The 55,841-nt window shown below is 56.3% G+C and carries 58 protein-coding genes (2 of these 58 cut by a window edge); 44 read left to right on the top strand and 14 right to left on the bottom strand.

From position 1 onward, the window contains the following. The 3 genes from fadI to sixA all read left to right on the top strand — a co-directional run. Positions 1 to 672 carry the 3' portion of an acetyl-CoA C-acyltransferase FadI gene (gene fadI, locus ABLU96_RS24525; protein ID WP_025106653.1) on the top strand. It extends 639 nt beyond the left edge of the window, so the window shows 672 of its 1,311 coding nt (coding positions 640–1,311); its start codon lies beyond the left edge, outside the window; it ends in the stop codon at positions 670 to 672. Continuing rightward, entirely contained in the window at positions 672 to 2,816 is a 2,145-nt protein-coding gene (gene fadJ / locus ABLU96_RS24520; RefSeq protein WP_064404415.1) for a fatty acid oxidation complex subunit alpha FadJ, read from the top strand. The genes fadI and fadJ overlap by 1 nt, the downstream gene beginning before the upstream one ends. A gap of 209 nt (positions 2,817 to 3,025) precedes the next feature. Next, positions 3,026 to 3,511: a phosphohistidine phosphatase SixA gene (sixA, locus tag ABLU96_RS24515; protein ID WP_014230284.1), complete on the top strand. Its 486-nt coding sequence runs from the start codon at positions 3,026 to 3,028 to the stop codon at positions 3,509 to 3,511. A 20-nt stretch (positions 3,512 to 3,531) separates the two neighbouring features. Here the strand turns inward: sixA and smrB are convergent, their stop codons facing one another. Continuing rightward, entirely contained in the window at positions 3,532 to 4,083 is a 552-nt protein-coding gene (smrB, locus tag ABLU96_RS24510; protein WP_004123257.1) for an endonuclease SmrB, read from the bottom strand. Between the two features lie 167 nt (positions 4,084 to 4,250). On the opposite strand from smrB, the gene prmB reads away from it, so the two are divergent. From prmB to ABLU96_RS24480, 6 genes are read left to right on the top strand one after another with little or no spacing between them, the layout of a single operon-like run. Then, a complete protein-coding gene (gene prmB, locus ABLU96_RS24505; protein ID WP_009652591.1) occupies positions 4,251 to 5,183 on the top strand; it encodes a 50S ribosomal protein L3 N(5)-glutamine methyltransferase in 933 nt (310 codons plus the stop codon). Between the two features lie 37 nt (positions 5,184 to 5,220). Beyond that, positions 5,221 to 6,309, top strand: a complete 1,089-nt coding sequence (gene aroC / locus ABLU96_RS24500) for a chorismate synthase (RefSeq protein ID WP_014230282.1) — start codon at positions 5,221 to 5,223, stop codon at positions 6,307 to 6,309. Continuing rightward, positions 6,310 to 7,134, top strand: a complete 825-nt coding sequence (mepA, locus tag ABLU96_RS24495; RefSeq protein ID WP_032750757.1) for a penicillin-insensitive murein endopeptidase — start codon at positions 6,310 to 6,312, stop codon at positions 7,132 to 7,134. It begins immediately after the preceding gene. Next, a complete protein-coding gene (locus tag ABLU96_RS24490; protein WP_014230280.1) occupies positions 7,134 to 7,943 on the top strand; it encodes a sulfite exporter TauE/SafE family protein in 810 nt (269 codons plus the stop codon). The genes mepA and ABLU96_RS24490 overlap by 1 nt, the downstream gene beginning before the upstream one ends. Further along, positions 7,943 to 8,491, top strand: coding sequence for an elongation factor P hydroxylase (locus ABLU96_RS24485; protein ID WP_014230279.1), 549 nt, complete (start codon positions 7,943 to 7,945; stop codon positions 8,489 to 8,491). The genes ABLU96_RS24490 and ABLU96_RS24485 overlap by 1 nt, the downstream gene beginning before the upstream one ends. A gap of 31 nt (positions 8,492 to 8,522) precedes the next feature. After that, positions 8,523 to 8,801, top strand: a complete 279-nt coding sequence (locus tag ABLU96_RS24480; protein WP_014230278.1) for a YfcL family protein — start codon at positions 8,523 to 8,525, stop codon at positions 8,799 to 8,801. A gap of 54 nt (positions 8,802 to 8,855) precedes the next feature. Here the strand turns inward: ABLU96_RS24480 and mnmC are convergent, their stop codons facing one another. Next, the gene (mnmC, locus tag ABLU96_RS24475; protein WP_049082448.1) at positions 8,856 to 10,844 is read right to left on the bottom strand and encodes a bifunctional tRNA (5-methylaminomethyl-2-thiouridine)(34)-methyltransferase MnmD/FAD-dependent 5-carboxymethylaminomethyl-2-thiouridine(34) oxidoreductase MnmC; all 1,989 of its coding nucleotides are present in this window, start codon (positions 10,842 to 10,844) and stop codon (positions 8,856 to 8,858) included. Between the two features lie 158 nt (positions 10,845 to 11,002). On the opposite strand from mnmC, the gene fabB reads away from it, so the two are divergent. Together fabB and ABLU96_RS24465 are read left to right on the top strand one after the other, a co-directional pair. After that, positions 11,003 to 12,220, top strand: coding sequence for a beta-ketoacyl-ACP synthase I (gene fabB / locus ABLU96_RS24470; RefSeq protein WP_014230276.1), 1,218 nt, complete (start codon positions 11,003 to 11,005; stop codon positions 12,218 to 12,220). Between the two features lie 204 nt (positions 12,221 to 12,424). After that, positions 12,425 to 13,600 (top strand): MFS transporter, encoded by a 1,176-nt coding sequence (locus tag ABLU96_RS24465; protein WP_032750755.1) that lies wholly within the window; start codon positions 12,425 to 12,427, stop codon positions 13,598 to 13,600. Between the two features lie 39 nt (positions 13,601 to 13,639). On the opposite strand, the gene flk is transcribed toward ABLU96_RS24465, so the two are convergent. Next, positions 13,640 to 14,599 carry a flagella biosynthesis regulator Flk gene (gene flk / locus ABLU96_RS24460; RefSeq protein ID WP_025106658.1) on the bottom strand — a complete coding sequence of 320 codons (960 nt, stop codon included), beginning with the start codon at positions 14,597 to 14,599 and terminating at the stop codon, positions 13,640 to 13,642. A 123-nt stretch (positions 14,600 to 14,722) separates the two neighbouring features. On the opposite strand from flk, the gene pdxB reads away from it, so the two are divergent. The 15 genes from pdxB to hisP all read left to right on the top strand — a co-directional run bounded on the left by pdxB (position 14,723) and on the right by hisP (position 28,869). Beyond that, a complete protein-coding gene (pdxB, locus tag ABLU96_RS24455) occupies positions 14,723 to 15,859 on the top strand; it encodes a 4-phosphoerythronate dehydrogenase PdxB (protein WP_064391565.1) in 1,137 nt (378 codons plus the stop codon). Positions 15,860 to 15,921: 62 nt separating this feature from the next. Further along, the gene (locus ABLU96_RS24450) at positions 15,922 to 16,935 is read left to right on the top strand and encodes an aspartate-semialdehyde dehydrogenase (protein WP_004852895.1); all 1,014 of its coding nucleotides are present in this window, start codon (positions 15,922 to 15,924) and stop codon (positions 16,933 to 16,935) included. Beyond that, positions 16,935 to 17,747 carry a tRNA pseudouridine(38-40) synthase TruA gene (gene truA / locus ABLU96_RS24445; protein ID WP_009654666.1) on the top strand — a complete coding sequence of 271 codons (813 nt, stop codon included), beginning with the start codon at positions 16,935 to 16,937 and terminating at the stop codon, positions 17,745 to 17,747. Before ABLU96_RS24450 ends, truA begins: the two co-directional genes overlap by 1 nt. A gap of 27 nt (positions 17,748 to 17,774) precedes the next feature. Further along, the gene (locus ABLU96_RS24440) at positions 17,775 to 18,434 is read left to right on the top strand and encodes a DedA family protein (protein ID WP_004123217.1); all 660 of its coding nucleotides are present in this window, start codon (positions 17,775 to 17,777) and stop codon (positions 18,432 to 18,434) included. A gap of 194 nt (positions 18,435 to 18,628) precedes the next feature. Beyond that, on the top strand, positions 18,629 to 19,543 hold the full coding sequence (gene accD, locus ABLU96_RS24435) for an acetyl-CoA carboxylase, carboxyltransferase subunit beta (protein WP_004870882.1): 915 nt from the start codon (positions 18,629 to 18,631) through the stop codon (positions 19,541 to 19,543). 72 nt (positions 19,544 to 19,615) lie between these two features. Next, positions 19,616 to 20,884: a bifunctional tetrahydrofolate synthase/dihydrofolate synthase gene (folC, locus tag ABLU96_RS24430; protein ID WP_064357778.1), complete on the top strand. Its 1,269-nt coding sequence runs from the start codon at positions 19,616 to 19,618 to the stop codon at positions 20,882 to 20,884. After that, positions 20,874 to 21,563 carry a cell division protein DedD gene (dedD, locus tag ABLU96_RS24425; protein WP_025106662.1) on the top strand — a complete coding sequence of 230 codons (690 nt, stop codon included), beginning with the start codon at positions 20,874 to 20,876 and terminating at the stop codon, positions 21,561 to 21,563. The genes folC and dedD overlap by 11 nt, the downstream gene beginning before the upstream one ends. A gap of 199 nt (positions 21,564 to 21,762) precedes the next feature. Continuing rightward, the gene (gene cvpA / locus ABLU96_RS24420; RefSeq protein WP_004104143.1) at positions 21,763 to 22,251 is read left to right on the top strand and encodes a colicin V production protein; all 489 of its coding nucleotides are present in this window, start codon (positions 21,763 to 21,765) and stop codon (positions 22,249 to 22,251) included. A 33-nt stretch (positions 22,252 to 22,284) separates the two neighbouring features. Then, positions 22,285 to 23,802 carry an amidophosphoribosyltransferase gene (gene purF, locus ABLU96_RS24415; protein WP_004123211.1) on the top strand — a complete coding sequence of 506 codons (1,518 nt, stop codon included), beginning with the start codon at positions 22,285 to 22,287 and terminating at the stop codon, positions 23,800 to 23,802. A 136-nt stretch (positions 23,803 to 23,938) separates the two neighbouring features. After that, positions 23,939 to 24,508, top strand: a complete 570-nt coding sequence (locus tag ABLU96_RS24410; protein WP_004852887.1) for a UbiX family flavin prenyltransferase — start codon at positions 23,939 to 23,941, stop codon at positions 24,506 to 24,508. Between the two features lie 291 nt (positions 24,509 to 24,799). Continuing rightward, a complete protein-coding gene (argT, locus tag ABLU96_RS24405) occupies positions 24,800 to 25,582 on the top strand; it encodes a lysine/arginine/ornithine ABC transporter substrate-binding protein ArgT (RefSeq protein ID WP_025106663.1) in 783 nt (260 codons plus the stop codon). A 257-nt stretch (positions 25,583 to 25,839) separates the two neighbouring features. Continuing rightward, positions 25,840 to 26,622, top strand: a complete 783-nt coding sequence (gene hisJ / locus ABLU96_RS24400; protein ID WP_004123203.1) for a histidine ABC transporter substrate-binding protein HisJ — start codon at positions 25,840 to 25,842, stop codon at positions 26,620 to 26,622. A 66-nt stretch (positions 26,623 to 26,688) separates the two neighbouring features. After that, the gene (locus ABLU96_RS24395; protein ID WP_014230269.1) at positions 26,689 to 27,375 is read left to right on the top strand and encodes a histidine ABC transporter permease HisQ; all 687 of its coding nucleotides are present in this window, start codon (positions 26,689 to 26,691) and stop codon (positions 27,373 to 27,375) included. Continuing rightward, positions 27,372 to 28,088, top strand: coding sequence for a histidine ABC transporter permease HisM (hisM, locus tag ABLU96_RS24390; RefSeq protein ID WP_004852883.1), 717 nt, complete (start codon positions 27,372 to 27,374; stop codon positions 28,086 to 28,088). The genes ABLU96_RS24395 and hisM overlap by 4 nt, the downstream gene beginning before the upstream one ends. 7 nt (positions 28,089 to 28,095) lie before the next feature. Continuing rightward, a complete protein-coding gene (gene hisP, locus ABLU96_RS24385) occupies positions 28,096 to 28,869 on the top strand; it encodes a histidine ABC transporter ATP-binding protein HisP (RefSeq protein ID WP_004852881.1) in 774 nt (257 codons plus the stop codon). Between the two features lie 41 nt (positions 28,870 to 28,910). Here the strand turns inward: hisP and ABLU96_RS24380 are convergent, their stop codons facing one another. The 6 genes from ABLU96_RS24380 to yfcG all read right to left on the bottom strand — a co-directional run bounded on the left by ABLU96_RS24380 (position 28,911) and on the right by yfcG (position 32,483). Beyond that, entirely contained in the window at positions 28,911 to 29,408 is a 498-nt protein-coding gene (locus tag ABLU96_RS24380) for a GNAT family N-acetyltransferase (RefSeq protein WP_071957318.1), read from the bottom strand. A 67-nt stretch (positions 29,409 to 29,475) separates the two neighbouring features. Further along, a complete protein-coding gene (locus tag ABLU96_RS24375; RefSeq protein ID WP_032750748.1) occupies positions 29,476 to 30,042 on the bottom strand; it encodes a hypothetical protein in 567 nt (188 codons plus the stop codon). Positions 30,043 to 30,045: 3 nt separating this feature from the next. Further along, entirely contained in the window at positions 30,046 to 30,300 is a 255-nt protein-coding gene (locus tag ABLU96_RS24370; RefSeq protein ID WP_032720494.1) for a hypothetical protein, read from the bottom strand. Between the two features lie 211 nt (positions 30,301 to 30,511). After that, positions 30,512 to 31,405: a TIGR01777 family oxidoreductase gene (locus tag ABLU96_RS24365; protein WP_048260663.1), complete on the bottom strand. Its 894-nt coding sequence runs from the start codon at positions 31,403 to 31,405 to the stop codon at positions 30,512 to 30,514. Between the two features lie 20 nt (positions 31,406 to 31,425). Continuing rightward, the gene (folX, locus tag ABLU96_RS24360; protein ID WP_004104107.1) at positions 31,426 to 31,788 is read right to left on the bottom strand and encodes a dihydroneopterin triphosphate 2'-epimerase; all 363 of its coding nucleotides are present in this window, start codon (positions 31,786 to 31,788) and stop codon (positions 31,426 to 31,428) included. Positions 31,789 to 31,853: 65 nt separating this feature from the next. Next, positions 31,854 to 32,483 (bottom strand): GSH-dependent disulfide bond oxidoreductase, encoded by a 630-nt coding sequence (yfcG, locus tag ABLU96_RS24355; protein WP_025106668.1) that lies wholly within the window; start codon positions 32,481 to 32,483, stop codon positions 31,854 to 31,856. Between the two features lie 209 nt (positions 32,484 to 32,692). On the opposite strand from yfcG, the gene yfcF reads away from it, so the two are divergent. The 3 genes from yfcF to yfcD are packed head-to-tail and all read left to right on the top strand — an operon-like array spanning position 32,693 to position 34,558. Then, positions 32,693 to 33,337 (top strand): glutathione transferase, encoded by a 645-nt coding sequence (gene yfcF / locus ABLU96_RS24350; protein WP_064404418.1) that lies wholly within the window; start codon positions 32,693 to 32,695, stop codon positions 33,335 to 33,337. 56 nt (positions 33,338 to 33,393) lie between these two features. Then, a complete protein-coding gene (yfcE, locus tag ABLU96_RS24345; RefSeq protein ID WP_014230262.1) occupies positions 33,394 to 33,945 on the top strand; it encodes a phosphodiesterase in 552 nt (183 codons plus the stop codon). A gap of 58 nt (positions 33,946 to 34,003) precedes the next feature. After that, entirely contained in the window at positions 34,004 to 34,558 is a 555-nt protein-coding gene (gene yfcD / locus ABLU96_RS24340; RefSeq protein ID WP_004852867.1) for an NUDIX hydrolase YfcD, read from the top strand. 4 nt (positions 34,559 to 34,562) lie between these two features. On the opposite strand, the gene ABLU96_RS24335 is transcribed toward yfcD, so the two are convergent. Next, positions 34,563 to 35,582: a LacI family DNA-binding transcriptional regulator gene (locus ABLU96_RS24335; protein WP_004852866.1), complete on the bottom strand. Its 1,020-nt coding sequence runs from the start codon at positions 35,580 to 35,582 to the stop codon at positions 34,563 to 34,565. Between the two features lie 235 nt (positions 35,583 to 35,817). On the opposite strand from ABLU96_RS24335, the gene ABLU96_RS24330 reads away from it, so the two are divergent. From ABLU96_RS24330 to ABLU96_RS24310, 5 genes are all read left to right on the top strand, one after another. Beyond that, a complete protein-coding gene (locus tag ABLU96_RS24330; RefSeq protein WP_032750745.1) occupies positions 35,818 to 36,261 on the top strand; it encodes a PTS sugar transporter subunit IIA in 444 nt (147 codons plus the stop codon). A gap of 79 nt (positions 36,262 to 36,340) precedes the next feature. Further along, positions 36,341 to 36,613 carry a PTS sugar transporter subunit IIB gene (locus ABLU96_RS24325; protein ID WP_004870916.1) on the top strand — a complete coding sequence of 91 codons (273 nt, stop codon included), beginning with the start codon at positions 36,341 to 36,343 and terminating at the stop codon, positions 36,611 to 36,613. Between the two features lie 20 nt (positions 36,614 to 36,633). Further along, positions 36,634 to 38,025 (top strand): PTS ascorbate transporter subunit IIC, encoded by a 1,392-nt coding sequence (locus ABLU96_RS24320; protein ID WP_004852862.1) that lies wholly within the window; start codon positions 36,634 to 36,636, stop codon positions 38,023 to 38,025. Further along, complete coding sequence (locus tag ABLU96_RS24315; RefSeq protein ID WP_064404420.1) at positions 38,022 to 38,852, top strand: transketolase; 831 nt, start codon at positions 38,022 to 38,024, stop codon at positions 38,850 to 38,852. The genes ABLU96_RS24320 and ABLU96_RS24315 overlap by 4 nt, the downstream gene beginning before the upstream one ends. Next, positions 38,845 to 39,798, top strand: coding sequence for a transketolase family protein (locus ABLU96_RS24310; protein ID WP_064404422.1), 954 nt, complete (start codon positions 38,845 to 38,847; stop codon positions 39,796 to 39,798). The genes ABLU96_RS24315 and ABLU96_RS24310 overlap by 8 nt, the downstream gene beginning before the upstream one ends. A gap of 46 nt (positions 39,799 to 39,844) precedes the next feature. Here ABLU96_RS24310 and pta read toward each other — a convergent pair whose 3' ends face one another. Together pta and ackA are read right to left on the bottom strand one after the other, a co-directional pair. Then, positions 39,845 to 41,989: a phosphate acetyltransferase gene (gene pta / locus ABLU96_RS24305; protein WP_014230257.1), complete on the bottom strand. Its 2,145-nt coding sequence runs from the start codon at positions 41,987 to 41,989 to the stop codon at positions 39,845 to 39,847. A gap of 200 nt (positions 41,990 to 42,189) precedes the next feature. Beyond that, positions 42,190 to 43,392 (bottom strand): acetate kinase, encoded by a 1,203-nt coding sequence (gene ackA / locus ABLU96_RS24300; protein WP_004123156.1) that lies wholly within the window; start codon positions 43,390 to 43,392, stop codon positions 42,190 to 42,192. Between the two features lie 336 nt (positions 43,393 to 43,728). Between ackA and yfbV the strand changes: the two genes are divergently transcribed. The 4 genes from yfbV (at position 43,729) to ABLU96_RS24280 (ending at position 47,345) form a co-directional block, all read left to right on the top strand. Next, the gene (yfbV, locus tag ABLU96_RS24295) at positions 43,729 to 44,184 is read left to right on the top strand and encodes a terminus macrodomain insulation protein YfbV (protein ID WP_004104090.1); all 456 of its coding nucleotides are present in this window, start codon (positions 43,729 to 43,731) and stop codon (positions 44,182 to 44,184) included. 86 nt (positions 44,185 to 44,270) lie between these two features. Continuing rightward, entirely contained in the window at positions 44,271 to 44,765 is a 495-nt protein-coding gene (locus ABLU96_RS24290) for a YfbU family protein (protein WP_004123152.1), read from the top strand. A gap of 11 nt (positions 44,766 to 44,776) precedes the next feature. Beyond that, a complete protein-coding gene (locus ABLU96_RS24285) occupies positions 44,777 to 45,436 on the top strand; it encodes a sugar phosphatase (protein WP_009654668.1) in 660 nt (219 codons plus the stop codon). A 76-nt stretch (positions 45,437 to 45,512) separates the two neighbouring features. Then, on the top strand, positions 45,513 to 47,345 hold the full coding sequence (locus ABLU96_RS24280) for an SLC13 family permease (RefSeq protein ID WP_014230256.1): 1,833 nt from the start codon (positions 45,513 to 45,515) through the stop codon (positions 47,343 to 47,345). 52 nt (positions 47,346 to 47,397) lie between these two features. Here the strand turns inward: ABLU96_RS24280 and yfbR are convergent, their stop codons facing one another. Both yfbR and alaA read right to left on the bottom strand, forming a co-directional pair. Then, on the bottom strand, positions 47,398 to 47,997 hold the full coding sequence (yfbR, locus tag ABLU96_RS24275; protein WP_004852850.1) for a 5'-deoxynucleotidase: 600 nt from the start codon (positions 47,995 to 47,997) through the stop codon (positions 47,398 to 47,400). 87 nt (positions 47,998 to 48,084) lie between these two features. Further along, on the bottom strand, positions 48,085 to 49,302 hold the full coding sequence (gene alaA / locus ABLU96_RS24270) for an alanine transaminase AlaA (protein ID WP_004852849.1): 1,218 nt from the start codon (positions 49,300 to 49,302) through the stop codon (positions 48,085 to 48,087). A gap of 887 nt (positions 49,303 to 50,189) precedes the next feature. On the opposite strand from alaA, the gene ABLU96_RS24265 reads away from it, so the two are divergent. From ABLU96_RS24265 to nuoF, 6 genes are all read left to right on the top strand, one after another. After that, the gene (locus ABLU96_RS24265) at positions 50,190 to 51,116 is read left to right on the top strand and encodes a LysR family transcriptional regulator (protein WP_014839121.1); all 927 of its coding nucleotides are present in this window, start codon (positions 50,190 to 50,192) and stop codon (positions 51,114 to 51,116) included. A gap of 651 nt (positions 51,117 to 51,767) precedes the next feature. Continuing rightward, a complete protein-coding gene (gene nuoA, locus ABLU96_RS24260; RefSeq protein WP_004123140.1) occupies positions 51,768 to 52,214 on the top strand; it encodes an NADH-quinone oxidoreductase subunit NuoA in 447 nt (148 codons plus the stop codon). Between the two features lie 15 nt (positions 52,215 to 52,229). Beyond that, complete coding sequence (gene nuoB / locus ABLU96_RS24255; protein ID WP_002913178.1) at positions 52,230 to 52,904, top strand: NADH-quinone oxidoreductase subunit NuoB; 675 nt, start codon at positions 52,230 to 52,232, stop codon at positions 52,902 to 52,904. Between the two features lie 86 nt (positions 52,905 to 52,990). Then, positions 52,991 to 54,799, top strand: a complete 1,809-nt coding sequence (nuoC, locus tag ABLU96_RS24250; RefSeq protein ID WP_025106676.1) for an NADH-quinone oxidoreductase subunit C/D — start codon at positions 52,991 to 52,993, stop codon at positions 54,797 to 54,799. Between the two features lie 2 nt (positions 54,800 to 54,801). Next, on the top strand, positions 54,802 to 55,302 hold the full coding sequence (nuoE, locus tag ABLU96_RS24245; protein WP_004104075.1) for an NADH-quinone oxidoreductase subunit NuoE: 501 nt from the start codon (positions 54,802 to 54,804) through the stop codon (positions 55,300 to 55,302). Beyond that, positions 55,299 to 55,841 carry the 5' end (the start) of an NADH-quinone oxidoreductase subunit NuoF gene (gene nuoF / locus ABLU96_RS24240; protein WP_064404426.1) on the top strand. Its footprint extends 795 nt past the window's final position, so only the first 543 of its 1,338 coding nucleotides appear in the window; its start codon is at positions 55,299 to 55,301; its stop codon lies beyond the right edge, outside the window. Before nuoE ends, nuoF begins: the two co-directional genes overlap by 4 nt.

Genomic DNA, 55,841 nt, shown 5'->3' with positions numbered 1-55,841 from the left:
GCCAGAGCCTGGGAGGAAGGTAAGCTCTCGGCAGAAGTGATGACGGCGTACACGCCGCCGTTCCGTGAGCCGCTGGAACAGGATAATAATATTCGTAAAAATTCAACCCTGGCGGATTACCAAAAGTTACGCCCGGCCTTCGATCGTCAACACGGGAGCGTAACCGCCGCGAACAGTACGCCGCTAACCGATGGGGCGGCGGCGGTGATCCTGATGACCGAATCCCGGGCTAAAGAGCTGGGCCTTGTTCCGCTGGGTTATCTGCGAAGCTACGCTTTCACCGCGATTGATGTTCGCCAGGATATGCTGCTGGGCCCGGCGTGGTCGACGCCGCTGGCGCTGGAAAGAGCGGGGCTGACGCTGGCTGATTTGACCCTGATTGATATGCATGAAGCTTTTGCCGCGCAAACGCTGGCCAACCTGCAATGTATGGCCAGCGATCGCTTTGCCCGCGAAGTGCTTGGCCGCTCTCAGGCTACCGGGGAAGTGGACGAGAGCAAATTTAACGTGCTTGGCGGCTCGATTGCCTACGGTCATCCCTTTGCCGCCACCGGCGCGCGGATGATTACCCAAACGCTGCATGAACTGCGGCGGCGCGGCGGCGGATTTGGTCTGGTCACCGCCTGCGCGGCGGGTGGGTTGGGTTCAGCGATGGTTCTGGAGGCCGAATAATGGAAACCGTATCGGCATTTACGCTTGAGGTTCGCCCGGACAATATCGCCGTCATCACCATTGACGCGCCCGGTGAAAAAATGAACACCCTGAAGGCTGAGTTCGCCAGCGAGGTGCGGGGGATCATCCGCCAGATCCGCGACAATAAGGAGCTGCGCGGCGCGGTGTTCATCTCGGCAAAAGCGGATAACTTTATCGCCGGGGCGGATATCAATATGATTGCCCGCTGCCATTCCGCGCAGGAAGCGGAGGCGCTTGCCCGTCAGGGCCAGCAAATCATGGCCGAGATCCACGGTCTGTCGATTCCGGTGATTGCCGCTATCCACGGCGCATGCCTGGGCGGCGGCCTTGAACTGGCGCTGGCCTGCCACGGGCGGGTATGCAGCGATGACGATAAAACCCGGCTTGGCCTCCCGGAAGTACAGCTGGGGCTGCTGCCCGGCTCTGGCGGAACTCAGCGTCTACCGCGATTAATTGGCGTCAGCGGCGCGCTGGAGATGATCCTGACCGGTAAGCAGCTTCGCCCGCGTCAGGCCCTGAAGGCAGGGCTGGTTGATGAGGTGGTGCCGCAGACTATCCTGCTGCAAACCGCGATTGAACTGGCGCTCAAAGGTCGCCCGGCAAGCCGCGTTGTTCCGGCGCGCGAACGTATTCTCGCAGGCCCGCTTGGCCGCAGCCTGCTGTTTCGTCTCGTCGCGAAAAAGACGCATCACAAAACCCAGGGGAACTACCCGGCAACTGAGCGCATTCTGCAGGTGATTGAAACCGGACTGGCGCAGGGCTGCAGCAGCGGATACGCCGAGGAGGCCCGCGCTTTTGGCGAGCTGGCGATGACGCCGCAATCGCAGGCGCTACGGTCGATTTTTTTCGCCAGCACCGATCTGAAAAAAGATCGCGGCGCGGATGCTGATCCCGTCGTGCTGCGCAGCGTGGGCATTCTGGGCGGAGGACTTATGGGGGGCGGTATCGCTTACGTCACCGCCTGCAAAGGCGGATTACCGGTACGCATAAAGGACATCCAGCCGCGCGGGATAAATCACGCACTGAAGTACAGCTGGGATCTGCTCGATAAACAGGTGCGTCGCCGCTATCTGCGCGCCAGCGAGCGCGATCGCCAGATGGGGTTAATATCCGGTTCGCTGGATTACCAGGGATTCGCACATCGCGATGTGGTGATCGAAGCGGTGTTTGAAGACCTTACGCTCAAGCAGAAGATGGTCAGCGAAGTTGAACAGCACTGCCGCCCGGAGACGATCTTTGCTTCTAATACGTCGTCTTTACCGATCGGCGAGATCGCGGCGCATGCAAGCAGGCCGCAGCGGGTCATCGGGCTTCACTTCTTTAGCCCGGTAGACAAAATGCCGCTGGTGGAGGTGATTCCGCATAGTGGTACGGATCGGCAAACAATTGCGACGGCGGTTAAGCTGGCGAAACTGCAGGGTAAAACGCCGATTGTCGTCGCCGATAAAGCGGGCTTTTATGTTAACCGCATTCTGGCCCCCTACATAAATGAAGCCATGCGCCTGTTGATGGAAGGCGAGCCGGTAGAGCATATTGATAACGCTTTGGTTAAATTCGGTTTTCCGGTTGGCCCTATTCAGCTCCTTGATGAAGTGGGAATCGATACCGGTACCAAAATTATCCCGGTGCTGGAGGCCGCATGGGGAGATCGTTTTAGCCCGCCTGCAAACATCATTAGTTCGATTCTGAATGACGATCGCAAAGGGAGAAAAAATAACCGGGGTTTCTATCTTTATGCGGCAAAAGGGCGTAAAAGCAAAAAACGGCCCGATCCTGCGATCTACGCTTTACTGGGTATTTCCTCACCGCAGGCGCGCTTGTCCGCGCAGCAGGTGGCGGAACGCTGCGTGATGATGATGCTTAACGAAGCGGTGCGCTGCTTCGATGAGCGAGTGGTTCGCAGCGCCCGCGATGGTGATATCGGCGCCGTATTTGGCATTGGTTTTCCGCCGTTTCTTGGCGGCCCGTTCCGCTATATGGATACCCTGGGAGCGGGGGAGGTCGCCGCGATATTACAGCGCCTGGCTGCTCAGTACGGCCCGCGTTTTACACCATGTGACACTTTGTTACACATGGCCGAGCAGGGGGCGACCTTTTGGCCCGCTGAGGAACGTACGACCTAAGTTGTGGTCAAAGAAGGTAAATCCGGTAATGAACGGCGCTGCGCTTTGGCGATTTTGTAAGCAATAGTTGACTATACTTACGCCATTGAGGTAAAAAACAGCGTTTCATTCGTTGAATGGATCAGGCACAATGCCCGGCCACCGGGTCACCTGCGTATCGTCTACGTGGGTAAGACCGCGGTGCTTCTGGTTAACAAAAGCGGTGCAATATGCAAGTTTTTATCATGCGTCACGGCGACGCTGCCCTCGATGCAGCCAGTGACTCGGTTCGTCCATTAACCGTCTGCGGTTGCGATGAGTCTCGTCAGATGGCTACCTGGCTGAAAGGTCAAAAAGTGGATATTGAGCGGGTTCTTGTGAGTCCCTACCTGCGTGCAGAACAGACGCTGGAAATTGTTGGGGAGTGCATGAATCTGCCAAAAGATGTCGACGTGATGCCGGAACTCACGCCGTGCGGCGACGTTGGCATGGTTAGCGCTTATCTGCAGGCGCTGGCGAATGAAGGTGTGGCGACGGCGCTGGTCGTGTCTCACCTCCCTCTGGTGGGGTACCTCGTCTCAGAGCTGTGCCCGGGGGAAACTCCCCCGATGTTCACCACTTCGGCGATTGCCTGCGTCACGCTTGATGCCAGCGGCAAAGGCGAATTCAACTGGCAAATGAGCCCCTGCAATTTGAAGATGGCTAAGGCTATCTGATTCCCTCCCGGGGCTGACGTTTACGGAAGCTCCGGCGGTTGCCACTCTTCAACTTCAATCAGAACCAGCAGTGCGGCGTCTCCGCCGTACTCTTTTGGTGCCTGATGAAACGCCATAATATGCGGGTGCTGGGCCAGCCACAGCGGCGTTTGCTGTTTGAGAATATGCTTTCCATGCCCGTGCATCACGCAGGCGCAGAATACGTGCTCGCGACGGCAGGCGGCAATCAAGGCTCCCAGTTCCTGCTTGGCCTGCTGCTGGGTTAAACCGTGCAGGTCGAGAAACAGCTCCGGCGAATAATCACCCCGACGCAGTTTTTTCAGCTCAAAATGGCTGACGTCCGAGCGCACATACTTAACCGACCCTTCGGTATTCAGCAGCGGCTGAAACTCATCGGAAAAATAGTGACTGTTATCCGCCTGCTCCTGGAGCAGCCGCTTGGGTGGTACTTCAGCGATTTTTTTACGCTGCGGGCGATGAACGATGGTGTCCTGCTTAATCTGACGCGTGCCGGTCATCAGCTGCCGGAACAATGCCTGATCCTCCTCGCTTAGCGATGTTTTCTTTTTCATTACCTGATCTCATTTTTTCTTTGCCGGTAGTTTACCCGACTCGCCACGCATCCAGGCAAGGAAAACCTATTTTTCCCCCTCAGCCTGACGTAAGAATGCTGATTTATCCCCGTCTTCGTGGCAAACTAGCCGCCGAATTTATAGCAGAGCGTGCCCTGGGGGATAGCGTGGATAAAATTTTTGTTGATGAAGCCGTTAATGAGCTTCATACCATTCAGGACATGCTGCGTTGGGCGGTAAGCCGCTTCAGCGCTGCAAATATCTGGTACGGACACGGCACCGATAACCCGTGGGATGAAGCCGTACAGCTGGTGATGCCTTCACTGTATCTGCCGCTTGATATTCCGGAAGATATGCGTACCGCGCGTCTGACTTCCAGCGAAAAACATCGCATCGTTGAGCGCGTCATTCGTCGTATTAACGAGCGCATTCCGGTCGCTTATTTGACCAACAAAGCCTGGTTCTGCGGCCATGAGTTTTACGTCGATGAACGCGTGCTGGTACCGCGCTCGCCGATTGGCGAACTCATTAACAACCATTTTTCCGGCCTGATTGACCACTATCCGCAGCACATCCTTGATATGTGCACCGGCAGCGGCTGTATCGCTATCGCCTGCGCTTACGCTTTCCCGGAAGCGGAAGTCGATGCGGTGGATATTTCCCCTGACGCGCTGGCCGTTACCGAGCAGAACGTGGAAGATCACGGCTTAATTCATAACGTTACGCCGATTCGCTCCGATCTGTTCCGCGATCTGCCGAAGGTGCAATACGATCTGATCGTGACCAATCCGCCGTACGTCGATGAAGAAGATATGTCCGACCTGCCGGGTGAATATCGCCATGAACCGGTCCTGGGGCTGGCTTCCGGTAGCGATGGTCTGAAGTTAACCCGCCGGATCCTCGCCTGCGCGCCGGATTATCTCAGCGATGACGGTATCCTGATTTGTGAAGTCGGTAACAGCATGGTACATCTGATGGAGCAATATCCTGACGTGCCATTTACCTGGCTGGAGTTTGAAAACGGCGGCGATGGCGTCTTTATGCTGACTAAACCGCAGCTGATTGCCGCCCGCGCGCATTTCGGTATTTATAAAGACTAAAACAACACGCAAACATAACGACAAAAACGGAGCCGTGATGGCAGGAAACACAATTGGACAACTCTTTCGCGTCACGACGTTCGGCGAGTCGCATGGCCTGGCGCTGGGCTGCATCGTTGACGGCGTGCCGCCAGGCATTCCGCTAACCGAAGCCGATCTCCAGCACGATCTCGATCGCCGTCGTCCGGGAACCTCACGCTATACCACCCAGCGCCGCGAGCCGGACCAGGTGAAGATCCTTTCCGGCGTATTCGAGGGGGTGACCACCGGGACCAGCATTGGCCTGCTGATTGAGAATACCGACCAGCGTTCTCAGGACTACGGCGCCATTAAGGACGTTTTCCGCCCGGGACACGCTGACTACACCTACGAGCAGAAATATGGCCTGCGCGACTATCGCGGCGGCGGTCGTTCCTCTGCGCGTGAAACCGCCATGCGCGTGGCCGCAGGGGCGATTGCCAAGAAATTCCTCGCCGCGAAATTTGGTATTGTGATTCGCGGTTGCCTGACCCAGATGGGCGATATCCCGCTGGCGATAAAAGCGTGGGATCAGGTAGAGCAGAACCCGTTCTTCTGCCCGGATCCGGACAAAATCGAAGCGCTTGATGAACTGATGCGCGGCCTGAAAAAAGAGGGCGACTCCATCGGGGCTAAGGTCACCGTGGTGGCCGATGGCGTACCGCCGGGACTGGGTGAGCCGGTATTCGACCGTCTCGATGCCGATATCGCGCACGCGCTGATGAGCATCAATGCGGTGAAGGGCGTGGAAATTGGCGATGGTTTTGAGGTGGTGAAGCTGCGCGGCAGCGAAAACCGCGATGAAATTACCAAAGCGGGCTTCCAGAGCAACCACGCGGGCGGCATTCTCGGCGGCATTAGCAGCGGTCAGCAGATCGTGGCGAATATCGCGCTGAAGCCGACCTCCAGCATCACCGTCCCGGGTCACACGATCAATCGCTTTGGCGAAGAAGTTGAGATGATCACCAAAGGGCGTCACGATCCTTGCGTCGGTATTCGTGCGGTACCTATTGCCGAAGCGATGCTGGCGATCGTGTTAATGGATCACTTTATGCGTCAGCGCGCGCAAAATGGCGACGTGACGACATCAATTCCACGCTGGTCATAGATGAAAAACACCGTTATCGCACTGCTGGCGCTCCTCGCCAGCGGTACCAGCCTGGCGGCGACGCCGTGGCAGAAAATCACGCAGCCCGTTAGCGGCAGCCCGCAGTCCATTGGCGCGTTTGCCAATGGCTGTATCGTTGGCGCGCAGGCGCTGCCGTTAAACGCCACCGGCTATCAGGTGATGCGTACCGATCAGAACCGCTACTTCGGCCATCCGGACCTCGTGCAGTTTATTCAGCGTCTGAGCAATCAGGCGCACAATAAAGGCATGGGAACGGTGCTGATTGGCGACATGGGTATGCCGGCCGGTGGACGCTTTAACGGCGGCCACGCCAGCCATCAGTCCGGACTGGACGTCGATATTTTTCTTCAGCTGCCGCAGGCGCGCTGGAGTTCAGCTCAGCTGCTGAAGCCGCAGGCGCTGGACCTGGTGGCCCGCGACGGCAAACGCGTAGTGCCGTCTCTGTGGAGCCCGCAAATCAGCCAGCTGATTAAGATGGCGGCGCAAGATAGCGACGTTACGCGTATTTTCGTCAACCCGGCGATTAAGCAGCAGCTGTGCCTGGATGCCGGTAGCGATCGCGACTGGCTACGCAAAGTTCGCCCATGGTTCCAGCACCGAGCGCATATGCACGTGCGCCTGCGCTGCCCGGCCGGCAGCCTCGAGTGTGAAGACCAGGCCCCGCCTCCGGCGGGCGATGGCTGCGGTGCGGAATTGCAAAGCTGGTTTGAACCCCCTAAGCCAGGATCAACCCCTCCTGTGAAGAAGACGCCGCCTCCGCTGCCGCCTTCCTGCCAGGCGCTACTGGATGAGCATATTCTTTAATGGATAGTTTTATCGACGTTTTTATGGTGTCACCGACGGTACTGGTCGTACTGTTTTTCGTGGCCATTCTGGCGGGATTTATCGATTCACTGGCGGGCGGCGGCGGGTTATTGACCGTCCCGGCCCTGATGGCGGCGGGTCTTCCCCCTGCGCAGGCGCTGGCAACGAATAAGCTGCAGGCCTGCGGCGGGTCGCTGTCCGCCTCGCTTTATTTCATCCGCCGCAAGGTGGTGAATCTGGCCGACCAGAAGCTCAATATTCTGATGACCTTTCTCGGCTCGACGGGCGGCGCGCTGCTGGTCCAGCACGTCCAGTCCGATATTCTCAAGCAGATACTGCCAATCCTGGTTATCGGCATTGGCCTCTATTTTCTGCTGATGCCGAAGCTCGGCGAAGAGGACCGGCAGCGACGTCTGTATGGTCTGCCGTTTGCCCTGGTGGCTGGTGGCTGCGTCGGTTTTTACGACGGTTTCTTTGGTCCGGGCGCCGGATCTTTTTACGCGCTGGCTTTCGTCACCCTCGCGGGGTTCAATCTGGCGAAATCGACCGCGCATGCAAAATTGCTTAACGCGACGTCTAACGTTGGCGGCCTGCTGTTGTTTATTATTGGCGGCAAGGTGATATGGGCTACCGGCTTTGTGATGCTGGCCGGGCAATTTATCGGCGCCCGCGCGGGATCGCGGCTGGTACTGAGCAAAGGACAGTCACTGATTCGACCGATGATCGTCGTGGTGTCGGCGGTGATGAGTGCAAAACTGCTTTATGACAGCCATGGACAGGAGTTCCTCCAGTGGCTGGGGATGAACTAATGAACAGCACGCATAAATATGAACAGCTGATCGAAATCTTCGACGGCTGTTTTGCTGAAGATTTTAATACCCGTCTGATTAAAGGCGATGACGAACCGATCTATCTTCCGGCAGATGATGACGTGCCTTACAACCGTATCGTCTTTGCCCACGGCTTTTACGCCAGCGGACTGCACGAGATATCGCACTGGTGCATTGCCGGGAAGGCGCGACGTGAGCTGGTAGATTTCGGTTACTGGTACTGCCCGGACGGTCGCGACGCGATGACCCAGTCTCAATTTGAAGACGTTGAGGTGAAGCCTCAGGCGTTTGACTGGCTGTTTTGCGTGGCGGCGGGATACCCATTTAACGTCAGCTGCGACAACCTGGAAGGGGATTTTGAGCCCGACCGGATCGCTTTTCAGCGGCGCGTGCATGCCCAGGTGATGACCTATCTGGAGCAGGGGATCCCTGAGCGTCCCGCGCGTTTCATTCAGGCGCTGCAAGAATATTACCAAACGCCGCCCTTGACGGCAGAACAGTTCCCGTGGCCGGAAGACCTGCACTAAGGCCACACTTTACATACTATGAGGAAAGAAGATGATCGCGGAGTTTGAATCACGCATTCTGGCGTTAATTGATGATATGGTCGACCACGCCAGTGATGACGAACTGTTTGCCGGCGGTTATCTGCGCGGCCACCTGACGCTGGCGGTGGCCGAGCTGGAAGGAGAGGGCGAGCATACTGCGCAAGCGGTACATGACAAGGTATCCCGGAGCCTGGAAAAAGCCATCAGCGCGGGCGAACTGTCGCCGCCGGATCAGGTTCTGGTGCAGGAAATGTGGAACAGTTTGTACCAGAAGGCGATGCAGAAATAGTTCTGCCCTCCGCCAAAGCCCGGCATTCGCTCAGCCGGGCTCTATTTCCCGCAATTATTTCACCGCTTTCCCTTTCAGCAGTTTTCTTACCCACAGCCTGTTAGGATTCAGCGCCGCCAGCGTTTCTTTATCCATAGGTAATGGCTCATTGCTCATTTGCGACGCCAGAATTTCAGCCGCCAGCGGCGCGGAGCACAGGCCGCGCGAGCCCAGAGCTCCCAGCATATACAGGTTGCGGTAAACCGGCGCTTCTCCGGCCTGCTCCTGACGTTCAGCCAGAGAGGCATATTCGCGTAAGGTGGCCTCATAATCAGGTACGCTGCCGACCATCGGCAAATGATCGCGGGTTGCGCAGCGCACGCCGCTGCGGGCCTGATTAGCGCTCACGTCTACCTCCCGCGTCCATTCCGCCTGCGGGAAACAGTCAATCAGGCGCTGGCGATTCTGCTGCTGATCCTCGGCGCTAAACGCGGCCTCTGCCTGTCCGCGGTGGTAGCTTGCGCCAATGCAGTGTTGCTGATTATGCGGGTTTTGCGGCGTCAGGTAGCCGTTGTAGCACAGGACTTGGCGCAATTTCGATAGCCCTGGCGTCGTCGGAATATGGCTAACCTGACCGGCAACCGGATACATGGGAAGATGCTCCGTCTGGCTAAAGCGGGTCAGCTGATGGCCGTTGGCCAGCACCACGACCTCGTGGTACTGCCGCTGGTTTAATTGCCAGCCGTTGTTGTCTGCGCTGAGCTCCGTGACCGGATAATCGTAGCGCACGCGCAATCCGCGAGTGGCGGCGAGGGCCAGCAGTTCAGCGGTTAACTGCTGCGGACAAAGCCAGCCGCCGGCAGGATAGGCGATGCCCCCGCAGCCGGTTTCCACACCGGTTTGTTGCGCAGTGGTTCGGGCGTCCACGGCGACGGCGATTTCCGGCGGCAGGTTAAGCGCAATCATCTGGGCGATTTTCTGCGCGCTTTTCGTATCCCAGCCCAGCTGCGTCACGCCGCACCAGTCATGATCGAACATCACCGGCAGAGCGTCATACACGCGGCGGGCGAAAGTAAATGCCGCCGGGAAGAAGCGGGCCAGGGCGGGATCGTGCTGGCTGAGCAGCGGATAGAGCGCGCCCTGGCGGTTTCCGGATGCGCCTTCAGCCGGCGCGCTGTCGGCGCAGTATAACGTTACCTGCCATCCGCGGCGCAGCAGCGCCAGCGCGAGCAGGGCGCTGGCGATCCCCCCGCCGATAATCGCGGCATCGCGCTGTTCCGTACCGCTGCGGGCAAACCACGGCGCGCGCGCGGGGATCTCCGGCGTTTCACGCATTTCGCCGGTCAGCATTTCGCGCTTGCGGCCAAAACCCTTGCGCTTCTGCATGCTGAAACCGGCCTCCTGCAGGCCGCGGCGCACAAAGCCGGCGGAGGTGAATGTGGCCAGGGTACCGCCGGGTCTTGCCAGACGAGCCATCGCCGCAAACAGCTCCGCCGTCCACATGTCCGGGTTTTTTGCCGGGGCAAAGCCATCAAGAAACCAGGCGTCCACCTGCTGATTAAGCGAATCATCGAGCTCGTTGGTCAGTTCATTAATATCGCCAAACCACAAATCCAGCGTGACCCGCCCTTCATCCAGCAGCAGACGATGGCAGCCCGCGATGGGCAGAGGCCACTGCGCCTGCAGCTGCTCGGCCCAGGTTGCAAGCTCCGGCCAGCGCTGGTGGGCAAGGCGCAGGTCCTCCGCTTTCAGCGGAAATTTTTCGAAACTGATGAAATGTAATCTTTGCAGGGTAGCTTCTGGATTATCGCGGTGAAAAACGTCAAACGCCTGCCACAGCGTGAGGAAATTCAGGCCGGTACCGAACCCGCTTTCGGCAACCACAAAGAACGGACGTGCATGCTCAGGGAAGCGTTCCCTGAGCTGGTTTCCGTCGAGGAAAACGTAGCGCGTCTCTTCCAGACCGTTGTCATTGGAAAAGTAGACATCGTCAAAATCTCGGGAAACAGGTGTACCCTCAGCGTTGAATTCCAGGTTGGCGGGTTGTATGGCGTTTTGTTTCACGTAAGTTACTCGAATCACAAGGCGTAGAACGATCTTAACGATGTGTGCCTGAGGGCGCAAATTTATACACAAATTGGCTGATCGGACTTGTTCGGCGTACAAGTGTACGCTATTGTGCGACTCGAAACTTAATATAGTGCGACTTACAGAGGTATTGAATGAAACGTGCAGTGATTACTGGCCTGGGCATCGTTTCCAGTATTGGTAATAACCAGCAGGAAGTCCTGGCATCTCTGCGTGAAGGACGCTCCGGGATCACTTTCTCTGAAGAGTTTAAAGATTCAGGAATGCGCAGCCACGTATGGGGCAACGTCAAACTGGACACCACCGGCTTGATCGACCGTAAAGTGGTTCGTTTCATGAACGATGCCTCTATCTATTCCTATCTTTCCATGCAGCAGGCAATTGAAGATGCTGGCCTGAAAGATGAAGTCTATCAGCAAAACCCGCGCGTGGGCCTGATTGCCGGTTCTGGCGGTTCTTCTAAATCTCAGGTTTTCGGCGCTGATGCAATGCGCAGCCCGCGCGGTCTGAAAGCGGTTGGCCCCTACGTGGTGACCAAAGCGATGGCGTCCGCGGTATCCGCTTGCCTTGCAACACCGTTCAAAATCTACGGCGTGAACTACTCCATCAGCTCCGCCTGTGCGACTTCCGCACACTGCATCGGTAACGCTGTTGAACAAATCCAGCTGGGCAAACAGGACATCGTGTTTGCCGGCGGCGGCGAAGAGCTGTGCTGGGAAATGGCGTGTGAATTCGACGCGATGGGCGCGCTGTCCACCAAATACAACGAAACGCCAGAAAAAGCGTCTCGTACCTATGACACCCACCGTGATGGTTTCGTTATCGCGGGCGGCGGCGGTATGGTTGTGGTTGAAGAGCTGGAACATGCTCTGGCGCGCGGCGCGCACATCTATGCTGAAATCGTTGGCTACGGCGCAACGTCCGATGGCGCAGACATGGTTGCCCCGTCCGGTGAAGGCGCGGTTCGCTGCATGAAGATGGCGATGGACGGCGTTGATACGCCGATTGACTACCTGAACTCCCACGGTACTTCTACCCCGGTAGGCGATGTGAAGGAGCTGGGGGCGATTCGTGAAGTCTTCGGTGATAACAGCCCGGCGATCTCCGCGACCAAAGCGATGACCGGCCACTCCCTGGGCGCCGCTGGCGTACAGGAAGCTATCTACTCCCTGCTGATGCTGGAACACGGCTTTATTGCGCCGAGCATCAACATCGAAGAGATGGACGAGCAGGCAGCCGGCCTGAATATCGTGACCGAGCCGACCGAACGCGCGCTGACGACCGTGATGTCTAACAGCTTCGGCTTTGGCGGGACTAACGCCACGCTGGTCATGCGCAAATACCGCGCATAACGAACACGCTTTACAAGGGGAGCCAACGGGCTCCCTTTTTTGTATTCTTGACAGACCCCCGGGAGAAAAGGCAAACTCCTGGCACAACATTATTCTCTCAGATAATGCGTAAGCGTTTAACGTCATCCAACGCGCCTTAACCCTGATAATCAGGTGGAGAGGGCGTGGTCTCACCTCGCCTTACTCTGCGAACTGGAGTAAAGCATGTCCGCAGTCACTGAAACAAAACGCACTCCTTCAGCGAATGGTTCGCTGTTTCGGATCACGTTCGCCGTTTTTCTCACCTATATGACCGTCGGCCTGCCGCTACCGGTTATCCCTTTGTTTGTCCATCAGGAACTGGGATTTGGCAATACCATGGTTGGCGTCGCCGTCGGTATCCAGTTTCTGGCGACCGTATTAACCCGCGGCTATGCCGGCCGCCTTGCCGATCAGTACGGCGCCAAACGCTCTGTCCTGCAGGGGATGTTGGCCTGCGCGCTGGCGGGGGGCGCCTGGCTGTGCGCCGCGCTGCTGCCGGTGCCGGTCATGGCGAAGTTTGGCCTGCTGGTGCTTGGCCGTCTGATCCTGGGTTTTGGTGAAAGCCAGCTGCTCACCGGTAATTTAAGCTGGGGGATGGGGCTGGTGGGGCCCATGCGCTCCGGTAAAGTCATGTCGTGGAACGGTATGGCGATATACGGCTCTCTGGCGGCCGGGGCGCCGCTGGGGCTGCTGATCTACAGCCATTACGGCGTCGCGGCGCTGGCCTGCGTCACCATGGTGCTGCCGTTAGTGGCCTGGGCGATTAACGGCACGGTGCGTAAAATTCCTGCTCACGGCGGCGAGCGGCCGTCGCTGTGGGGCGTGGTGGGAATGATCTGGCGGCCCGGTATCGGTCTTGGCCTTCAGGGCGTCGGCTTCGCGGTAATTGGCACATTTGTCTCTTTGTATTTCGCCAGCAACGGCTGGGCGATGGCCGGTTTTACGCTGACCGCGTTTGGCGGGGCGTTTGTCCTGATGCGCGTACTGTTTGGCTGGATGCCGGACCGCTTCGGTGGGGTGAAAGTGGCCATCGTTTCGCTGCTGATTGAAGCGATAGGCCTGGCGCTGCTCTGGCAGGCGCCCAATGCCTGGATCGCGCTGGCGGGGGCGGCGCTCACCGGCTGCGGATGCTCGCTTATCTTCCCGGCGCTGGGCGTCGAGGTCGTGAAGCGGGTACCGCCGCAGGTACGAGGAACGGCGCTTGGCGGCTATGCCGCGTTTCAGGATATCTCTTACGGCGTCACCGGCCCGCTTACCGGGCTGCTGGCGACGTCGTTAGGCTACTCTTCCGTCTTCCTGGCCGCGGCAATATGCGCCGTGCTGGGGATCCTGGTTAGCCTGGTGTCGCTGCGTAAGTAGCGCTTCATTCGGCCCGGCATGCGGGCCGATGATATCTCCTTAAATCACCAGCCACAGCAGGGCAAGCACCACGATAGCTGCCAGCGCGATAACCCACGGTTTTTTCAATACCAGCCACGGTGAGGCGGGAGGCGCCTGAACCGGCGGGATCGCCAGCGTCTCCTGGGCTCTGGCGACCCTGAGCACGAAAATTTTGTTGAGCAGCGTCAGCAACTGCGCCGCGCTGAGCGGCGTTTGCGCCGTCGCGTGCCAGTGGGTTTGGGCAAAATCCATCACTCTTTGCCATTCCGCGGCTTCAAGCGGCTGTTTTAATGCGGCCTGCAGCGAGGTTAGCGTCGGTGCAGCCTGCGAACTGAGCGTTTGCCGGGCATGTAGCCAGTACGAGAGGGGAGTGAAGTGGGTCGCCGGGATCAGCTCTCCGCTCTTGACGCCGCTTAGCTCCAGCATGGATTGCCAGATAAGCTTGCTGGACTCGCCGGTGGCCGCCGCGAGTTTGGTCACCTGCTGATTGAGCGTGTTGTGCTCCGCGGGCAGCAGCGGACGATGCGTTGGCGGGCGCTGCTGCGGCTGAGGAATCGAGAGCTGGCCGCTTTGCAGGAGCTGCAGAACATTCTCCAGCTGCGGCTGGGACAAGGCATGCAGGGCGGTTTGACCGTCATGCTGACGAATATAATCGCTGACCGCCTGGCGATTGTTGCCCTGATTCAGCAGCTCGCTCAGCTGCGCCAGGATTTGCCGACGGTGATGATTTTGCTGGGCGAGGATTAGGCGCTGGTTCAGGCTGTTCTCGGCGGCGGCAAAATGGCTTGCCAGCAGCGGCGCGTCGTTTTTCAGGCTCAGATCGTGTTTTACGCAGGCCCACACTTCCGCATTTTGCTGGGATGTTAAAGCCACCAGGCGCGTAATGAGCCGCTCAAGCGCGGTACGCTGCTGAGTGGTGAGCGGAGGTTCGCCTGAGCCCGGAGGGCGATCGGACATACCTGAAACGGGTTGCGTCATGATTAATCCTTTGCGTATTGCTGTACTAAATTACTGTACTAAGGGCCGGGTGGTGATGTTCCTGGCGGGCAGATTATGGCACACTTCCCCGGTTTACTCTCGCTCTCAGACAGGTACTGAACCGTGAAAATCCTCGTTGATGAAAATATGCCCTATGCGCGCGAGCTTTTTAGCCGCCTGGGGGAAGTGAAGGCCGTTGCAGGTCGCCCTGTCCCGGTTGAAGCGCTGAATGACGCCGATGCGCTGATGGTGCGATCCGTCACCAAAGTTAACGAAGCGCTACTTTCTGGCAAAGCGATCAAATTTGTTGGCACCGCGACGGCGGGTACCGATCATGTCGATCAGGCGTGGCTACAGCAGGCGGGAATCGGTTTTTCCGCGGCGCCGGGCTGCAACGCTATCGCGGTGGTGGAATATGTGTTTTCCGCGCTGCTCATGCTGGCCGAGCGTGACGGTTTTGCGCTGGCCGACCGTACCGTCGGGATCGTGGGCGTCGGCAACGTGGGCGGGCGTCTGCAAAAACGCCTTGAGGCGCTGGGAATCAAAACGCTGCTCTGCGATCCGCCGCGCTCCGATCGCGGCGACGAGGGGGATTTCCGCTCCCTTGACGAGCTGGTGCAGGACGCGGACATTTTGACGTTCCATACCCCGCTCTATAAGGAAGGGCAGTACAAAACGCTGCACCTGGCGGATGAGGCGCTGATTCGCCGCCTGAAGCCGGGGACGATTTTAATCAACGCCTGCCGTGGTCCGGTGGTGGATAACGCCGCGCTGCTGCAGCGGCTGCAGGCCGGGCAGGCATTAAGCGTGGTGCTGGATGTCTGGGAGCCGGAGCCGGATCTGAATACCGAATTGCTCAAGCGGGTGGATATTGGTACGCCGCATATTGCCGGCTATACCCTTGAAGGCAAAGCGCGCGGTACGACGCAGGTTTTTGAGGCCTACAGCGCGTTTATTGGTCATCCACAGCAGGTGGCGCTGGACACGTTGCTACCGGCGCCGGAGTTTGGCCGCATTACGCTGCACGGGCCGCTCGATCAGGCAACGCTAAAACGGCTGGCGCATTTGGTGTATGATGTGCGCCGCGATGATGCGCCGCTGCGAAAAGTCGCGGGCGCTGCGGGCGAGTTCGACAAACTGCGCAAAAATTATCAGGAACGCCGTGAATGGTCTTCGCTGTACGTACAGTGCAGCGATGCGCAGGCGGCGACGCTGTTGCGCCAGCTGGGCTTTAACGCCGTTCATCATCCTGTTCGTTAATATCATCTTAATGCTCCTGCTGGATAATCCGGCAGGGCCGCTTTTTTCTGGAGTACACCACCATGTCTGAAGGCTGGAATATTGCCGTACTGGGCGCAACGGGCGCCGTAGGCGAAGCCCTGTTCGAAACGCTTGCCGATCGTCAGTTCCCGGTGGGGGATATTTATGCGCTGGCGCGTAGCGATAGCGCCGGTGAACATCTGCGTTTTTCGGGCAAGTCGGTTATCGTTCAGGATGCGGCGGAATTTGACTGGACCCAGGCCCAGCTGGCCTTTTTTGCCGCCGGTGTAGAGGCCTCCGCCGCGTATATCGAAGACGCCACTAACGCGGGCTGCCTGGTGATTGATTTAAGCGGTCTGTTTGCGCTGGAGCCGGACGTGCCGCTGGTGGTGCCGGATGTTAACCCGTTCGTACTGGCGGATTACCGCAATCGCAACGTTATCTCGGTCGCGAATAGCCTGACCAGCCAGCTGCTGTCGGCGTTGAAACCGTTGATCGATCGGGGCGGCCTGGCGCGTATCAGCGTGACCAGCCTGCTTTCCGCTTCCGCTCACGGTAAAAAAGCGGTCGATGCCCTCGCGGGGCAGAGCGCCAAATTGCTTAACGGTATTCCGATCGACGAAGATGATTTCTTCGGTCGTCAGCTGGCGTTCAATATGCTGCCGCTGCTGCCCGATCGTGAAGGAAGCGTGCGTGAAGAGCGCCGTATCGTCGATGAGGTCCGCAAAATCCTGCAGGATGATGGCCTGATGATCTCCGCAAACGTCGTTCAGTCGCCGGTGTTTTACGGCCATGCGCAGATGGTGAGTTTTGAAGCGCAGCGTCCGCTGGCCGCCGAAGAGGCGCGCGATGCCTTTAGCCTTGGCGAAGATATCGAACTGTCCGAAGAGGGCGAGTTCCCGACGCAGGTCGGCGATGCTTCCGGTAACGCCCGCCTCTCCGTCGGCTGCGTGCATAACGACTACGGTATGCCTGAGCAGGTGCAGTTCTGGTCCGTCGCCGATAACGTCCGTTTTGGCGGCGCGCTGATGGCGGTAAAAATCGCTGAGAAGCTGGTTCAGGAGTATTTGTACTGATGTCTGAGATGGAGCAGCCGCCGGTCTACAAAATCGCGCTGGGCATCGAATATGATGGCAGCAAGTACTACGGCTGGCAGCGGCAGAACGAAGTCCGCAGCGTACAGGAGAAGCTGGAAAAGGCGCTCTCGCAGGTAGCGAACGAGCCTGTTAACGTTTTTTGCGCGGGCCGTACGGATGCCGGCGTTCACGGTACCGGTCAGGTCGTGCATTTTGAAACCCGCGCGCAGCGTCAGGATGCCGCATGGACGCTGGGCGTAAATGCGAATTTGCCCGGCGACATTGCGGTGCGCTGGGTAAAGCCGGTTCCACCGGATTTTCATGCCCGCTTCAGCGCCACGGCGCGTCGCTATCGTTATGTTATCTATAATCATCGTCTGCGGCCGGCGGTATTGAGCCGCGGCGTAACCCATTATTACCTCCCGCTGGATGCAGAGCGGATGCAGCGCGCCGCTCAGTGTCTGCTGGGAGAGAATGATTTCACCTCGTTTCGTGCGGTACAGTGCCAGTCGCGCACGCCGTGGCGCAACGTGATGCATATTAACGTCACCCGTTATGGTGCATATGTGGTGGTGGACATCAAAGCGAATGCCTTTGTACATCATATGGTAAGGAACATTGTCGGCAGTCTGATGGAAGTAGGTGCCGGTAACCAGCCAGAGAGCTGGATTGCAGAACTTCTGGCGGCAAAAGACAGGACGCTTGCCGCCGCAACGGCAAAGGCGGAAGGATTGTATCTGGTGTCGGTGGACTACCCGGCCCACTACGACCTCCCGGTCATGCCGATGGGCCCGCTGTTTCTGGCGGACTAACCGGGTTATTAAGGGCTAACGCAAACTATGGACCTGATTCACTTTTTAATTGATTTTATCCTGCATATTGATGTGCATCTGGCTGAGCTGGTCGCGGAGTACGGCATTTGGGTATACGCGATTTTATTCTTGATTCTGTTCTGCGAAACTGGCCTGGTGGTCACGCCGTTCCTGCCGGGGGATTCGCTGCTGTTTGTGGCAGGTGCGCTCTCCGCGCTGCCGACCAACGATCTCAACGTGCATTTAATGGTGCTGCTGATGGTCATTGCCGCGATTGTTGGCGATGCCTTGAACTACACAATTGGCCGGCTGTTTGGCGAAAAGCTCTTCAGTAATCCCAATTCGAAAATTTTCCGCCGCAGCTACCTGGATAAGACCCATAGCTTCTACGAACGCCACGGCGGTAAGACCATCATCCTGGCCCGTTTCGTGCCGATCGTCAGAACGTTTGCGCCGTTTGTGGCGGGAATGGGGCATATGTCCTATCGTCATTTTGCGATGTATAACGTTGTTGGCGCGCTGCTGTGGGTACTGTTATTTACCTACGCGGGTTATCTGTTCGGCGATTTGCCGATCGTCCAGGAAAACCTTAAGCTGCTGATCGTGGCGATTATCGTCCTGTCCGTATTGCCGGGCGTGATTGAAGTCATCCGCCACAAGCGGGCGGCGGCGAAACAGGCGAAATAACGCGGCGACGATCTTCGGGCGGTATGCCGCCGCCCGAAGAGTGAAGTGTGAGCGGTTCGACCACTTTTTTATCCCATGTTACGGGATGTTATGATTTAATGTGCAACATTCATGGTCTGTGAGGGGCAAAAATGGCATTATGCGCCCCTTGCGACAAAACTGGCATCGACCAGGTTCAGGTAGAAAGGTTATCAATGAGCTGGATTGAACGAATTAAAAGCAATATAACCCCCACCCGTAAGGCAAGTATCCCTGAAGGTGTATGGACCAAGTGCGACAGCTGCGGTCAGGTATTGTACCGCGCAGAGCTGGAGCGCAACCTGGAGGTTTGCCCTAAGTGCGATCACCACATGCGTATGTCGGCGCGCAACCGCCTGCATAGCCTGCTGGACGAAGGTTCCCTCGTGGAGCTGGGAAGCGAGCTCGAGCCGAAAGATGTGCTGAAGTTCCGCGATTCGAAAAAGTATAAAGACCGTCTGGCGTCCGCCCAGAAAGAGACCGGCGAAAAAGACGCGCTGGTGGTCATGAAAGGCACCCTGCATGATATGCCGGTTGTTGCCGCCGCTTTCGAATTCTCCTTTATGGGTGGGTCGATGGGCTCCGTGGTCGGCGCGCGCTTTGTTCGCGCGGTTGAGCAGGCTCTGGAAGACAACTGCCCGCTGATTTGCTTCTCCGCATCCGGCGGCGCCCGTATGCAGGAAGCGCTGATGTCGCTGATGCAGATGGCGAAAACCTCCGCTGCGCTGGCGAAAATGCAGGAGCGCGGCTTGCCGTATATCTCCGTGCTGACCGACCCAACCATGGGCGGCGTGTCTGCGAGCTTTGCGATGCTGGGCGATCTCAACATCGCTGAGCCAAAAGCGCTGATCGGCTTTGCCGGCCCCCGCGTTATCGAGCAGACCGTTCGCGAGAAGCTGCCGCCGGGATTCCAGCGCAGCGAGTTCCTGATTGAGAAAGGGGCGATCGACATGATCGTACGCCGCCCGGAAATGCGTCTGAAGCTGGCCAGCATTCTGGCGAAGCTGATGAACCTTCCGGCGCCAAATCCGGAACCTGCTCACGAAGGTGAGGTGGTGCCACCGGTGCCGGATCAGGAACCAGAGGCCTGATAATGCAGAGGGCAGGCCTGACGGCGCTGCCCTTTTTTTTACGCGTAGTTATCCTAACTCTTGCCGGACATCATGGAAAAACAACCTATTCCTCAGGCCACGTCGCCCCTGGCTACGTGGCTTTCTTATCTGGAACATCTGCACAGCAAAACTATCGATCTCGGGCTGGCGCGCGTCAGCGAGGTCGCGCAGCGGATGGCGGTAATGAAACCTGCGCCGTTTGTCTTTACGGTGGCGGGGACCAACGGCAAAGGCACCACCTGCCGTACCCTGGAGTCGGTGCTGATGGCGGCGGGCTATAAGGTTGGCGTTTACAGTTCGCCGCATCTGGTGCGCTACACAGAGCGGGTGCGGGTGCAGGGCGAAGAGCTGGCGGAGCTCGCGCATACGACCTCTTTTGCCGAAATTGAAGCCGCGCGCGGCGAGATTTCCCTGAGCTATTTTGAGTTTGGCACCCTCTCCGCGCTGTGGCTGTTTCAGCAGGCGCGGCTGGATGTGGTGATTCTTGAGGTGGGCCTGGGCGGCCGCCTGGATGCGACCAATATCGTCGATGCTGACGTGGCGGTGGTGACCAGTATTGCTCTCGACCATACCGACTGGCTGGGGCCCGATCGCGAAAGCATCGGTCGCGAAAAGGCGGGGATTTTCCGCCCTGGTAAACCGGCTGTCGTCGGCGAACCCGATATGCCGTTGACCATCGCTGAGGTGGCGAGCGAAAAAGGGGCGCGGCTCCTGCGCCGTGACGTTGACTGGCAGTATGACGCCAGTGAACAAGGCTGGTCCTTCCGCGATCGTCAGGGGGCGTTAAGCGATCTGCCGCTGCCGCAGGTCCCGCTGCCGAATGCGGCTACGGCGATTGCGGCCTTGCGCGCCAGCGGGCTTAAGGTAAACGAGCAGGCGATGCGCGATGGCGTTCAAAACGCGATGCTGCCGGGGCGTTTCCAGATAATCAGCGATGCTCCCCGGACGATCCTGGATGTTGCCCATAATCCGCATGCGGCGGCCTATCTCGCCGGGCGTCTCAAAACCTTATCGAAAACGGGGCGCGTGCTGGCGGTTATTGGTATGCTGCATGACAAGGATATCGCGGGAACGCTGGCAAATTTACAGGCCGAAGTTGACGACTGGTACTGCGCGCCGCTGGAAGGTCCGCGCGGAGCCACGGCGGAGCAGCTGCTGGAACATTTGCGCGCAGGTAAAGTCTATACTAGCGTCGCTGAGGCGTGGCATGCCGCGATGGCGGACGCCGGGCCTGAAGATACGGTGCTGGTGTGTGGTTCATTCCATACGGTGGCGCATGTAATGGAAGAAATAGACGCGGGGAGAATCGGTGGCGAGTAAGTTTCAGAACCGTTTAGTCGGGACGATTGTGCTGGTGGCGCTGGGGGTGATTATCCTGCCAGGGCTGCTGGATGGTCAGAAAAAACATTATCAGGATGAGTTTGCCGCCATTCCGCTGGTGCCAAAACCGGGGGATCGCGATGAGCCGGATATGCTGCCAGCGGCGACCCAGGCGCTGCCTTCGCAGCCTCCTGAAGGGGCGGCGGAAGAGGTGAGGGCCGGCGATGCCGCTGCGCCATCGCTGGATCCGTCGCGGATACCGGTGAATAACAACAGTTTTGATGTGGTGCAGGAGCCGGTGGTCGCACCGAAACCACAGCCGAAACCTCAGCCGAAGCCGGTAGAGAAGCCGCAACCGCAACCACAGCAGCAGCAGGTTACGGCGCAGACGCCGCCCCCTAAACCGCAGCAGCAGGCTGAAATTCCGGCGCCAACCGGTAAAGCCTATGTGGTGCAGCTTGGGGCGCTGAAGAACGCCGATAAGGTTAACGAGATTGTCGGTAAGCTGCGCGCTTCCGGCTTTAAAGTTTACACGTCGCCTTCGACGCCGGTGCAGGGTAAAATTACCCGTATTCTCGTGGGGCCGGATACCTCGAAGGATAAGCTGAAAGGTCAGCTTGGTGAGCTGAAGCAGCTTTCGGGACTTAGCGGCGTGGTCATGGGCTACAGCCCGAACTAACTCTCTCTTTTTTAAAGGAGTAGAGTGCTGAAACCCCTGTCTGACGCGCCCTGAAGAGGCGAAAGACAGTATGGCGTTGAATGTTTTTTCAGCGCCATTTTTATTTCTGTAGGGCACGGAAATCCCTACGCAAACGTTTTCTTTTTCTGTTAGAATGCGCCCCGAACCGGACGACAGGGCGTAAAATCGTGGGACGTATATGGTCTGGATTGATTACGCCATAATTGCGGTGATTGGTTTTTCCTCACTGGTTAGCCTGATCCGCGGCTTTGTTCGTGAAGCTTTATCGCTGGTAACCTGGGGATGCGCTTTCTTTGTTGCCAGTCATTACTACACTTACCTGGCTGTCTGGTTCACGGGCTTTGAAGACGAACTGGTCCGAAATGGGATTGCTATCGCGATACTGTTTATCGCAACGCTTATCGTCGGCGCTATCGTTAACTTTGTGATAGGTCAGCTGGTGGAAAAAACCGGCCTGTCGGGAACCGACAGGGTGTTAGGGATCTGCTTTGGCGCCCTGCGCGGGGTGCTAATCGTCTCGGCGATTCTGTTCTTTCTCGATAGCTTTACCGGTATGGCGAAAAGCGAAGACTGGCAAAAGTCTGAGCTTATCCCGCAGTTCAGTTTCGTTATCAGATGGTTCTTTGACTATCTGCAGAGCTCGTCAAGTTTCTTGCCCAAAGCATAAGCGTTGGGATGTAGCTTAACGAGGAAAAGACGTATGTGCGGTATTGTCGGTATCGCCGGTGTTATGCCGGTAAACCAGTCGATTTATGACGCGTTAACGGTGCTTCAGCATCGTGGCCAGGATGCCGCAGGCATCATCACCATTGATGCGAACAACTGTTTCCGTTTGCGTAAGGCGAACGGTCTGGTGAGCGACGTTTTTGAAGCTCGCCATATGCAGCGTATGCAGGGCAATATGGGTATTGGTCACGTTCGTTACCCGACGGCTGGCAGCTCCAGCGCCTCCGAGGCACAGCCTTTCTACGTCAACTCGCCGTACGGCATTACGTTGGCGCACAACGGTAACCTGACTAACGCTCACGAGCTGCGTAAAAAGCTGTTTGAAGAAAAACGCCGCCACATCAACACCACCTCTGATTCCGAAATCCTGCTCAATATCTTCGCCAGCGAGCTGGACAACTTCCGCCACTATCCGCTGGAAGCAGACAACATTTTTGCGGCGATCGCCGCCACCAACCGCCAGATTCGCGGCGCTTATGCCTGCGTGGCGATGATTATCGGTCACGGCATGGTCGCTTTCCGCGACCCGAACGGCATTCGTCCGCTGGTGCTGGGCAAGCGCGATATCGGCGATGGCCGCACCGAGTATATGGTCGCTTCGGAAAGCGTGGCGCTGGATACGCTGGGCTTTGAGTTCCTGCGCGACGTGGCGCCTGGTGAAGCGGTATATATCACCGAAAAAGGCCAGCTGTTTACTCGCCAGTGTGCGGAAAACCCGGTCAGCAACCCGTGCCTGTTCGAGTACGTCTATTTTGCGCGTCCAGACTCCTTCATCGACAAAATTTCCGTTTACAGCGCCCGCGTCAATATGGGCACGAAGCTGGGCGAGAAAATTGCCCGCGAGTGGGAAGATCTGGATATCGATGTGGTCATTCCCATTCCGGAAACCTCCTGCGATATCGCGCTGGAAATTGCCCGCATCCTCGATAAGCCGTATCGCCAGGGGTTTGTTAAAAACCGCTACGTTGGCCGTACCTTTATCATGCCGGGCCAGCAGCTGCGCCGTAAGTCCGTGCGCCGTAAGCTTAACGCCAACCGCGCCGAGTTCCGGGATAAGAACGTGCTGCTGGTGGATGACTCCATCGTGCGCGGCACCACCTCTGAGCAGATTATCGAGATGGCGCGCGAAGCCGGGGCGAAGAAAGTGTATCTGGCCTCCGCTGCGCCGGAAATTCGCTTCCCGAACGTGTATGGCATCGATATGCCAACCGCCAATGAGCTGATAGCCCACGGGCGTGAGGTAGATGAGATCCGCCAGATCATCGGCGCCGATGGCCTGATTTTCCAGGATCTGGACGATCTGATTGACGCGGTGCGCGCGGAGAACCCGGATATTCAGCAGTTTGAATGCTCGGTGTTCAACGGTATCTACGTCACTAAAGATGTCGATCAGCAGTATCTGGACTATCTCGACTCTCTGCGTAACGACGACGCGAAAGCGGTTCAGCTGCAGAATGAAGTTGAAAACTTAGAGATGCACAACGAAGGGTAATCCTCTGTTTTGCTGAGAGCCCGCGGTCTGACGGCCGCGGGCTTTTTTATTTTCTCGCGCCAAATGCGGGTCCGCGGTTGCGTCGGAGACTATAATCCGGCAAAGTCTGCGCCATTGTGTGAAAGGGGCAATCATCGTGAAGCGACTCATTATCGGTATTTCTGGCGCCAGCGGCGCGATTTACGGCGTACGCTTGCTCCAGGTTTTGCGCGAAGTTTCGGATGTCGAAACCCATCTTATTTTAAGCCAGGCCGCGCGCCAGACGCTGGCGCTGGAGACGGATTTCTCCCTGCGCGAGGTGCAGGCGTTAGCCGACGTGGTGCACGATGCCCGCGATATCGCCGCCAGCATCTCTTCCGGCTCTTTTAAAACCGCCGGGATGGTGATTTTGCCATGCTCAATGAAGACCCTCTCCGGCATCGTTCATAGCTATACCGACGGGCTGCTGACCAGGGCGGCGGACGTGGTGCTTAAAGAGCGCCGGCCGCTGGTGCTGTGCGTACGGGAAACGCCGTTCCACCTTGGCCATTTACGGCTGCTGGTCCAGGCGGCGGAAATGGGCGCGGTGATTATGCCGCCGGTTCCGGCGTTTTATCATCGCCCGAAAAGCCTGGACGATGTGATCAATCAGACGGTCAATCGCGTGATCGATCAGTTCGATATCTCTCTTCCGCAAGACCTCTTTTCCCGCTGGCAGGGCGCGTAGGGCGCACTAAGATAGTGCGCTTTGTTCACATCCGCCTCCCTGCAGTGCAATTTTGTCGCCTCGATCAAATCCTCAACATTTAATTTGTTTTTTTGCGCTGCGGCACTGCGGTTTATCCGTTATTGCTGGTATCTTCCCTTTTAAGACAAACTTGCAACTTTTATTTAACATATTTAACGCCATTTCCAGCACGCACTGAGAAAATGGCATAAAACGTGCAAGATTTTGCCGGCAGTACAAATAACAAGATAACGCATCGCATAACAACATCACGACACTTAAGGGTAACCTATGAAGAAGACGGTCCTGGCTCTCTCTTTAATGATGGGAATTTGCAGCGCCTCCAGCGCGTTCGCCGCGCTGCCGCAGAATATCCGCATTGGCACCGATGCCACCTACGCGCCTTTCTCTTCAAAGGATGCGAAAGGGGATTTCGTGGGTTTTGACATTGATTTGGGTAACGAGCTCTGTTCGCGCATCAAAGTAAAATGCACCTGGGTCGGCAGCGATTTCGACTCCCTGATCCCGTCGCTGAAGGCCAAGAAAATCGACGCCATTATCTCTTCGCTGTCGATTACGGAAAAACGCCAGCAGGAAATCGCCTTCTCTGACAAGCTCTACGCGGCCGACTCCCGCCTGATCGCCGCCAAAGGCTCGCCGATTCAACCGACGCTGGAATCCCTCAAAGGCAAGCATGTTGGCGTACTGCAGGGCTCCACCCAGGAGGCCTATGGTAATGAACGCTGGCGCAGCCACGGCGTGGACGTTGTGGCCTATCAGAATCAGGATTTGATCTACTCAGACCTTGCTGCGGGTCGCCTGGACGCCGCGTTGCAGGATGAAGTGGCCGCCAGCGAGGGCTTCCTCAAGCAACCTGCCGGTAAAGATTTTGCCTTTGCCGGTCCTTCCGTTAAAGACAAAAAGTTCTTCGGTGATGGTACCGGCATCGGCCTGCGTAAGGACGATAGCGAGCTGAAGGCCGCGTTTGATAAAGCGCTGGCCGACATGCGTAAAGACGGCACCTACGACAAAATGGCGAAGAAATACTTCGACTTCAACGTTTACGGTGATTAAGACGCCCGCTGGCCCGGACGCCGGGCCATGCGCATCCCTTTCTGTCTGATTTTGGTGCAGCTGCGCTTTTAGCGGATCAATTTGGTGCAGGAAATTGCGCACGCGATGTTAAAAAGTGCATAGTTAAGCGTTTCCGATGCGAAAAAATTTGCTTTCCGGCGCAGAATGCTTTGCCTTACCGGGGCGAATAATGGCACGATAACTGCCGTAAGTACTTCTAATAAATCCGTTAGAATGACAGTCTGTTGAGGATAGTTATGAAAAAACTGGCGTTGTCTCTCTCTTTAGCGCTGGCCCTTTCCAGCGTTTCCACTGTATTCGCAGCCATTCCGCAAAAAGTCCGCATCGGCACCGATCCTACTTATGCCCCGTTCGAATCGAAGAATGCGCAGGGTGAACTGGTGGGTTTTGACATCGATCTGGCAAAAGAGCTCTGTAAGCGTATCAATACGCAATGTACCTTCATTGAGAACCCGCTGGACGCGCTGATCCCTTCTTTAAAAGCGAAGAAAATCGACGCCATTATGTCTTCGCTTTCGATCACCGAAAAACGCCAGCAGGAAATTGCCTTCACCGACAAACTGTACGCGGCTGATTCACGCCTGGTCGTGAAAAAAGGCAGCGATATTACGCCAGACCTCGCGAAGCTGAAAGGCAAGCGCGTCGGTGTTCTCCAGGGTACCACCCAGGAAACCTACGGCAACGAGCACTGGGCGCCAAAAGGCATTGAAATCGTTTCCTATCAGGGACAGGACAATATTTATTCCGACCTGACTGCCGGACGCATTGACGCGGCGTTCCAGGATGAAGTCGCCGCCAGCGAAGGCTTCCTCAAACAGCCTATCGGCAAGGATTATCAGTTCGGCGGTCCGTCGATTAAAGACGAGAAGCTGTTCGGCGTCGGCACCGGTATGGGGCTGCGCAAAGAGGATAACGAACTACGTGAAGCACTGAATAAAGCCTTTGCCGAGATGCGCCAGGATGGCACCTACGACAAGCTGGCGAAGAAATATTTCGATTTTAACGTGTACGGCGACTAACCATCCCGCGTACCCCGTCGCGCGTTATTTTGCGCGCGATGGTTGATGACAGACAGGGCAGACAGCATGCTGTACGGGTTTTCACAGGTTATTTTTCAGGGCGCGCTGGTCACCCTTGAGCTGGCGTTAAGCTCGGTCGTTCTGGCGGTGCTTATCGGTCTGGCGGGCGCCGGGGCGAAACTTTCCAACAATCGTCCGTTGGCGTTGATTTTTGAAGGCTATACCACCTTAATCCGCGGCGTGCCCGATCTGGTGCTGATGCTGCTGATTTTCTACGGGCTACAGATTGCGCTCAATGGCGTAACCGATGCGCTTGGCCTGGCGCAGTTTGATATCGACCCCATGGTGGCGGGGATCATCACGCTGGGCTTTATTTACGGGGCCTACTTCACCGAAACCTTTCGCGGCGCCTTCCTGGCGGTGCCAAAGGGACATATTGAAGCGGCGACGGCCTTCGGCTTTAGCGGTGGGCAAACCTTTCGTCGTATTCTGTTTCCGGCAATGATGCGCTACGCGCTGCCCGGAATCGGCAACAACTGGCAGGTTATCCTCAAAGCGACCGCGCTGGTCTCACTGCTGGGACTGGAAGATGTGGTCAAGGCAACCCAGCTGGCGGGTAAAAGCACCTGGGAGCCGTTCTACTTTGCCATCGTCTGTGGCCTGATTTATCTGGTATTTACAACGGTTTCCAATGGTGTGCTGCTGATGCTCGAACGCCGTTATTCTGTGGGCGTGAAGAGGGCCGACCTGTGATTGATATTATTCAGGAGTACTGGAAATCCCTGCTGTGGACCGACGGCTATCGCTTTACCGGCGTGGCGATTACGCTCTGGCTGCTGATCTCTTCCGTGGTGATGGGCGGCATCCTGGCGGTTTTCCTCGCCATTGGCCGAGTGTCGAGCAATAAATTTATCCAGTTCCCCATCTGGCTGTTCACCTATATCTTTCGCGGCACGCCGCTGTACGTCCAGCTGCTGGTGTTCTATTCCGGAATGTACACGCTTGAGGTCGTCAAAGGCACAGAACTGCTGAACGCCTTCTTTCGCAGCGGCCTGAACTGTACGGTGCTGGCGCTGACGCTGAACACCTGCGCCTACACCACGGAGATTTTCGCCGGGGCGATTCGTTCAGTGCCGGCAGGCGAGATAGAAGCCGCCCGGGCGTACGGTTTTTCTTCGGTCAAAATGTATCGCTGCATTATTTTGCCTTCCGCGCTGCGTATTGCGCTGCCTGCATACAGCAACGAAGTGATTCTGATGCTGCATTCCACCGCGCTGGCTTTTACCGCCACGGTGCCGGATCTGCTGAAAATTGCCCGCGATATTAACTCGGCAACCTACCAGCCGTTTACCGCCTTCGGTATTGCCGCAGTACTGTATTTAATTATCTCGTATGTGTTGATTAGCCTGTTCCGCAGGGCGGAAAAGCGCTGGCTCCAGCATATCAAACCTTCTTCGACGCACTGAGAACGCCATGTCCGACAATAAATTAAATGTAATCGATCTGCATAAACGTTACGGCGAGCATGAAGTACTGAAGGGCGTCTCACTGCGGGCGAAAGCCGGAGACGTGATCAGTATTATTGGCTCATCCGGTTCCGGGAAAAGTACCTTTTTGCGCTGTATTAACTTTCTTGAGAAGCCCAGCGAAGGGACGATCGTTGTTAACGGGCAAAACATTGGCCTGGTTCGCGATAAAGACGGTCAGTTAAAGGTTTCTGATAAAAATCAGCTACGTTTGCTACGTACTCGCCTGACGATGGTATTCCAGCATTTTAACCTGTGGAGCCATATGACGGTGCTGGAAAACGTGATGGAGGCGCCGATTCAGGTGCTGGGCCTGAGTAAACAGGAAGCGCGCGATCGGGCGGTAAAATACCTGGCGAAAGTCGGTATTGATGAACGTCAGCAGATTAAATATCCGGTTCATCTCTCCGGCGGCCAGCAGCAGCGCGTTTCCATTGCCCGCGCGCTGGCGATGGAGCCCGACGTACTGCTGTTTGATGAACCGACGTCGGCGCTTGACCCTGAACTGGTGGGCGAAGTGCTGAGGATCATGCAGCAGCTGGCGGAAGAGGGGAAAACCATGGTCGTGGTCACCCATGAAATGGGCTTTGCACGCCACGTCTCCTCGCACGTGATCTTCCTGCATCAGGGCAAAATTGAAGAAGAAGGGCATCCTGACGAGGTTTTCGGCAACCCGAAAAGCCAGCGTCTGCAGCAGTTCCTGAAGGGCTCTTTGAAGTAAACACTGTCCAGCCCCCGGCGGAACACTCTCCGTCGGGGCGGCTAACGCTCCAGCCGATACACCCAGTCGTCATAGTCAATGCCGTTCAGATGGTACGCTTTTTCGAGCACCTGAATGCGGATAAAGCCGTGTTTTTCCAGCAGACGGGAAGAGCCCGCGTTACTGCCCAGCACCCAGGCATTTATTGCGTGAACGCCGAGCTGCTGAAATCCGTAGTCGCAAATCGCTTTTAGCGCTTCACTGGCGTAACCCTTCCCCTGAGCATCAGGCAGGAGAGCGTATCCGACATCCGCTTCGTGCGGATTTTTACCGCTGATGCGCAGGCCAATATCGCCAACCGCCGCGCCGCTGGCGTCGCGCAGTACGAATACGCCCGGGTCAGCGCAGCGTGATGCAAACAGCGTCCGCAGCGCCGGCTCCTCAAGAATCTCGCCCATATAGCGCATCACTTCCGGGTCTCGCCTTAAGCGCAGGAAAAAAGGCCAGTCGGATGAGTGAAACGGAGAGAGGCGCAGGCGCGGAGTGGTGAGTATTCTCATAAAGCGGTCCATAGCGGTGGATTATTCCGCCACCTTAACATCATAAAGCGCCGGAAGGGCAATGCGTCTAAGCAACCGTCGGACAAGCCCGGGGCTGATTTCCGAAGCCGCGCAGATAGCGCAGCACGGTGGTGCTCTCCGGCGTCGCCCTCAGTTGTAGCGCCAGGTTGAGGTTATCCAGAACTGTCGCGTGGGCGACCAGCGGTGAATCTTCGGCAAGCCGTCCTTCCATCACCAGCCAGCCCACGACGGTTTTCCAGCGCCACAGCGGGGAGTTGCCTTTAACCCGCTGTACCGGCCCGGGAAACTGACCTGAGCCTCGTGCGCCATCTTTTAATAAGGCGACGGCCTGTCGCGTCAGGCCGGTAAGTTCGGCAATATCGCTTAAACCGACCAGCGCGGAATCGACGGATTCAACCCGCGCGTTCAGAGCCGATGCGGATTCGATATCGGCAATCGCTGACAGAATAGCCTGCTCAAGAGAGTCTCTTTCGCGATCGAACTCCAGATAGACCGCCGTTCCGTAAAAACAGACCAGGGCGTCAGCGCAGCCTGCGGCATGCAGCGCATCTTCCAGACCCACGGTACGAGCAGTTACGCCGGAGAGGGTGAGCGTAAAATTATACAGCGCCATGGTTTAATCCTTCTTGTGGTTAATCTGACCCGAGGCAGGCGGCTGGCAGCGGTCGACCATTCTGATAATTTGCCTGGCGTGGTTAATGGGTACCGCAGGCGTTGACCAGATGCTCATCATATGTTCCCGGTGCCGGGCTGTCCCACACATCAACCTGCCAAAACAGTGAGCGCTTTTGCCGCCAGTGATAAAAATCCAGTCTCGTGCCAGCGCGTAGTCAATAGCTGCTCTGATATGTTTATCCGGATGTTCCTTCATCAATTCGTCCTGGTAATGCTGAATAAATTGTTGACGAATGTCAACGGTGTGATGGTGTTAAATTACACACAGGGGTTATGGCAGAGTGAAAGGCATATCACTGGAATGAGATTCACAGTTAAGGCGACACAGGACGGGTGATTTTTGCGCGCTGCGAGGCGGGTTCCATAAATTAATCAGGGAGAGCGATACTCTCCCTGATGGAGCTGGACTACCGCAGCACGTTGGCCAGCGCTTCTTCCAGATCGTACCAACGAAAGCCAAATCCGGCGGCTTCCAGGCGTTTAGGCAGCGCGCGCTGGCCGCCGAGTACCAGAACGGAAGATTCACCCATCAGCAGGCGAATGGCCGCCGCCGGGACGCGGAAAATGGCAGGGCGATTTAGCGCATGCCCCAGCGCGTGGGCGAACTGCTCGTTGCGCACAGGGTAAGGGGAAACCATATTAAACGGCCCCCGCAGGTCGTTATCCAGCAGCCAGAGAATACCGTTGACCATGTCGTCGATGTGGATCCACGCCAGATATTGCCTTCCGCTACCGATAGGGCCGCCGAGGCCAAGCTTAAAGGCCGGCGTCATTTTGGCCAGAATACCGCCTCGCGGCGCCAGCACCACGCCGGTACGCAGCAGGCAGACGCGGGTGCGATCGCTCTGCGCTTCGCAGGCGATTTGCTCCCAGCGGGCGCAAAGCTTGTGGGTAAACTCGTTGTGCGGCGGCTCCTCTTCGGTTACCACGACTTCACCGAGGTCGCCATAATAACCGGCGGCGGAGCCGCTAATCAGCACCGAGGGCGGCGTATCGCTGGCGTTGAACAGCGTGACCAGCTTTTGGGTGATATCCCAGCGGCTGTGGCAGAGACGCTGTTTCTGCTCCGCCGTCCAGCGCTTATCGGCGATCGGCTCGCCGGCCAGATTAATGACGGCATCAATGCCGTTGAGGTTCGCCTGATGCTCGAAATCGCGCCACAGGGTGACGCGCGAATCGAGGCGGCTTTTGGCCTTTTCAGGGCTGCGCGTAGAAACCGTTACGTGATGTCCAAGCTCCAGTAGCCGGGGGATCAGATGGCGGCCAATCAGGCCGGTACCGCCAGTAAGCAGAACGTTCATAGCGCCTCCCTAAGATGCGTCTAGCGCCGCCAGCTCATCGTCATGGATACCGAATCGGCGTAGCGCAGCGCATGCAGTTTATCGATCTCTACTTCAGCATATGTGACCCAGTGATGTTCGCGTGCGATGTCGAGCACATCCTGAGTTAATTTTTCCAGCAGAGAGAAGCGGTTATTCTCAATATGGCTAATAATGCGCTTGGTGATGGTGCGGTAGTTCAGCGCATCGTTAATATCTTCGCTGTTGCGTGATTTTTCCGCCGGGTAGTGGATCGCGACGTTAACCACCACGTCCTGGCGGTTGGCGATCTCTTCCTCTTTAATTCCGATAAAAGTACGCAGGCGCAGGTTCTTAATTCGAATAATGGCGTCTGGTTGAGACATGGCAGGCTTCCTCCGTGTAGTAATTTCCGCAATCATACATCAAAGCTTCCCGGGCGAGCAGGGGGTTAATGGGCTTCTGTTTTCAGAAGCGCTTCAACGGTGGCCGGGCGCTGGCGAATGCGTTCAAACCAGTTATGCACCGCCGGGAAATTGGCAAGGTCGATACGCTGGCGCTGATGGGCATTCACCCACGGCCAGCAGGCGATATCGGCGATGCTGTAGTGATTACCGCCAAGCCAGGGACTCTCGCCAAGGCGCCGATTGAGCACGCCATACAGGCGCTGCGTTTCCACCTGATAGCGCTCAATGGCGTAGGGCACCGCCTGCGGGGCAAAGTGGTTGAAGTGATGATTTTGTCCGAGCATCGGCCCCAACCCGCCGACCTGCCAGAATAACCACTGTAGGGTGACGTGGCGCTCGCGGAGCTCGCCGCTCAGTAATTTTCCCGTTTTTTCAGCCAGATAGAGCAGGATGGCGCCGGATTCAAACAGGCTTAATGGGCCACCACCGTCGGCGGGAGCGTGGTCAACGATCGCCGGGATCTTGTTGTTGGGTGAGATCGCGAGAAACTGCGGATGAAACTGTTCCCCCTTGCCGATATCCACCCGGATGAGGCGATACGCCAGCTGCGCTTCTTCGAGGAATAACGTGATTTTGTGGCCATTAGGAGTGGGTGCGTAGTAAAAATCGATCATGAAAATTCCTCGCCGTCACAGGTCGCAAACTTTTCGAGTATAGGTGAACTGGCATCATCCGACAGGTTTGCCTTATCCTGGATGACTTTCGCCGATCGCATTCACCCCCTGAGAAGTATGTAAGATCCTCAGCGTGGCGGTCAGTGACATCCTCTGAAAGACAGGATATGTTGGCGTATCGCCCCATTACATTAGCCATTGAGGATGCTATGAGCCAGCCCGCGATTACCCTGTGGTCCGACGCCGATTTTTTCTCGCCATATGTGATGTCCGTATACGTTGCCCTGCAGGAAAAGAGCCTGCCTTTTACCCTGAAAACCATCAACCTCGACAGCGGCGAGCATTTGCAAAGCGGCTGGAAAGGCTACAGCGCGACGCGTCGCGTACCGCTGCTGGAGATCGGGGAGTTTTTCCTGAGCGAATCCTCCGCGATTACCGAATATCTGGATGAGCGCTTTGCGCCCCCGGAATGGGAGCGGCTTTACCCGCATGACCTGCAAAAGCGCGCGCGGGCGCGTCAGGTGCAGGCCTGGCTGCGTAGCGATTTAATGCCGATTCGCGAAGAGCGCTCCACGGACGTGGTCTTTGCCGCAGCAAAGAAACCTCCGCTCAGCGAAGCCGGGAAAAAAAGCGCCGACAAGCTGTTTGAAACGGCTGGCGTTCTGCTGTCCCATGGCGGGCAGAATCTATTTGGCGAATGGTCCATTGCCGATACCGACCTGGCACTGATGCTCAATCGCCTGGTCCTGAACGGCGATGAGGTTCCCGCCGCGCTGGTGGATTACGCCACCTTCCAGTGGCAGCGGGCGTCGGTTCAGCGCTACGTCGCACTCTCAGCCAAACGCGCGGGCTGATAAGCGCCAGCGGTTCCGTTATCATAGCGGGATCGTAATGCGTGGAGATGAAATGTATGAAGCTGATGTTTGCCTCGGATATCCACGGCTCTCTGCCTGCCGCTGAACGCGTGCTTGCGCTGTTCGCGCGCAGTGGGGCGCAGTGGCTGGTTATCCTCGGCGATGTGCTCAATCACGGGCCGCGTAACGCCCTTCCCGAAGGCTATGCGCCGGCCCAGGTCGCGGAGGCGCTAAATAGCGTGGCGGAGCGGGTGATTGCCGTACGCGGCAACTGCGACAGCGAAGTCGATCAAATGCTGCTGCGGTTCCCCATTACCGCCCCCTGGCAGCAGGTTTTGAGCGCGCGAACCCGTCTGTTTCTGACCCACGGGCATCTGTATAGCCCCGAAAATTTGCCTCCTCTCGCCGCTGGCGATGTGCTGGCTTATGGCCATACTCATATTCCGGTTGCCGAGAAACGCGGCGAGATTTTTCTCTTCAATCCCGGCTCGGTCAGCATCCCTAAAGGGGGATTTACCGCCAGCTACGGTCTTCTGAACGAGGGGCAATTGCAGGTTTTAGCACTCGATGATAATCAGGTTATTGCAGAGGTCGCAATTTACCCGTAATTTACCCCTCAACCGTATAGACGCGCCGCAAGAGCGCTTTAAAAAGTAAGGTTTCCTGATGGCGGAACAGAATCATTTGGCAAGCACAGAATGGGTCGATATTGTTAATGAAAACAATGAGGTGATAGCACAGTCCAGCCGCGAACAAATGCGTGCGGAGTGCCTGCGTCATCGAGCGACCTACATTGTTGTTCATGATGGGATGGGCAAAATCCTGGTGCAGCGTCGTACCGAAACAAAAGATTTCCAGCCGGGTATGCTGGACGCCACCGCCGGCGGCGTGGTGCAGGCTGACGAGCAAATGCTGGAATCCGCGCGCCGTGAGGCGGAAGAAGAGCTCGGTATTGCCGGCGTGCCTTTTGCTGACCACGGGCAGTTCTACTACGAAGATAAACACTGCCGCGTCTGGGGCGGCCTGTTTAGCTGCGTATCGCACGGCCCGTTCGCGCTGCAGGAAGAAGAAGTGAGCGAAGTGTGCTGGCTGACGCCGGAAGAGATCACCGCCCGCTGCGATGAGTTCACTCCGGACTCATTAAAAGCGCTGGCGCTGTGGATGACCCGCAATGCGAATAATGAGTCAGCAAAAAGCGAAAAGCAGGAAGAGGCTGAGTAGTTTTCTAACAGCTGTCCCTCATGCATAAACTGGACGCGATGGGCTTTCTGTCGCTCCAGTTTCCCTCAGTAAGACGCTCCAGAAGGGCGCGCCCGGCTTCTATACCAATCTTATGGTGCGGTACCGCCATGGTCGTTAACGGCGGCTGGCAGACCCGGCTCACGTCGCTGTCGCCAAAACCGACGACGGCTAAATCATCCGGTACCTTTATGCGCCGACGCTGACATTCATACAGCGCTCCGCATGCCAGCTCATCGGAAACGCAAACCAGCGCATCCAGCTCCGGCCATGCCAGCAAAAACTCCGGCAGCTGTGAAGCGCCGGTGGAAAAGTTGGCGGGCAGCGCGGCGTTAATTACCCGGTTAGGCGACATATGATGGCGCAGCATGGCTTTATACCACCCCTGCAAATGCTGCTGAAAAATCCACTGTTCCTGATTGGCGCACAGCAGACCGATATTCTGATAGCCGCGGTGGATAAGCATCTCGGTCAGCTCGAACATCGCCGCTACGTTATCAATGCCAATATTCATGTCGATCGGATCGGCGCGCATTGCGCCCATCTCCACCACCGGAATCGAGGCGTTCTTCAGCCAGTGGCGTACGGTATCGCTGTGTTCAACGCTAAGCAGAATGGCGGCGGCGATGTTAGAGGCCAGCAGCGTTTCCAGCAGCTTTTCTTCCTGCTCCAGACGGTGCAGCGATTCTGCCAGCATGATTTGATACCCTGCCGGCTGTAATACCTGCTGAAGCCCGGCAAACATCGCCGAACAGCCCGCCTCTGCAAGATTTGGCACCACCATCGCGATGGTTCTTGAGGAGGCAGACGCCAGCGCGCTGGCGGCGAGATTAGGCATGTACCCTAGCTCTTGCACCGCCGCTTCGATTTTTTCACGTAGCTTATCGGAAACCTGTTCCGGCGTGCGAAGGGCGCGGGACACGGTCATGGTTCCCACACCAGCCAGCTGAGCAACATCGGCGATCGTGACTTTACCGGTACTACGCCGTTTTCGGGTTAGAGACATACATATTCCTGCTAAACAGACGTTTTTATTATCATCCATTACTTCACGTGTCAGGGAGTATACGCCTTAAACGGGCCTTTTTGCTGCGTTTTGATGGGATGATTACGAATTGATAGCGCTATCACAAATCTGAATGTTCAGCATTGGTAGCGCTATCTTTGTGATCGTTCTCGCAGATAACTATTGGCTGCTTGCATAAAGTTTGCCCATCTTTTGCTAAAAGAGGCGGGACAAAATGCTCAAGACTTGGCTCTCTGATGCCACCATCGCGCTGCGGCAAAGCGTAGAGACCTGGCCACAGGCGCTGGACATCTGCGCCCGGCCGCTGCTGAAGGCCGACGTTATCGAACCTGCCTACGTGACGGCCATCGTGGAGCAGCACCAGCGGCTCGGGCCGTACTACGTGCTGGCCCCGGGACTGGCGATGCCGCATGCGCGGCCTGAGGAGGGCGCGAAGGGCCTGGGGCTGTCGCTGTTGAAACTGCAACAAGGGGTATCGTTTGGCTCTGAGGAGTTCGACCCGGTTGATATTATCATTATGCTTGCGGCGCCGGATAAACATAGCCATATCGAAATGATTTCTGCCCTGGCGGAATTATTTTCCAGCGATGAAGATATGAATAAATTACATCAGGCAACCAATATTGAGGAGATAAAAACGATCATCGCGCGCTACTGATTCAATTTTATTATCCGGCTTATAACCCATTACGCGCCTGCGTGATGTGGACGTACTCTACCCAAAAAAGGTGATAACAATGAAAATTATGGCAATTTGCGGCTCTGGCCTGGGCAGTAGTTTTATGGTTGAGATGAATATAAAAAAAGTGCTTAAAAAACTCGATATCGAGGCCGAGGTAGAGCACTCCGATCTGTCGTCGGCAACGCCGGGCGCGGCGGATTTATTCGTGATGGCAAAAGACATTGCCGCCAGCGCCAGCGTGCCGGAAAGCCAGCTGGTGGTGATTACCAACATCATCGATATTAACGAACTCGAAGCGCAGCTGCGCGCGTGGTTCGCCAGACAATAATTATTGATAGCGAGGTGGATATGTTTATCCTTGAAACGCTGAATTTTGTTGTTGATATTCTAAAAGTACCCTCGGTGCTGGTCGGTTTAATTGCGTTAATTGGTCTGGTAGCGCAAAAGAAATCTTTCTCCGATGTCGTCAAGGGAACCATTAAAACAATTCTGGGTTTTATTGTTCTTGGCGGCGGCGCGACGGTATTAGTCGGTTCGCTGAATCCGCTGGGGGGCATGTTTGAACATGCTTTTAATATTCAGGGCATTATTCCTAATAATGAGGCGATTGTTTCTATTGCACTGGAAAAATACGGTGCTTCAACCGCGCTGATTATGGCGTTCGGGATGGTAGCGAATATTGTGGTCGCCCGGTTTACGCGTCTGAAGTATATCTTCCTGACCGGTCACCACACTTTCTATATGGCCTGTATGATCGGCGTGATTCTTACCGTGGCGGGTTTCGAAGGCGTCGGGCTGGTCTTTACCGGCTCCCTGATCCTCGGGCTGGTGATGGCGTTCTTCCCGGCGCTGGCCCAGCGCTATATGAAACGTATTACCGGCACGGATGATATCGCTTTCGGCCATTTCGGCACCCTGGGCTATGTGCTGTCGGGTTGGATCGGTAGCGTCTGCGGTAAAGGATCGCGTTCAACTGAAGAGATGAACCTGCCGAAAAACCTGAGCTTCCTGCGCGACAGCTCCATCTCCATTTCGCTGACCATGATGATCATTTATCTGATTATGGCGGTGAGCGCGGGGCGCGAGTACGTGGAAAGCACCTTTAGCGGAGGCCAGAACTATCTGGTTTACGCCATCATTATGGCGATTACCTTCGCCGCCGGGGTGTTCATCATCCTGCAAGGGGTACGTCTGATCCTCGCGGAAATCGTGCCGGCCTTTACCGGATTTTCAGAAAAGCTGGTGCCCAACGCCCGTCCGGCGCTGGACTGCCCGGTCGTTTACCCCTACGCGCCCAACGCGGTGCTGATTGGCTTCCTGTTTAGTTTCCTCGGCGGTCTGGTCGGGCTGTTCCTCTGCGGGCAGTTTAAATGGGTGCTGATCCTGCCCGGCGTGGTGCCGCATTTCTTTACCGGCGCGACCGCAGGCGTCTTTGGCAACGCCACCGGCGGGCGGCGCGGGGCGATGATTGGCGCGTTTGCCAACGGCCTGCTGATCACCTTCCTGCCGGTGCTGCTGCTGCCGGTACTGGGGGCGATTGGCTTTGCCAACACCACTTTCTCGGATGCGGATTTCGGCGCCGTGGGTATCGTGCTGGGTAACCTGGCCCGCTACCTGTCGCCGTTTGCGATTACCGGCCTAGTTGTGGCGTTGTTTGTGCTGCTGGTGGCGTACAACGTTTTTGTGAAAAAGAAACCTGTGGGCGGCGGCGCGCAGGAGAACAGCGGAGCGAAATCATGAATGTGCAAGAAGTGACTAACCTGGCGCGGGACATTCGCGTCGCTACCCTGAAATCGCTGACGGACCTCGGTTTCGGCCACTACGGCGGCAGTATGTCGGTCGTGGAGACGCTGGCGGTACTGTACGGCGCGGTGATGAAAATTGATCCCGCGGACCCGGACTGGCCAGAGCGCGACTACTTTGTGTTATCAAAAGGTCATGCCGGCCCCGCGCTGTACAGTACGTTAGCGATTAAGGGGTATTTCCCGATGGAGGAGCTGAGCACGCTAAATCAGAACGGTACGCGGCTGCCAAGCCATCCGGATCGGCTGAAAACGCGTGGGGTGGACGCCACTACGGGCTCGCTGGGGCAGGGGATTTCCATCGCCGGCGGCATGGCGCTGTCGCATAAGCTGGCGGGGCGGGCGAATCGCGTGTTCTGTATCGTTGGCGACGGCGAGCTGAATGAAGGCCAGTGCTGGGAGGCCTTTCAGTTTATTGCCCATCACCGTTTGAATAATCTGACCGTGTTTGTTGACTGGAACAAGCTACAGCTTGACGGCAGGCTGGATGAAATCATTCGCGCTTTCAACCTGGAGGATAAATTCCGCGCCTTTGGTTTTGATGTTGTCACCGTCAAAGGCGATGACATCCCCGGGCTGCTGGCCACGGTTCAACCCGTACCTCCCGTCGATGCGCGCCCGCGCGTGGTTATTCTCGATAGCGTGAAAGGCCAGGGCGTGCCGTATCTCGAGAATCTCAGTAATAACCACCATTTACGCCTGACGGCGGAGATGAAAGAGACGCTAAACGAGACGATTCGCCAACTGGAGGCTGAACATGATTAAGGTTGCACCCGCAGGGCAAAAAGATGCCGTAGAGATGCGTAAAATCTATGCCGGATTCGTCGCGCAGCAAATTGAAGCCAGGAGCCCGATTATTGCGCTGGAAGCGGATCTGATGAGCTCCATGGCGATGGATGGCGTCGCGCGGGAGCATCCGCAGCACGTCATCAACTGCGGCATTATGGAAGCCAACGTGATCGGCACCGCCGCCGGGCTATCGTTGACCGGACGCAAGCCGTTTGTCCATACCTTTACCGCTTTCGCCAGCCGCCGCTGCTTCGACCAGCTATTTATGTCGCTCGATTATCAACGGAATAACGTCAAGGTGATCGCCTCTGACGCCGGGGTGACCGCCTGCCATAACGGTGGAACCCATATGTCGTTTGAAGATATGGGGATTGTGCGCGGTCTGGCCCATTCGGTGGTGCTGGAAGTGACCGATGCGGTGATGTTTGAGGATATTCTGCGCCAGCTTATCGATCTCGACGGTTTTTACTGGGTACGCACGATCCGCAAACAGGCGCCGAGCGTGTACGCGCCGGGCTCAACGTTTACCATCGGCAAAGGGAATGTGCTGCGCGAAGGCGACGACATTACCCTGATTGCCAACGGGATCATGGTGGCGGAAGCCCTTGAGGCGGCGCGTCAGCTTGAGCAGGAAGGGGTCAGCGCGGCGGTGATTGATATGTTTACCCTGAAGCCCATCGACCGCATGCTGGTGAAAAATTATGCCGAGAAAACCGGGCGTATCGTGACCTGTGAAAACCACAGTATTCATAACGGACTGGGATCGGCGGTGGCGGAAGTGCTGGTGGAGACCTGCCCGGTTCCGATGCGTCGCGTGGGGGTGAAGGAGCGCTATGGCCAGGTGGGAACGCAGGATTTCTTGCAGAAGGAGTATGGCCTGACGGCGCATGATATTGTCTCGGCGGCGCGAGAGCTGCTGTAAATAAAAAGGCGACCATCCGGTCGCCTTTTTTCATGCAGCGGGCAGATTATGCTTGCTGCTGGGACGACTGAATCGCGGTCAGGGCGATGGTATAGACGATATCGTCAACCAGCGCGCCACGGGACAGGTCGTTCACCGGCTTACGCATCCCCTGCAGCATCGGCCCGATGGAGATCAGGTCGGCAGAACGCTGTACGGCTTTGTAAGTGGTGTTACCGGTGTTCAGATCCGGGAAGATGAACACGGTCGCGCGGCCGGCAACCGGGGAGTTCGGCGCTTTGGATTTCGCAACGTCAGCCATGACCGCCGCATCGTACTGCAGCGGGCCGTCGATCATCAGGTCAGGACGTTTTTCCTGCGCCAGACGCGTGGCTTCGCGTACTTTCTCTACATCGCTGCCGGCGCCAGAGGTGCCGGTGGAGTAGGAGAGCATGGCCACGCGCGGTTCGATGCCGAAGGCAATTGCGGAGTCTGCGGACTGGATGGCGATTTCAGCCAGCTGTTCAGCGGTCGGATCCGGGTTGATCGCGCAGTCGCCGTAAACGTAAACCTGTTCCGGCAGCAGCATGAAGAATACGGAGGAGACCAGGGAGCTGCCCGGCGCCGTTTTGATCAGCTGCAGCGGCGGACGGATGGTGTTGGCGGTGGTGTGAACCGCGCCGGATACCAGACCGTCAACTTCGTCCTGTTCCAGCATCAGCGTGCCGAGAACCACGTTGTCTTCCAGCTGCTCGCGGGCAACCGCTTCGGTCATACCCTTGCTCTTACGCAGCTCGACCAGGCGAGCAACGTAGCTTTCGCGAACCACTTCCGGGTCAACGATTTCAATACCGGCGCCCAGCTCTACGCCCTGAGAGGCGGCCACGCGGGTGATTTCATCCGGGTTACCCAGCAGTACGCAGGTGGCGATACCGCGCTCGGCGCAGATAGCCGCGGCTTTAACGGTACGCGGCTCGTTGCCTTCCGGCAGCACGACGCGCTTGCCTGCTTTACGCGCCAGCTCGGTAAGCTGATAGCGGAAGGCTGGCGGAGAGAGGCGACGGCTGCGCTCGGAAGTTGCGGTCAGCGATTCAATCCAGTCGGCGTTGATATAGTTAGCCACGTATTCCTGAACTTTCTCGATGCGCTCGTGATCGTCAACCGGAACTTCCAGGTTGAAGCTCTGCAGGCTCAGAGAGGTTTGCCAGGTGTTGGTGTTAACCATGAATACCGGCAGGCCGGTTGCAAACGCGCGTTCGCACAGTTTGCTGATGCGGGCGTCCATTTCGTAGCCGCCGGTCAGCAGGATAGCGCCGATTTCCACGCCGTTCATCGCGGCCAGGCAGGCGGCGACCAGAACGTCAGGACGGTCTGCGGAAGTGACCAGCAGGGAGCCTGCGCGGAAGTGTTCCAGCATGTGCGGAATGCTACGCGCACAGAAGGTGACGGACTTCACGCGACGGGTATTGATGTCGCCTTCGTTGATGATGGTGGCGTTCAGGTGATGCGCCATATCAATCGCGCGGGTGGCGATCAGATCGAAGCTCCACGGCACCGCGCCCAGAACCGGTAATGGGCTACCGCTCTGCAGCTGAGCCGGATCGATCTTCACGACTTTTGCTTTGGAAGAGTCGTCGAAGATTTCCGACAGGTCAGGGCGAGTACGGCCCTGTTCGTCAACTGGCGCATTCAGCTTGTTGACGATCACGCCGGTGACGCTGGTGTTTTTCGCGCCGCCGAAGCTGCTGCGAGTCAGCTCAATGCGCTCTTTCAGCTGTTCCGGAGTATCGGTACCCTGGGACATCACAAAAACGATTTCAGCGTTCAGCGTTTTCGCGATTTCGTAGTTCAGAGACTGGGCAAACTGATGTTTGCGGGTCGGGACCAGACCTTCAACCAGCACCACTTCCGCATCCTGAGCGTTGGCGTGGTAGTTGGCGATGATCTCTTCCATCAGCACGTCTTTCTGGTTGCTGGAGAGCAGCGACTCAACGTGGCTCATCTTCAGCGGTTCTGCGGCCGGAAGGTCGGAGTTCGCGCGAATAATAGTGGTAGTCTGGTCTGGCGCATCGCCACCGGCACGCGGTTGAGCGATAGGTTTAAAGACGCTCAGACGAACGCCTTTACGTTCCATAGCACGGATAACACCGAGGCTGACGCTGGTCAGGCCTACGCTGGTTCCGGTAGGGATCAGCATGATTGTACGGGACACGATATATCCTCTTTCGTTACCGCCAGTATCAGGCGGGATACAAAACTGCACCACCAGCTTCCCGTCATACTTCAAGTTGCATGTGCGTTGGCTTTACTCGCTCACCCCAGTTACGTACTACTCGTACGCTCCTGGGGATTCTCTGCGTCGCCGCCTTCCTGCAACTCGAATTATTTAGGGTTATGGCTGGCGGTGTGGAATCAGGCGGTCAGACGGTTGGCGTCTTGCGCGATGACCAGCTCTTCGTTGGTCGGAATGACGATAGCCGGGCGAGTGCCTTCTTTGTTGATGAAGCCAGACTTGCCGAAACGGGCAGCCAGGTTGCGCTCGTGATCAACTTCAAAGCCCAGTACGCCCAGTTTGCCCAGAGACAGTTCGCGAACCATCGCGGCGTTCTCACCGATACCACCGGTGAATACGACGGCGTCCAGACGACCGTCCATCAGCGCGGTGTAGGAGCCGATATATTTCGCCAGGCGGTGGCAGTAAACGTCCATGGCACGTTTAGCGTCAGCTTTTTCCTGGTAGTTGTCTTCAACGTAGCGGCAGTCGCTGGTCACTTCGGTCAGACCGAGCAGACCGGACTCTTTGGTCAGCATTTTGTTGATGGCGTCTACGCTCATGCCCAGGGCATCGTGCAGATGGAAAATGATTGCCGGGTCGATATCGCCAGAACGCGTACCCATAACCAGACCTTCCAGCGGAGTCAGCCCCATGGAAGTGTCAACGCATTTACCGTTGCGGATAGCGGAAACGGAACCACCGTTGCCCAGATGGCAGGTGATGATGTTCAGTTCTTCAACCGGTTTGTTCAGAACTTTCGCGGCTTCCTGAGTCACATAGAAGTGGCTGGTGCCGTGCGCGCCGTAGCGACGTACGCCGTGTTCTTTGTACAGGCTGTACGGCAGGGCATAGAGGTAAGATTCTTCCGGCATGGTCTGATGGAACGCGGTGTCGAACACGGCAACGTTCTTGTCTTTCAGATTAGGGAAAGATTTCAGCGCCTCAGCGATACCGATCAGGTGCGCCGGGTTGTGCAGCGGAGCGAAAGAGGCGGAGTCTTTGATTCCCTGAATCACGGAGTCATCGATAACGACGGAGCTGGTGTATTTTTCACCACCGTGAACGATGCGGTGGCCGATTGCGGTCAGCTGAGCAGACAGTTCTGGTTTTTGTGCCAGAATAGTGTTAACGATAAAGTTCAGCGCTTCACTGTGAGCAGCGCCAGCGCCTAATTCGGCTTCTTGCTTGCTGCCGTCCATTTTCCATTTGATACGGGCTTCAGGAAGATGGAAACATTCTGCTAAACCAGACAGGTATTCGTCGCCGTTGACGGCATCAAGGATAGCGAATTTCAGAGAGGAGCTACCGCAGTTCAGAACCAGTACTAACTTACTCGACATGGAAGTACCTTTTATGATACGTGGCTAAAAAAACGTCAGTGTGTCACAAAGCGTAGCGCAGGATGACATCGACATTTATGATTAACATCATGCCTTGTACTGTTTTCGGGCACGATGAGAGAAGTACATTTGATTTTATGTCATTTTGCATAATTTTCAGCCGGTGGCAGAATATGCGATAATTTGACTAACCTGGTAAAAGGGTCTAACCGCCCCTCAGGTGCGCACAGAATACCTGATTGAGGCCGCCATTGCCAAAATCTTTTGAACGTTGTCATGCACAGTTGGTGTTTTGCACAAATTTTTTAAGTTTTATATGTAAAGTTGAGGTAAGCCATGTCCGGTCCCGAGAATCGCCCTGTGAGTTTTTTTGGCTTGTTTCGCCACGGGCAGCACTATGCAAAGACCTGGCCCCTGGATAAGCGCCTTGCCCCGGTGTTTATTGAAAACCGTATTATTCGCGCCACGCGCTATGCGATTCGCATCATGCCGCCGGTGGCGATTTTCACGCTGTGCTGGCAAATCGCCCTCGGCGGCCAGCTGGGCCCTGCCGTGGCTACCGCGCTGTTCGCGCTGAGTCTGCCGATGCAAGGCTTATGGTGGCTGGGTAAGCGTTCGGTAACGCCGCTGCCGCCGTCGATACTGAACTGGTTTTATGAAGTACGGGGTAAACTGCAGGAGGCGGGACAAGCGCTGACGCCGGTTGACGGCAAGCCGGATTATCAGGCTTTAGCTGACACGCTTAAGCGCGCCTTCAAACAACTGGATAAAACTTTCCTTGATGATTTGTAATTGCATCGGGAAAACGCATATAAAAGAAGGCGCATGAATTATGCGCCTTCTTTTTTCACGTCGTAAAAGTGCCACAGGAGTCAAAAATGGAAATGACCAATGCGCAGCGTCTGATTCTGTCGAATCAATACAAAATGATGACGATGCTCGATCCGGACAACGCTGAACGTTACCGCCGCCTGCAGACCATCATTGAGCGTGGATACGGGCTGCAGATGCGCGAGCTGGACCGCGAGTTTGGCCAGCTTACCGAGGAAACGTGTCGTACCATCATTGATATCATGGAGATGTATCACGCGCTGCATGTCTCCTGGACGAACCTGAAGGATGCCAGCGGAATTGACGAGCGTCGGGTCACCTTCCTCGGCTTCGACGTGGCGACCGAAGCCCGCTATCTCGGCTATGTTCGCTTTATGGTTAACGTTGAAGGGCGCTACAGCCACTTTGACGCCGGCACTCACGGTTTTAACTCCCAGACCCCGATGTGGGAAAAATACCAGCGCATGCTGAGCACCTGGCACTCCTGCCCGCGTCAGTACCATTTAAGCAGTAACGAAATTAACCAAATTATCAACGCCTGATGGAGGTTCCCGTGCAGTGTAAAGGTTTCCTGTTTGATCTTGACGGGACATTGGTCGATTCGTTGCCGGTAGTGGAGCGTTCGTGGTGCAAATGGGCGGATCGGTTCAGTATCCCTCATGATGAAGTGCTGAACTTCATTCATGGCAAACAGGCGATAACCTCGTTGCGTCATTTTCTCCCCGGCCGCAGCGAAGAGGAGATTCAGGCAGAGTTCACCCTGCTGGAAACGGTAGAAGCAACGGATACGGATGGCGTAACGGCGCTGCCGGGCGCGGTGGCGTTGCTCAGGACGCTCGATCGCGCGGGGATTCCGTGGGCGATCGTGACGTCGGGTTCGATACCCGTCGCCCACGCTCGTCATCGTGCCGCGGGGCTGCCTGAGGCGAAGGTTTTTGTTACCGCCGAGCGCGTAAAGCACGGGAAACCCGCACCGGACGCCTACCTGCTGGGGGCTGAACTGTTGGGGCTGGCGCCGGGGGATTGCGCCGTCGTGGAGGATGCGCCTGCCGGTCTGCTCGCCGGGCTGAATGCCGGCTGTCGCACCATCGCGGTCAATGTGCCCGCCGATGCGCCGCGTCTTGATGAAGCGGATTTAGTATTAACGACGCTGGAGAGCCTGCAGGTTGAACGCCTGCCTGACGGCAACGTGAATATTATCCTTAAAGATTAATCTCATGATTTAGCCCCGCGCCGGCGGGGCTTTTTTATGCCAGACTTCCAACTCCATCTTCTGACAAGGATAAGTTGTGAACGGTGAATTGATTTGGGTGTTATCTCTTCTTGCCGTAGCCGTCGTGCTCTTTGCCACCGGAAAAGTGCGCATGGACGCTATCGCATTGCTGGTGATTGTCGCTTTCGTCCTCAGCGACACTTTAACGCTCAGCGAGGCCTTCTCCGGTTTTAGCGATCCTAACGTTATTCTTATTGCCGCGCTTTTTATTATTGGCGATGGGCTGGTGCGCACCGGGGTCGCCACCAAAATGGGCTCCTGGCTGGTGAAGGTTGCCGGGAACAGCGAAACCAAAATGCTGGTCTATTTGATGTTAACCGTTGCCGGATTAGGGGCGTTTATGAGCTCGACCGGCGTGGTGGCCATTTTTATCCCCGTGGTGCTCAGCGTGTCGATGCGCATGAACACCTCCCCTTCGCGGTTGATGATGCCGCTCAGTTTTGCCGGACTTATCAGCGGGATGATGACCCTGGTGGCCACACCGCCCAACCTGGTCGTTAACAGCGAACTTTTACGCGAAGGGCTGCAAGGATTCAGCTTTTTTAGCGTTACGCCGATAGGTCTGGTGGTGCTGGTTCTGGGCGTTTTCTATATGCTGGTGATGCGCTTTATGCTCAAAGGGGAAGAGGGCGAGCAAGCGCGAGATGGCCGAAAAAGAAGCACCTTCCGCGATCTCATTAAAGATTATCATCTCACGGGGCGCGCGCGCCGCCTGGCCATACGCCCCGGCTCGCCGATGATTGGCCAGCGCCTGGACGACCTGAAGCTACGCGAGCGCTACGGGGCGAACGTTATCGGCGTTGAGCGCTGGCGGCGCTTTCGACGGGTTATCGTTAACGTTAACGGCGTATCGGAATTCCGCGCCCGCGACGTCTTGCTGATCGATATGTCGGCCTCAGACGTGGATTTACGCCAGTTCTGCGGCGAGCAGATGCTCGAACCGATGGTGCTGCGCGGCGAATATTTTTCCGATCAGGCGCTGGACGTGGGGATGGCGGAAGTCTCTCTGATCCCGGATTCAGAACTGATTGGCAAGTCGGTGCGCGAAATCGCTTTTCGTACCCGTTTTGATTTGAACATCGTGGGGCTGAAACGCGATGGCAAAGCCCTTGACGGCGCGGTGACCGATGAAGCCTTGCAGCTTGGCGATATCATGCTGGTGGTGGGCAACTGGCGGCAGATAGCGCTGCTGGCTAAGCGGGGCCGTGACTTTGTGGTGCTGAATATGCCCATCGAGGTCAACGACGCCTCGCCGGCGCACAGCCAGGCGCCGCACGCGATTTTCTGTCTGGTGCTGATGGTCGCACTGATGCTGACTGACGAAATTCCTAACCCTATAGCGGCCATCATTGCCTGCCTGCTGATGGGGAAATTCCGCTGTATTAACGCCGAGAGCGCCTATAAAGCTATCCACTGGCCGAGCATTATCTTGATTGTCGGAATGATGCCTTTTGCTCTGGCGCTGCAGAAAACCGGCGGCGTGGATCTGGTGGTTCAGGGACTCATGGATGTGGCGGGGAGCAAAGGACCGTACCTGATGCTTGGCTGCCTGTTCGTAATGTGCGCGGCTATCGGCCTGTTTATTTCCAATACCGCCACCGCGGTGCTGATGGCGCCCATTGCGCTGGCCGCGGCAAAGTCGATGGGCGTTTCGCCTTATCCCTTTGCGATGGTGGTCGCCATGGCGGCCTCGGCGGCGTTTATGACCCCGGTATCGTCGCCGGTGAACACCCTGGTGCTGGGGCCGGGGAAATATTCATTCAGCGATTTTGTCAAAATCGGCGTGCCGTTCACCCTCCTGGTGATGGTGGTGTGCGTCCTGCTGATCCCGGTGCTGTTTCCGTTCTGATTCAGCGGCATCCTTCCCCGGTCAGGCTGACGCTGGCCGGGGAAGTGTGGGGTTATAAAGGCGAATCCTGGCTGATTTCATCGAGGGAAAGATGGAAGCTCGGGACGAACACCTGCATAAAGTAGTCCATCTCTGCGCTGCGGCGCGATTCCAGCGTTTTCTCAAGGCGGCCTTTGGCCAGCAGAAATTCATTGTTCCCCGCCGATAGCTCTTCCAGACACTTCAGGTAGGCGCAAAGCGCATCCGCCTGCTTGACAAGGGATTTTTCCTCTTCGCTGTAGTGATGTTCATCGATCAGCGGTTCAAAAATGTCGCGCAGTTCATCAGGAACCATATCGACCAGCTTCTGCTGGGCGATTTTTTCGATGGCTTTGTACTCTTGCGCGATCTGCGAATTGAAATATTTTACCGGCGTCGGCAGGTCGCCGGTCAGGACTTCCGAGGCATCGTGATACATCGCCAGCAGCGCGATGCGTTCGGCGTTAACCCGGCCGCCGAATTTACGATTTTTGATCGCCGCCAGCGCATGGGCCACCATCGCGACCTGTAAGCTGTGTTCGGAGACGTTTTCGGTGCGCACATTACGCATCAGCGGCCAGCGGTTGATCAGTTTCAGGCGGGAGAGGTGGGCAAAGAAATGACTCTGACTCATAGGAACCCTTAATCAGTTACGACGTCGGGTGCCATTGTGCGCAGGGATTGCCGCCGGATGCAAATCCCGGCGGCTGGACAGATAAAATCAGAGCTGGTGGTAGCCGGAAAGGAAACGCCCGAAACGGGTAATTGCCATTTCAAGATCGTCTTCGCGCGGAAGGGTCACAATACGCACGTGGTCCGGCCACGGCCAGTTAAAGGCGGTACCCTGAACCAGCAGGACTTTCTCCTGCAGCAGAAAATCGAGCACCATCTTCTGGTCATCGTGAATATTAAAGCGTTTAGCGTCGATTTTCGGGAACATATACAGCGCGCCTTTCGGCTTAGTGCACGAGACGCCCGGAATGTCGTTAATCAGCTCCCAGGCGCGATTACGCTGTTCATACAAGCGTCCGCCGGGAACAATAAATTCGCTGATGCTCTGATAGCCGCCGAGAGCGGTTTGGATCGCATGCTGGGCCGGGACGTTGGCGCACAGGCGCATAGAGGCCAGCATCTCCAGGCCTTCGATATAGCCTTTTGCGTGTTTCTTCGGCCCGTTCAGCACCATCCAGCCCTGGCGGAAGCCGGCAACGCGGTAGGTTTTTGACAGGCCGTTAAAGGTAACGGTGAGTAGATCCGGGGCCAGCGGCGCAATTGAGTGGTGCTGCGCTTCATCGTAGAGGATCTTATCGTAGATCTCATCGGCGAAAATAATCAGGTTATGCTGGCGGGCGATCTCGACGATCTCCATCAGCAGCTCTTTTGAGTACACCGCGCCGGTTGGGTTATTCGGGTTGATAATCACGATGCCGCGGGTACGCGGGGTGATTTTCGCGCGGATATCGTCGAGGTCCGGGAACCAGTCGGAAGACTCATCGCAAAGATAGTGCACCGCTTTACCGCTGGAAAGCGCGACCGCGGCGGTCCACAGCGGATAATCCGGCGCCGGGACCAGCATTTCATCGCCGCTGTTCAGCAGCGCCTGCATGGCCTGGACGATAAGCTCCGAAACGCCGTTACCGATATAGATATCTTCGACCGTCACATCACGCATACCGCGGGCCTGGTAATGCTGCATGATGGCCTTACGGGCGGAATAGAGGCCCTTTGAATCACTGTAGCCCTGCGAGGTAGGGAGGTTGCGGATAACGTCAACGAGGATCTCGTCAGGCGCGTCAAAGCCAAACGGCGCTGGGTTGCCGATGTTCAGCTTCAGGACTTTATTGCCTTCTTCTTCAAGGCGTTTCGCCTCTTTCAGAACCGGGCCGCGGATGTCGTAACAGACGTTATCTAACTTGCTGGATTTTTCGATGGGGGACATGAACCTTGACCTTTTAGCTGTTATCGCCACTCCCTGCCGTGGAAGTCAGCACGGAATAATGTACTCCGCCTCCCCGCTGTTTTGAAGGGTTAACAGGAGAAGATTTTGCTATTCATCGCTTTTTGGTTTAATCAATTTGTCTGGTGAGCTGCGCTTTTGTTTATACATTACACCTTTAATACTTTTATTGATGGTCTTATATTGTGCCTGGTGGTGTTTTGGCGAACGTTTATCTGGTTTGTTGATTTAAAGAGGACCGGCGCTTGTTTTTTGCGCGTAAAACGAATCATCGTCTGGTGAACGTTTAATTCACAATACGCTGAAGGTTGTAACAACTTTGCTAGATATTTTTAATGAAAGTATTTAATAGCTAAATGAGTTTTATTTTATGCAAGGAATATTCTTAGATCTGTTAATTTAATTAAAGTGCTGACCAGCATTTAAAGTGGCCTGAGATAATACTGATTAACGCTTATAAATATTGTGGTTTTCGGTTAGAATATCGCCGTTAATACCGACATATGGCTATGCCAGGTAGCTTATTTCTTTATTAATACATTGTTATTGCAGGTTTTTGTTCTGCCTGAGCCCGATGGCAAGGTTTGTCGCCGGTGAGGATGCAGACAATGGTCATTGACGGCTATTTTTTGCGTTACATCACAAAAACAAATGCGTCGTAATTAAAAGCGCTTAGGCGTACGAGCAAAATATTACTCTGAAATTCCGCGCATTTGCTGCGGATGAGTGCTTTCTAATGCAATAACGTTCGTCCAGTTGTTCATCCGTCCGTCTCTGGCGGGTAACGCGAAGCTTAAGGATTAGCCGGAAGCCTGGAGCACAGCATCAACAAGGCAGGTAAGCATTAGCCGCCTGAATGTGAAGCAAATATGATAAATGAAAATCGTTCGATACTAAATTTAGACCTCGATCTCTTGAGAACCTTTGTTGCCGTCGCCGATCTCAGTACCTTTGCCGCTGCCGCCGTCGCGGTGCGCCGGACCCAGTCAGCGGTGAGCCAGCAGATGCAGCGGCTGGAGCAGCTGGTTGGCAAAGAGCTTTTTGCTCGCCACGGGCGCAATAAGCTTCTGACCGAGCAGGGCATTCAGCTGCTGGGCTATGCGCGGAAAATTCTGCGCTTTAATGATGAAGCCTGTATGTCGCTCATGTTTGGCAGCCTGCAGGGAACGCTGACTGTCGGAGCCTCTGATGAGACGGCGGATACCATTTTACCGTGCCTGTTAAACCGGATTGGTAGTTTTTATCCCAGGCTGACGCTGGAAATCAAAGTCCTCAAACACCTTGATATCGTCGATATGCTGAAGAGCGGGGCAATCGATCTTGCGCTGACGACCCGACAAACCAAGGGTTCTGACATGCTGACGCTGCGCACGTCGCCAACGCTGTGGTACTGCGCAGCGGATTATGTCCTCCCTCAGGGCGAGTCTGTCCCGCTTGTTTTGCTGGATGCCCCGGATCCGTTTCGGGAAGAGATCGTTGAGGTACTCAACGCCGCCGGCGTTGCGTGGCATCTTTCCCATGCGGCAAGCTCAATGGCGGGGGTGAAGGCGGCGGTGAAAGCCGGGCTTGGCGTGACCGCGCAGCCGGTAGAGATGATGAGCCCCGAATTTCGCGTACCGGGCCGGAGTGACGGTTTACCCGTACTGCCGGATACCCGCTACATGCTGAACTGCAATCCGCAGAAGGCAAGCGAGCTGACGCAGGCCATTTTTCAGTCGTTGAGCGCAGAGTACCAGCCGTGGTCAACGCAACGCGTTTATACTCCCGAAGGGGGAGATAATTCCCTTATTTCCTGAGCGGGAAAAGCTAACAAACATCACAAAAACTGGTAACAAAATGTAAGTGTAAAAACGAACCCCAGACGTGTGAAATTGCCGCTGCGGTTCGTTTTTTTCAAATTTTATTGATTAATGGAAACTTTTGTTGATTTCTTTTGAGCTAAATCAGTAAGTTAGATCCGCTCCTCCTCTCATTTCTCGACTTTTCTCTGCACTTTCAATACTTCCTGCTAATGTTAAAAAACCATCTGGTTTGTTGCTGTTTTCTTGGTTGAATTAACAAAAGCGTGTCGCAGATCAAGAAAATACCCCTCCTTAGGGGGAGGAATCGTGTCTGAATCCTGTCAAAATAGGCGGGCCATTTTGATTTACGGCGGAAACGGACACGATTCAACAACACTAAAGCCGAACAGTATGCAAGGTTATTCCGCATGAAAGGGCATTTAATGTTAATGAAAAAAATCCAATGTAAATTAATGTTGTGAAAACTTTTGTTAAAGTTGACAAAAGGTTAATGAAAGGAGTAAAAAGCCACCGCAACTGGCCTTCCACATCACCCAGGGACGCTTTTTTGCACGGCTATTTTTTTATTCCTCCCCGTGAAACGCTGTGGCGTTCATCTGCCAGTAAGAGCAGAGGGTTTTAGCGCTACACTTTTTTGGTTAAGCAATGCGTATGTCAACATCCACTGAAGTCATCGCTCATCATTGGGCATTCGCTATATTTCTCATCATCGCTATCGGCCTGTGCTGCCTGATGCTCGTCGGCGGCTGGTACCTTGGCGGACGCGCGCGCGCGCGAAGCAAGAACACGCCGTTTGAATCCGGGATCGACTCCGTCGGTTCGGCTCGCTTACGTCTTTCTGCGAAGTTTTATCTGGTTGCCATGTTCTTCGTTATCTTCGACGTGGAAGCCCTGTATCTCTACGCATGGTCGACTTCTATCCGTGAAAGCGGCTGGGTCGGCTTTGTGGAAGCCGCAATTTTCATTTTAGTGCTACTGGCTGGTCTGGTTTACCTCGTTCGTATCGGCGCACTGGACTGGACGCCTGCGCGCTCCCGTCGCACGCTGGTTAACCCGGAAACAGACAGTCCCACTAACCGTCATACGCAGTAAAAGCGAGGCAATAAGATGGATTATACGCTCACCCGCATCGATCCTAACGGTGAGAACGACCGTTACCCCCTGCAAAAACAGGAGATCGTAACCGACCCCCTGGAGCAAGAAGTCAATAAAAGCGTGTATATGGGGAAACTCGAACACGCCTTGCATGACATGGTGAACTGGGGCCGTAAGAACTCAATCTGGCCTTACAACTTCGGCCTTTCTTGCTGCTACGTGGAAATGGTGACGTCATTCACCGCGGTGCATGACGTTGCGCGCTTTGGTGCAGAAGTATTACGTGCCTCCCCGCGTCAGGCTGACCTGATGGTGGTTGCCGGCACCTGCTTTACCAAAATGGCGCCGGTCATTCAGCGTCTTTATGACCAGATGCTGGAGCCGAAGTGGGTTATCTCGATGGGCGCATGCGCCAACTCCGGCGGAATGTACGATATTTACTCTGTCGTCCAGGGCGTGGATAAGTTTATTCCGGTCGATGTTTACATCCCGGGCTGCCCGCCGCGTCCGGAAGCTTATATGCAGGCGCTGATGCTGCTGCAGGAATCCATTGGTAAAGAACGCCGTCCGCTCTCGTGGGTGGTTGGCGATCAGGGCGTGTACCGCGCCAATATGCAGTCGGAACGCGAGCGTAAACGCGGCGAACGTATTGCAGTGACCAATCTGCGGACTCCGGACGAGATTTAACTTGCGCCTGCGGGCGGGATAAAAACTTCGCAAATCAATCTACTACAGCGCGAAGCCTCGCCGGCAGTCACCACGGACCTTTTGCAATGGTGAACAATATGACCGATTTAACCGCGCATGACGCCGCACCAGCCTGGCAAACCCGCGATCACCTTGATGACCCGGTGATCGGCGAACTGCGCAACCGTTTTGGGCCGGATGCCTTTACCGTTCAGCCAACCCGCACCGGCGTTCCGGTGGTTTGGGTGAAGCGTGAACAGCTGCTTGAGGTGGGTGATTTCCTGAGGAAATTGCCGAAGCCTTACGTGATGCTGTTTGACCTGCACGGCATGGATGAACGTCTGCGCACGCACCGCGACGGTTTACCCGCCGCGGATTTTTCCGTTTTCTATCATCTGATTTCCATAGACCGCAACCGCGACATCATGCTCAAGGTTGCCTTGTCTGAAAACGATCTGCATCTGCCGACCTTCACCAAACTGTTCCCTAACGCCAACTGGTATGAGCGTGAAACCTGGGAGATGTTTGGCGTGACCTTCGATGGTCACCCGAACCTGCGCCGCATCATGATGCCGCCGACCTGGGAAGGTCACCCGCTGCGTAAAGACTACCCGGCGCGCGCCACCGAATTTGACCCGTTTGAGCTGACCAAAGCCAAACAGGATCTGGAAATGGAAGCGCTGACCTTCAAACCGGAAGAGTGGGGCATGAAGCGCGGGACCGAAAACGAGGACTTCATGTTCCTTAACCTCGGCCCGAACCACCCCTCCGCTCACGGTGCGTTCCGTATTATTCTGCAGCTTGATGGCGAAGAGATCATCGACTGCGTGCCAGATATCGGCTACCACCACCGCGGCGCCGAGAAAATGGGCGAGCGCCAGTCCTGGCACAGCTACATTCCGTATACCGACCGTATTGAATATCTCGGCGGCTGCGTTAACGAAATGCCTTACGTGCTGGCGGTTGAGAAACTGGCGGGGATAACCGTGCCGGATCGCGTCAATGTGATCCGCGTGATGCTCTCCGAGCTGTTCCGTATCAACAGCCATCTGCTGTACATCTCCACCTTTATTCAGGACGTCGGGGCGATGACGCCGGTGTTCTTTGCCTTTACCGACCGTCAAAAGATCTACGATCTGGTGGAAGCGATTACCGGTTTCCGTATGCACCCGGCCTGGTTCCGTATCGGCGGCGTCGCGCACGACCTGCCCCGCGGCTGGGATCGCCTGCTGCGCGAATTCCTCGAGTGGATGCCGAAGCGTCTGGATTCCTATGAGAAAGCCGCGCTGCGCAACACCATCCTCATCGGTCGTTCGAAAGGGGTTGCCGCCTACAACGCGAAAGAGGCGCTGGAGTGGGGCACCACCGGCGCGGGCCTGCGCGCGACCGGCATCGGCTTCGACGTACGTAAATGGCGTCCCTATTCTGGCTATGAAAACTTCGACTTTGAGATCCCGACCGGCGGTGGCGTCTCCGACTGCTACACCCGCGTGATGCTGAAAGTGGAAGAGCTGCGCCAGAGCCTGCGCATTCTTCAGCAGTGCCTCGATAACATGCCGGAAGGCCCGTTCAAGGCGGATCATCCGCTGACGACGCCGCCGCCAAAAGAGCGCACGCTGCAGCATATCGAAACCCTGATTACTCACTTCCTGCAGGTTTCCTGGGGTCCGGTCATGCCGGCGCAAGAATCCTTCCAGATGATTGAAGCGACCAAGGGTATTAACAGTTACTACCTGACCAGCGACGGCAGCACCATGAGCTACCGTACCCGCGTGCGCACGCCAAGCTTCGCGCACCTGCAGCAGATCCCGGCCGCTATTCGCGGCAGTCTGGTCTCCGACCTGATTGTCTATCTGGGTAGTATCGATTTTGTTATGTCAGACGTGGACCGCTAATTATGCACGAGAATCAACAACCACAAACCGAGGCTTTTGAGCTGAGTGCGGCAGAGCGTGAGGCGATTGAGCACGAGAAGCACCACTACGAAGACCCGCGTGCGGCGTCCATTGAAGCGCTGAAGATCGTTCAGAAGCAGCGCGGCTGGGTGCCGGACGGCGCAATCTACGCTATCGCCGATGTGCTGGGGATCCCGGCCAGCGACGTAGAAGGCGTTGCGACCTTCTACAGCCAGATTTTCCGCCAGCCGGTGGGCCGTCACGTGATTCGCTACTGCGACAGCGTGGTGTGCCACATCACCGGGTTCCAGGGCATTCAGTCGGCGATTGAGAAGAAGCTGGATATCAAACCGGGTCAAACCACCTTTGATGGCCGCTTCACCCTGCTGCCGACCTGCTGCCTGGGCAACTGCGACAAGGGGCCGACCATGATGATTGATGAGGACACTCACAGTTATCTGACGCCGGAAGCGATTCCTGACCTCCTGGAGCGGTATAAATGAAAACCATTATTCGTACTGCCGAAACCCATCCGTTAACCTGGCGTCTGCGCGACGACAAACAGCCGGTATGGCTGGATGAATACCAGAGTAAAAACGGCTACGCCGGGGCGCGTAAAGCGCTCTCCGGCATGGCGCCGGATGAAATCGTCACTGCGGTAAAAGACGCTGGCCTGAAAGGGCGCGGCGGCGCGGGCTTTTCCACCGGTCTGAAGTGGAGCCTGATGCCGAAAGACGAGTCCATGAACATCCGTTACCTGCTGTGTAACGCTGATGAAATGGAGCCGGGTACCTATAAAGACCGCCTGCTGATGGAACAGCTGCCGCACCTGCTGGTGGAAGGCATGCTGATCTCCGCGTTCGCGCTGAAAGCGTGGCGCGGCTATATCTTCCTGCGCGGCGAATATATCGAAGCGGCGCAGCATCTGCGCCGGGCCATTGCCGAAGCGACCGACGCGGGCCTGTTGGGTAAAAATATCCTTGGCACCGGTTTTGACTTCGAACTGTTTGTGCACACCGGGGCAGGGCGCTATATCTGCGGC

The sequence above is a fragment of the Klebsiella sp. CN_Kp106 genome (assembly GCF_040064575.1).
Taxonomy (GTDB): domain Bacteria; phylum Pseudomonadota; class Gammaproteobacteria; order Enterobacterales; family Enterobacteriaceae; genus Klebsiella; species Klebsiella michiganensis.
The sequence above is the reverse complement of the archived record's forward strand: the minus strand, read 5'-3'. Positions and strand labels throughout refer to the sequence as shown.

Excerpts from the sequence above, each read along its gene's own strand:
- fadJ (WP_064404415.1), top strand. The coding sequence starts at position 672 with ATGGAAACCGTATCGGCATTTACGCTTGAGGTTCGCCCGGACAATATC.
- sixA (WP_014230284.1), top strand. The coding sequence starts at position 3,026 with ATGCAAGTTTTTATCATGCGTCACGGCGACGCTGCCCTCGATGCAGCC.
- smrB (WP_004123257.1), bottom strand. The coding sequence starts at position 4,083 with ATGAAAAAGAAAACATCGCTAAGCGAGGAGGATCAGGCATTGTTCCGG.
- aroC (WP_014230282.1), top strand. The coding sequence starts at position 5,221 with ATGGCAGGAAACACAATTGGACAACTCTTTCGCGTCACGACGTTCGGC.
- mepA (WP_032750757.1), top strand. The coding sequence starts at position 6,310 with ATGAAAAACACCGTTATCGCACTGCTGGCGCTCCTCGCCAGCGGTACC.
- ABLU96_RS24490 (WP_014230280.1), top strand. The coding sequence starts at position 7,134 with ATGGATAGTTTTATCGACGTTTTTATGGTGTCACCGACGGTACTGGTC.
- ABLU96_RS24485 (WP_014230279.1), top strand. The coding sequence starts at position 7,943 with ATGAACAGCACGCATAAATATGAACAGCTGATCGAAATCTTCGACGGC.
- ABLU96_RS24480 (WP_014230278.1), top strand. The coding sequence starts at position 8,523 with ATGATCGCGGAGTTTGAATCACGCATTCTGGCGTTAATTGATGATATG.
- fabB (WP_014230276.1), top strand. The coding sequence starts at position 11,003 with ATGAAACGTGCAGTGATTACTGGCCTGGGCATCGTTTCCAGTATTGGT.
- ABLU96_RS24465 (WP_032750755.1), top strand. The coding sequence starts at position 12,425 with ATGTCCGCAGTCACTGAAACAAAACGCACTCCTTCAGCGAATGGTTCG.
- flk (WP_025106658.1), bottom strand. The coding sequence starts at position 14,599 with ATGACGCAACCCGTTTCAGGTATGTCCGATCGCCCTCCGGGCTCAGGC.
- ABLU96_RS24450 (WP_004852895.1), top strand. The coding sequence starts at position 15,922 with ATGTCTGAAGGCTGGAATATTGCCGTACTGGGCGCAACGGGCGCCGTA.
- truA (WP_009654666.1), top strand. The coding sequence starts at position 16,935 with ATGTCTGAGATGGAGCAGCCGCCGGTCTACAAAATCGCGCTGGGCATC.
- ABLU96_RS24440 (WP_004123217.1), top strand. The coding sequence starts at position 17,775 with ATGGACCTGATTCACTTTTTAATTGATTTTATCCTGCATATTGATGTG.
- accD (WP_004870882.1), top strand. The coding sequence starts at position 18,629 with ATGAGCTGGATTGAACGAATTAAAAGCAATATAACCCCCACCCGTAAG.
- folC (WP_064357778.1), top strand. The coding sequence starts at position 19,616 with ATGGAAAAACAACCTATTCCTCAGGCCACGTCGCCCCTGGCTACGTGG.
- cvpA (WP_004104143.1), top strand. The coding sequence starts at position 21,763 with ATGGTCTGGATTGATTACGCCATAATTGCGGTGATTGGTTTTTCCTCA.
- purF (WP_004123211.1), top strand. The coding sequence starts at position 22,285 with ATGTGCGGTATTGTCGGTATCGCCGGTGTTATGCCGGTAAACCAGTCG.
- argT (WP_025106663.1), top strand. The coding sequence starts at position 24,800 with ATGAAGAAGACGGTCCTGGCTCTCTCTTTAATGATGGGAATTTGCAGC.
- hisJ (WP_004123203.1), top strand. The coding sequence starts at position 25,840 with ATGAAAAAACTGGCGTTGTCTCTCTCTTTAGCGCTGGCCCTTTCCAGC.
- ABLU96_RS24395 (WP_014230269.1), top strand. The coding sequence starts at position 26,689 with ATGCTGTACGGGTTTTCACAGGTTATTTTTCAGGGCGCGCTGGTCACC.
- hisP (WP_004852881.1), top strand. The coding sequence starts at position 28,096 with ATGTCCGACAATAAATTAAATGTAATCGATCTGCATAAACGTTACGGC.
- ABLU96_RS24380 (WP_071957318.1), bottom strand. The coding sequence starts at position 29,408 with ATGAGAATACTCACCACTCCGCGCCTGCGCCTCTCTCCGTTTCACTCA.
- ABLU96_RS24375 (WP_032750748.1), bottom strand. The coding sequence starts at position 30,042 with ATGGCGCTGTATAATTTTACGCTCACCCTCTCCGGCGTAACTGCTCGT.
- ABLU96_RS24370 (WP_032720494.1), bottom strand. The coding sequence starts at position 30,300 with ATGAAGGAACATCCGGATAAACATATCAGAGCAGCTATTGACTACGCG.
- ABLU96_RS24365 (WP_048260663.1), bottom strand. The coding sequence starts at position 31,405 with ATGAACGTTCTGCTTACTGGCGGTACCGGCCTGATTGGCCGCCATCTG.
- folX (WP_004104107.1), bottom strand. The coding sequence starts at position 31,788 with ATGTCTCAACCAGACGCCATTATTCGAATTAAGAACCTGCGCCTGCGT.
- yfcG (WP_025106668.1), bottom strand. The coding sequence starts at position 32,483 with ATGATCGATTTTTACTACGCACCCACTCCTAATGGCCACAAAATCACG.
- yfcF (WP_064404418.1), top strand. The coding sequence starts at position 32,693 with ATGAGCCAGCCCGCGATTACCCTGTGGTCCGACGCCGATTTTTTCTCG.
- yfcE (WP_014230262.1), top strand. The coding sequence starts at position 33,394 with ATGAAGCTGATGTTTGCCTCGGATATCCACGGCTCTCTGCCTGCCGCT.
- yfcD (WP_004852867.1), top strand. The coding sequence starts at position 34,004 with ATGGCGGAACAGAATCATTTGGCAAGCACAGAATGGGTCGATATTGTT.
- ABLU96_RS24335 (WP_004852866.1), bottom strand. The coding sequence starts at position 35,582 with ATGTCTCTAACCCGAAAACGGCGTAGTACCGGTAAAGTCACGATCGCC.
- ABLU96_RS24330 (WP_032750745.1), top strand. The coding sequence starts at position 35,818 with ATGCTCAAGACTTGGCTCTCTGATGCCACCATCGCGCTGCGGCAAAGC.
- ABLU96_RS24325 (WP_004870916.1), top strand. The coding sequence starts at position 36,341 with ATGAAAATTATGGCAATTTGCGGCTCTGGCCTGGGCAGTAGTTTTATG.
- ABLU96_RS24320 (WP_004852862.1), top strand. The coding sequence starts at position 36,634 with ATGTTTATCCTTGAAACGCTGAATTTTGTTGTTGATATTCTAAAAGTA.
- ABLU96_RS24315 (WP_064404420.1), top strand. The coding sequence starts at position 38,022 with ATGAATGTGCAAGAAGTGACTAACCTGGCGCGGGACATTCGCGTCGCT.
- ABLU96_RS24310 (WP_064404422.1), top strand. The coding sequence starts at position 38,845 with ATGATTAAGGTTGCACCCGCAGGGCAAAAAGATGCCGTAGAGATGCGT.
- ackA (WP_004123156.1), bottom strand. The coding sequence starts at position 43,392 with ATGTCGAGTAAGTTAGTACTGGTTCTGAACTGCGGTAGCTCCTCTCTG.
- yfbV (WP_004104090.1), top strand. The coding sequence starts at position 43,729 with ATGTCCGGTCCCGAGAATCGCCCTGTGAGTTTTTTTGGCTTGTTTCGC.
- ABLU96_RS24290 (WP_004123152.1), top strand. The coding sequence starts at position 44,271 with ATGGAAATGACCAATGCGCAGCGTCTGATTCTGTCGAATCAATACAAA.
- yfbR (WP_004852850.1), bottom strand. The coding sequence starts at position 47,997 with ATGAGTCAGAGTCATTTCTTTGCCCACCTCTCCCGCCTGAAACTGATC.
- alaA (WP_004852849.1), bottom strand. The coding sequence starts at position 49,302 with ATGTCCCCCATCGAAAAATCCAGCAAGTTAGATAACGTCTGTTACGAC.
- ABLU96_RS24265 (WP_014839121.1), top strand. The coding sequence starts at position 50,190 with ATGATAAATGAAAATCGTTCGATACTAAATTTAGACCTCGATCTCTTG.
- nuoA (WP_004123140.1), top strand. The coding sequence starts at position 51,768 with ATGCGTATGTCAACATCCACTGAAGTCATCGCTCATCATTGGGCATTC.
- nuoB (WP_002913178.1), top strand. The coding sequence starts at position 52,230 with ATGGATTATACGCTCACCCGCATCGATCCTAACGGTGAGAACGACCGT.
- nuoC (WP_025106676.1), top strand. The coding sequence starts at position 52,991 with ATGGTGAACAATATGACCGATTTAACCGCGCATGACGCCGCACCAGCC.
- nuoE (WP_004104075.1), top strand. The coding sequence starts at position 54,802 with ATGCACGAGAATCAACAACCACAAACCGAGGCTTTTGAGCTGAGTGCG.